The 45,725-nt window shown below is 69.4% G+C and carries 49 protein-coding genes and 1 rRNA gene (1 of these 50 running past the window's edge); 28 read left to right on the forward strand and 22 right to left on the reverse strand.

What is annotated here, in order from left to right:
- From ACTMTI_RS13835 to ACTMTI_RS13845, 3 genes are all read left to right on the forward strand, one after another.
- Positions 1-546, forward strand: the 3' portion of a protein-coding gene (locus ACTMTI_RS13835; RefSeq protein ID WP_441120689.1) for an amino acid ABC transporter permease. Its footprint begins 282 nt before the window's first position; 546 of the gene's 828 nt are visible here — the last part of the coding sequence; its start codon lies beyond the left edge, outside the window; the stop codon is at positions 544-546.
- Complete coding sequence (locus ACTMTI_RS13840; RefSeq protein WP_441120690.1) at positions 543-1,286, forward strand: amino acid ABC transporter ATP-binding protein; 744 nt, start codon at positions 543-545, stop codon at positions 1,284-1,286. The genes ACTMTI_RS13835 and ACTMTI_RS13840 overlap by 4 nt, the downstream gene beginning before the upstream one ends.
- Before the next feature lie 124 nt (positions 1,287-1,410).
- Positions 1,411-1,833, forward strand: coding sequence for a CGNR zinc finger domain-containing protein (locus ACTMTI_RS13845; RefSeq protein WP_441120691.1), 423 nt, complete (start codon positions 1,411-1,413; stop codon positions 1,831-1,833).
- Here the strand turns inward: ACTMTI_RS13845 and ACTMTI_RS13850 are convergent.
- The gene (locus ACTMTI_RS13850) at positions 1,830-2,126 is read right to left on the reverse strand and encodes a S24 family peptidase (RefSeq protein WP_441120692.1); all 297 of its coding nucleotides are present in this window, start codon (positions 2,124-2,126) and stop codon (positions 1,830-1,832) included. The two genes, ACTMTI_RS13845 and ACTMTI_RS13850, sit on opposite strands and share 4 nt — an antisense overlap.
- Positions 2,127-2,215: 89 nt before the next feature.
- Between ACTMTI_RS13850 and sodN the strand changes: the two genes are divergently transcribed.
- The 3 genes from sodN (at position 2,216) to ACTMTI_RS13865 (ending at position 4,079) form a co-directional block, all read left to right on the forward strand.
- Positions 2,216-2,617 carry a superoxide dismutase, Ni gene (gene sodN / locus ACTMTI_RS13855; protein ID WP_310708597.1) on the forward strand — a complete coding sequence of 134 codons (402 nt, stop codon included), beginning with the start codon at positions 2,216-2,218 and terminating at the stop codon, positions 2,615-2,617.
- 239 nt (positions 2,618-2,856) lie between these two features.
- Positions 2,857-3,282, forward strand: a complete 426-nt coding sequence (locus ACTMTI_RS13860) for an anti-sigma factor (protein WP_441120693.1) — start codon at positions 2,857-2,859, stop codon at positions 3,280-3,282.
- A gap of 17 nt (positions 3,283-3,299) precedes the next feature.
- Positions 3,300-4,079 carry an RNA polymerase sigma factor SigF gene (locus ACTMTI_RS13865; RefSeq protein ID WP_176573444.1) on the forward strand — a complete coding sequence of 260 codons (780 nt, stop codon included), beginning with the start codon at positions 3,300-3,302 and terminating at the stop codon, positions 4,077-4,079.
- Positions 4,080-4,127: 48 nt separating this feature from the next.
- Here the strand turns inward: ACTMTI_RS13865 and ACTMTI_RS13870 are convergent, their stop codons facing one another.
- The gene (locus ACTMTI_RS13870; RefSeq protein WP_441120694.1) at positions 4,128-4,511 is read right to left on the reverse strand and encodes a hypothetical protein; all 384 of its coding nucleotides are present in this window, start codon (positions 4,509-4,511) and stop codon (positions 4,128-4,130) included.
- Between the two features lie 76 nt (positions 4,512-4,587).
- Here ACTMTI_RS13870 and ACTMTI_RS13875 point away from each other — a divergent pair, with 76 nt between their 5' ends.
- Both ACTMTI_RS13875 and ACTMTI_RS13880 read left to right on the forward strand, forming a co-directional pair.
- Positions 4,588-5,553 carry a diacylglycerol/lipid kinase family protein gene (locus ACTMTI_RS13875; protein WP_441120695.1) on the forward strand — a complete coding sequence of 322 codons (966 nt, stop codon included), beginning with the start codon at positions 4,588-4,590 and terminating at the stop codon, positions 5,551-5,553.
- Positions 5,554-5,827: 274 nt separating this feature from the next.
- On the forward strand, positions 5,828-6,082 hold the full coding sequence (locus tag ACTMTI_RS13880) for a WhiB family transcriptional regulator (RefSeq protein ID WP_127936223.1): 255 nt from the start codon (positions 5,828-5,830) through the stop codon (positions 6,080-6,082).
- A gap of 30 nt (positions 6,083-6,112) precedes the next feature.
- Here ACTMTI_RS13880 and ACTMTI_RS13885 read toward each other — a convergent pair whose 3' ends face one another.
- Entirely contained in the window at positions 6,113-7,582 is a 1,470-nt protein-coding gene (locus tag ACTMTI_RS13885; protein WP_441120696.1) for a histidine kinase N-terminal domain-containing protein, read from the reverse strand.
- 517 nt (positions 7,583-8,099) lie between these two features.
- On the opposite strand from ACTMTI_RS13885, the gene ACTMTI_RS13890 reads away from it, so the two are divergent.
- Entirely contained in the window at positions 8,100-8,819 is a 720-nt protein-coding gene (locus ACTMTI_RS13890; RefSeq protein WP_441120697.1) for a GntR family transcriptional regulator, read from the forward strand.
- Positions 8,820-9,173: 354 nt separating this feature from the next.
- Here ACTMTI_RS13890 and ACTMTI_RS13895 read toward each other — a convergent pair whose 3' ends face one another.
- On the reverse strand, positions 9,174-9,803 hold the full coding sequence (locus tag ACTMTI_RS13895) for a TetR/AcrR family transcriptional regulator (protein ID WP_441120698.1): 630 nt from the start codon (positions 9,801-9,803) through the stop codon (positions 9,174-9,176).
- Positions 9,804-9,891: 88 nt separating this feature from the next.
- On the opposite strand from ACTMTI_RS13895, the gene ACTMTI_RS13900 reads away from it, so the two are divergent.
- From ACTMTI_RS13900 to ACTMTI_RS13910, 3 genes are all read left to right on the forward strand, one after another.
- Positions 9,892-10,866, forward strand: coding sequence for an aldo/keto reductase (locus ACTMTI_RS13900; RefSeq protein ID WP_441120699.1), 975 nt, complete (start codon positions 9,892-9,894; stop codon positions 10,864-10,866).
- A gap of 135 nt (positions 10,867-11,001) precedes the next feature.
- Positions 11,002-11,715 carry a dethiobiotin synthase gene (gene bioD, locus ACTMTI_RS13905; protein WP_441120700.1) on the forward strand — a complete coding sequence of 238 codons (714 nt, stop codon included), beginning with the start codon at positions 11,002-11,004 and terminating at the stop codon, positions 11,713-11,715.
- A gap of 248 nt (positions 11,716-11,963) precedes the next feature.
- A complete protein-coding gene (locus ACTMTI_RS13910; RefSeq protein WP_441120701.1) occupies positions 11,964-14,759 on the forward strand; it encodes an AfsR/SARP family transcriptional regulator in 2,796 nt (931 codons plus the stop codon).
- On the opposite strand, the gene ACTMTI_RS13915 is transcribed toward ACTMTI_RS13910, so the two are convergent.
- Entirely contained in the window at positions 14,760-15,296 is a 537-nt protein-coding gene (locus tag ACTMTI_RS13915; RefSeq protein WP_441120702.1) for a phospholipase A2, read from the reverse strand.
- Positions 15,297-15,366: 70 nt separating this feature from the next.
- Positions 15,367-15,594 (reverse strand): hypothetical protein, encoded by a 228-nt coding sequence (locus tag ACTMTI_RS13920; RefSeq protein WP_441120703.1) that lies wholly within the window; start codon positions 15,592-15,594, stop codon positions 15,367-15,369.
- 34 nt (positions 15,595-15,628) lie between these two features.
- Between ACTMTI_RS13920 and ACTMTI_RS13925 the strand changes: the two genes are divergently transcribed.
- The 4 genes from ACTMTI_RS13925 to ACTMTI_RS13940 all read left to right on the forward strand — a co-directional run bounded on the left by ACTMTI_RS13925 (position 15,629) and on the right by ACTMTI_RS13940 (position 19,923).
- Positions 15,629-16,789 (forward strand): sensor histidine kinase, encoded by a 1,161-nt coding sequence (locus tag ACTMTI_RS13925; RefSeq protein WP_441120704.1) that lies wholly within the window; start codon positions 15,629-15,631, stop codon positions 16,787-16,789.
- A complete protein-coding gene (locus ACTMTI_RS13930; protein ID WP_441120705.1) occupies positions 16,780-17,436 on the forward strand; it encodes a response regulator transcription factor in 657 nt (218 codons plus the stop codon). Before ACTMTI_RS13925 ends, ACTMTI_RS13930 begins: the two co-directional genes overlap by 10 nt.
- Positions 17,433-18,209: a DUF4097 family beta strand repeat-containing protein gene (locus tag ACTMTI_RS13935; protein WP_441120706.1), complete on the forward strand. Its 777-nt coding sequence runs from the start codon at positions 17,433-17,435 to the stop codon at positions 18,207-18,209. The genes ACTMTI_RS13930 and ACTMTI_RS13935 overlap by 4 nt, the downstream gene beginning before the upstream one ends.
- Positions 18,210-18,276: 67 nt before the next feature.
- On the forward strand, positions 18,277-19,923 hold the full coding sequence (locus tag ACTMTI_RS13940; RefSeq protein WP_441120707.1) for an acetolactate synthase: 1,647 nt from the start codon (positions 18,277-18,279) through the stop codon (positions 19,921-19,923).
- A 1-nt stretch (position 19,924) separates the two neighbouring features.
- On the opposite strand, the gene ACTMTI_RS13945 is transcribed toward ACTMTI_RS13940, so the two are convergent.
- Positions 19,925-21,511 carry a protein kinase domain-containing protein gene (locus ACTMTI_RS13945; RefSeq protein WP_441120708.1) on the reverse strand — a complete coding sequence of 529 codons (1,587 nt, stop codon included), beginning with the start codon at positions 21,509-21,511 and terminating at the stop codon, positions 19,925-19,927.
- Positions 21,512-21,792: 281 nt separating this feature from the next.
- Between ACTMTI_RS13945 and ACTMTI_RS13950 the strand changes: the two genes are divergently transcribed.
- On the forward strand, positions 21,793-22,254 hold the full coding sequence (locus ACTMTI_RS13950; RefSeq protein ID WP_441120709.1) for a thioesterase family protein: 462 nt from the start codon (positions 21,793-21,795) through the stop codon (positions 22,252-22,254).
- Between the two features lie 7 nt (positions 22,255-22,261).
- Here ACTMTI_RS13950 and ACTMTI_RS13955 read toward each other — a convergent pair whose 3' ends face one another.
- From ACTMTI_RS13955 to ACTMTI_RS13985, 7 genes are all read right to left on the reverse strand, one after another.
- Positions 22,262-22,474, reverse strand: a complete 213-nt coding sequence (locus ACTMTI_RS13955) for a biotin/lipoyl-binding carrier protein (protein WP_441120710.1) — start codon at positions 22,472-22,474, stop codon at positions 22,262-22,264.
- Positions 22,475-22,515: 41 nt separating this feature from the next.
- On the reverse strand, positions 22,516-23,871 hold the full coding sequence (locus ACTMTI_RS13960; RefSeq protein ID WP_441120711.1) for an acetyl-CoA carboxylase biotin carboxylase subunit: 1,356 nt from the start codon (positions 23,869-23,871) through the stop codon (positions 22,516-22,518).
- Between the two features lie 109 nt (positions 23,872-23,980).
- Positions 23,981-25,267: an HD-GYP domain-containing protein gene (locus tag ACTMTI_RS13965; protein ID WP_441120712.1), complete on the reverse strand. Its 1,287-nt coding sequence runs from the start codon at positions 25,265-25,267 to the stop codon at positions 23,981-23,983.
- Positions 25,264-26,619 (reverse strand): HD-GYP domain-containing protein, encoded by a 1,356-nt coding sequence (locus ACTMTI_RS13970; protein WP_441120713.1) that lies wholly within the window; start codon positions 26,617-26,619, stop codon positions 25,264-25,266. The genes ACTMTI_RS13965 and ACTMTI_RS13970 overlap by 4 nt, the downstream gene beginning before the upstream one ends.
- 223 nt (positions 26,620-26,842) lie before the next feature.
- Positions 26,843-27,784, reverse strand: coding sequence for an NAD-dependent epimerase/dehydratase family protein (locus tag ACTMTI_RS13975; protein ID WP_441120714.1), 942 nt, complete (start codon positions 27,782-27,784; stop codon positions 26,843-26,845).
- A gap of 9 nt (positions 27,785-27,793) precedes the next feature.
- Positions 27,794-28,060 (reverse strand): mycothiol system anti-sigma-R factor, encoded by a 267-nt coding sequence (gene rsrA, locus ACTMTI_RS13980; RefSeq protein WP_441120715.1) that lies wholly within the window; start codon positions 28,058-28,060, stop codon positions 27,794-27,796.
- Positions 28,057-28,662: a sigma-70 family RNA polymerase sigma factor gene (locus ACTMTI_RS13985; protein ID WP_043624264.1), complete on the reverse strand. Its 606-nt coding sequence runs from the start codon at positions 28,660-28,662 to the stop codon at positions 28,057-28,059. Before ACTMTI_RS13985 ends, rsrA begins: the two co-directional genes overlap by 4 nt.
- Before the next feature lie 233 nt (positions 28,663-28,895).
- On the opposite strand from ACTMTI_RS13985, the gene ACTMTI_RS13990 reads away from it, so the two are divergent.
- Positions 28,896-29,636: a class I SAM-dependent methyltransferase gene (locus tag ACTMTI_RS13990; RefSeq protein ID WP_441120716.1), complete on the forward strand. Its 741-nt coding sequence runs from the start codon at positions 28,896-28,898 to the stop codon at positions 29,634-29,636.
- Positions 29,637-29,706: 70 nt separating this feature from the next.
- On the opposite strand, the gene ACTMTI_RS13995 is transcribed toward ACTMTI_RS13990, so the two are convergent.
- Positions 29,707-30,039 carry a TraR/DksA family transcriptional regulator gene (locus tag ACTMTI_RS13995; protein ID WP_441120717.1) on the reverse strand — a complete coding sequence of 111 codons (333 nt, stop codon included), beginning with the start codon at positions 30,037-30,039 and terminating at the stop codon, positions 29,707-29,709.
- A gap of 152 nt (positions 30,040-30,191) precedes the next feature.
- Positions 30,192-30,944, reverse strand: a complete 753-nt coding sequence (locus tag ACTMTI_RS14000) for an SOS response-associated peptidase (protein WP_441120718.1) — start codon at positions 30,942-30,944, stop codon at positions 30,192-30,194.
- A 66-nt stretch (positions 30,945-31,010) separates the two neighbouring features.
- On the opposite strand from ACTMTI_RS14000, the gene aroA reads away from it, so the two are divergent.
- The 3 genes from aroA to hisN all read left to right on the forward strand — a co-directional run bounded on the left by aroA (position 31,011) and on the right by hisN (position 34,699).
- Positions 31,011-32,303 carry a 3-phosphoshikimate 1-carboxyvinyltransferase gene (gene aroA, locus ACTMTI_RS14005; protein ID WP_441120719.1) on the forward strand — a complete coding sequence of 431 codons (1,293 nt, stop codon included), beginning with the start codon at positions 31,011-31,013 and terminating at the stop codon, positions 32,301-32,303.
- 308 nt (positions 32,304-32,611) lie between these two features.
- On the forward strand, positions 32,612-33,655 hold the full coding sequence (gene rsgA, locus ACTMTI_RS14010) for a ribosome small subunit-dependent GTPase A (RefSeq protein WP_441120741.1): 1,044 nt from the start codon (positions 32,612-32,614) through the stop codon (positions 33,653-33,655).
- A 252-nt stretch (positions 33,656-33,907) separates the two neighbouring features.
- Complete coding sequence (gene hisN, locus ACTMTI_RS14015; RefSeq protein WP_441120720.1) at positions 33,908-34,699, forward strand: histidinol-phosphatase; 792 nt, start codon at positions 33,908-33,910, stop codon at positions 34,697-34,699.
- Here hisN and ACTMTI_RS14020 read toward each other — a convergent pair.
- Positions 34,696-36,444, reverse strand: coding sequence for a right-handed parallel beta-helix repeat-containing protein (locus tag ACTMTI_RS14020; protein WP_441120721.1), 1,749 nt, complete (start codon positions 36,442-36,444; stop codon positions 34,696-34,698). The two genes, hisN and ACTMTI_RS14020, sit on opposite strands and share 4 nt — an antisense overlap.
- A gap of 63 nt (positions 36,445-36,507) precedes the next feature.
- On the opposite strand from ACTMTI_RS14020, the gene ACTMTI_RS14025 reads away from it, so the two are divergent.
- Positions 36,508-37,362 carry a TetR/AcrR family transcriptional regulator gene (locus tag ACTMTI_RS14025; RefSeq protein WP_441120722.1) on the forward strand — a complete coding sequence of 285 codons (855 nt, stop codon included), beginning with the start codon at positions 36,508-36,510 and terminating at the stop codon, positions 37,360-37,362.
- Here ACTMTI_RS14025 and ACTMTI_RS14030 read toward each other — a convergent pair.
- Positions 37,359-38,144 carry a fructosamine kinase family protein gene (locus ACTMTI_RS14030; protein ID WP_441120723.1) on the reverse strand — a complete coding sequence of 262 codons (786 nt, stop codon included), beginning with the start codon at positions 38,142-38,144 and terminating at the stop codon, positions 37,359-37,361. The two genes, ACTMTI_RS14025 and ACTMTI_RS14030, sit on opposite strands and share 4 nt — an antisense overlap.
- The gene (locus ACTMTI_RS14035) at positions 38,131-38,604 is read right to left on the reverse strand and encodes a low molecular weight protein-tyrosine-phosphatase (protein WP_441120724.1); all 474 of its coding nucleotides are present in this window, start codon (positions 38,602-38,604) and stop codon (positions 38,131-38,133) included. Before ACTMTI_RS14035 ends, ACTMTI_RS14030 begins: the two co-directional genes overlap by 14 nt.
- A gap of 146 nt (positions 38,605-38,750) precedes the next feature.
- On the opposite strand from ACTMTI_RS14035, the gene ACTMTI_RS14040 reads away from it, so the two are divergent.
- Genes ACTMTI_RS14040 through ACTMTI_RS14060 form a run of 5 tightly spaced genes read left to right on the forward strand, consistent with a single transcriptional unit; the run spans position 38,751 to position 43,166 of the window.
- Positions 38,751-39,755: a phosphate ABC transporter substrate-binding protein PstS family protein gene (locus ACTMTI_RS14040; protein WP_441120725.1), complete on the forward strand. Its 1,005-nt coding sequence runs from the start codon at positions 38,751-38,753 to the stop codon at positions 39,753-39,755.
- A complete protein-coding gene (pstC, locus tag ACTMTI_RS14045; RefSeq protein WP_441120726.1) occupies positions 39,755-40,693 on the forward strand; it encodes a phosphate ABC transporter permease subunit PstC in 939 nt (312 codons plus the stop codon). Before ACTMTI_RS14040 ends, pstC begins: the two co-directional genes overlap by 1 nt.
- Positions 40,693-41,583: a phosphate ABC transporter permease PstA gene (gene pstA, locus ACTMTI_RS14050; protein ID WP_441120727.1), complete on the forward strand. Its 891-nt coding sequence runs from the start codon at positions 40,693-40,695 to the stop codon at positions 41,581-41,583. Before pstC ends, pstA begins: the two co-directional genes overlap by 1 nt.
- A gap of 30 nt (positions 41,584-41,613) precedes the next feature.
- Positions 41,614-42,441: a phosphate ABC transporter ATP-binding protein PstB gene (gene pstB, locus ACTMTI_RS14055; protein WP_441120728.1), complete on the forward strand. Its 828-nt coding sequence runs from the start codon at positions 41,614-41,616 to the stop codon at positions 42,439-42,441.
- The gene (locus ACTMTI_RS14060; RefSeq protein ID WP_441120729.1) at positions 42,441-43,166 is read left to right on the forward strand and encodes a winged helix-turn-helix transcriptional regulator; all 726 of its coding nucleotides are present in this window, start codon (positions 42,441-42,443) and stop codon (positions 43,164-43,166) included. Before pstB ends, ACTMTI_RS14060 begins: the two co-directional genes overlap by 1 nt.
- On the opposite strand, the gene ACTMTI_RS14065 is transcribed toward ACTMTI_RS14060, so the two are convergent.
- Together ACTMTI_RS14065 and ACTMTI_RS14070 are read right to left on the reverse strand one after the other, a co-directional pair.
- Entirely contained in the window at positions 43,135-44,067 is a 933-nt protein-coding gene (locus ACTMTI_RS14065; protein WP_441120730.1) for a serine hydrolase, read from the reverse strand. The genes ACTMTI_RS14060 and ACTMTI_RS14065 overlap by 32 nt on opposite strands.
- A 33-nt stretch (positions 44,068-44,100) precedes the next feature.
- Complete coding sequence (locus tag ACTMTI_RS14070; RefSeq protein ID WP_441120731.1) at positions 44,101-44,988, reverse strand: phenylalanine 4-monooxygenase; 888 nt, start codon at positions 44,986-44,988, stop codon at positions 44,101-44,103.
- Positions 44,989-45,115: 127 nt separating this feature from the next.
- Here ACTMTI_RS14070 and ACTMTI_RS14075 point away from each other — a divergent pair, with 127 nt between their 5' ends.
- Positions 45,116-45,598 (forward strand): Lrp/AsnC family transcriptional regulator, encoded by a 483-nt coding sequence (locus ACTMTI_RS14075; protein WP_441120732.1) that lies wholly within the window; start codon positions 45,116-45,118, stop codon positions 45,596-45,598.
- 53 nt (positions 45,599-45,651) lie between these two features.
- Here ACTMTI_RS14075 and rrf read toward each other — a convergent pair.
- Positions 45,652-45,725, reverse strand: a 5S ribosomal RNA gene (gene rrf, locus ACTMTI_RS14080); the annotation flags it as partial.

Genomic DNA, 45,725 nt, shown 5'->3' on the forward strand with positions numbered 1-45,725 from the left:
CGGATCTCACAGGTGCGGCCGTATCGGTGGATCTCGACGATCTACATCGAGATCTTCCGCGGGCTGCCCGCGCTGCTGATCTTCCTGATGATCACGTTCCTGCCGCTGGCGCTGCCGGGGTTCCAGGTGCCCTTCGGCACATACGGCCAGGGCATCCTCGGACTCGGACTGGTCGGTGCGGCGTACCAGGCGGAGGTCTTCCGCGCGGGCCTGCAGGCCGTGCCCAAGGGCCAGACGGAGGCCGCCAGGTCGCTGGGCATGTCCGCCATGCGGGCGCAGGTCACCGTGGTGATCCCGCAGGCCATCCGCATGGTCATCCCGCCGACGACCAACCAGTTCGTGGCCCTGCTCAAGGACTCCTCGCTGGTGCTGTTCCTCGGCGTGTCGGGCGAGTACGTCGAGCTGGCCAAGTTCGGCAACGACCTGGCCTCCCAGTACGCCAACGCCACGCCCATCATGGTCGCGGGCGTGACGTACCTGATCGTCACGATCCCGCTGGGATACCTCGCGTCCCGGCTGGAGGGACGTAAGGGGAGGAACCGATGACGCACGCCATCGAGATCGCGGACCTGCACAAGTATTTCGGCAAGAACGAGGTGCTCAAGGGCATCGACATGACCGTCGAGCCCGGCCAGGTGGTCTGCGTCATCGGCCCCTCGGGGTCGGGCAAGTCGACGCTGCTGCGCTGCGTCAACCTGCTGGAGCAGCCCACCAAGGGCAAGGTGTTCGTGGAGGGCGTCGAGGTCACCGACCCCGACGCGGACATCGACGCCGTACGCCGCCGCATCGGCATGGTCTTCCAGCAGTTCAACCTGTTCCCGCACATGACTGCGCTGCAGAACGTGATGATCGCCCAGCAGCGGGTGCTGAAGCGGGGCAGGAAGGAAGCCGAGGTCGTCGCCAGGGAGAACCTCGACAAGGTCGGCGTCGGCGACAAATGCGACTCCTACCCGGCGCAACTGTCGGGCGGGCAGCAGCAGCGGGTGGCGATCGCCAGGGCGCTGGCGATGAGCCCGGACCTGATGCTGTTCGACGAGCCCACGTCGGCGCTCGACCCGGAGCTGGTCGGGGACGTGCTCACCGTCATGCGCAAGCTGGCGGAGGAGGGCATGACCATGCTCGTGGTCACGCACGAGATGGGATTCGCGCGCGAGGTGGCCGACCGGGTGGTGTTCATGGACGGCGGCGTGATCGTCGAGGACGGCGTGCCGGCCCAGGTCATCGGCGACCCCCAGCACGAGCGCACCCGCGCGTTCCTGCACCGGGTCCTGCACCCGGAGGGGTAGCCGCCGCGGCCGGTTCCGACGGCGACGGCACGAGCCCGGGAAGCGGGGTGCTCCGGCGCCCCGGAAGAGTGGCCGAGGGAAGGCGGGGTGCTCAGGCGCCCCGCCTCTCGTGTAATACTCCGGCATGGACCTGACCTCTTACGCCGAGTGGGCGGTCCGCCTTGTCAACGATCCCGACCCGCCGCCCGAGCTCAGGCCGCTGCGGGACGAGCTGGCCGCCGTCTTCGACGCGGCCGACGCCGAGCGGGCCGTGGTGGAGCAGCTCAACGCCCTGCTCGTGCGCTATCCCGTACGCCCCCAGCTCACCGACCACGACGGCCGGCGCTGGCACCTGCACCTGGCCGAGAACTCCGCCGCCAGCGCCGTGATGGGCCTGGCCGCGGTCGTGGCGGAGCTGGGCGTGGACCGGCTGGGCCGGTGCCGGGAGGCGCGCTGCCGGCGGGCGTTCCTCGACACCTCGTCCAACCGCTCCCGCCGCTACTGCTCGGCCCGCTGCGCCAGCCGCGCCAACGTGGCCGCCTTCCGTGCCCGTCAGCGGGATTCCTAGCGGCGCCGCCGTACGAGCGGCCAGTAGCGCAGCACCACCCGGCCCACGATGTCGTGCACCGGGCCGAAGTCCCAGCTGTCGCGCCGCCCGCTGGCCCGCTGGTTGTCGCTCTCCAGCCACCACCCGTCCTTGCCGCGCCACTGGGCCCGTTTCACGATCAGCTGATCAGGATCATCGGGGAGCCGGGCCACGACGAGGTCGCCCGGATGGACGGTGGCGTTCCGGCGTACCAGAAGCCAGTCTCCGGGAACCAGCGAGGGGCGCATGGAATCGCCCTCGACACGCACTCTCATCGGCTGTGACCCCCCACTCCGCAGGCGTCGGGACCCGAGTAAGGTCAGTTGTGGACCAAGCTGATTCAGCATCCAGGAAGGACTTTCTGATGCTCGCACGACTGCTACGACCCAAGCATGTCGCTTCCGCACACTGCGACCTGCCCTGTGGGGTCTACGACCCCGCTCAGGCCCGCATCGAGGCCGAGTCGGTCAAGGCGATCATGGAGAAGTACGGGGCCAACGAGGACCCGGTCTTCCGCGCCCGCGCGCTGACCATTAAGGAGGAGCGCGCCGAGCTCGTCAAGCACCACCTGTGGGTGCTGTGGACCGACTACTTCAAGCCCCCGCACCTTGAGCAGTACCCTCAGCTCCACCAGCTCTTCTGGGACGCCACAAAGCTCGCGGGCGCCGCCGGCGCCAAGGGCACGGTCGACGTCGCCAAGGCCGAGGACCTGCTGGGCAAGATCGACGAAATCTCCAAGATCTTCTGGGAGACCAAGGCCGCGTAAAACGGCACATAAGGCTCTGTGCGGTCCATGGCCGCACAGAGCCTTTTCCGTTGATGGCGAGTCTGAATCGTCCAAGCACCTCTCAGGGGCGGTAAGTTGCAGTTGGCGTCGGATACGGTGGGTCGCGTCCAGCGAACCACCGCACGTAGCGGCCCCGCACACCGCGGAGTTCGCACGTACGGTGGATATCGTCCAGCGGCCCGTCATGTAGAGCGCTCTGCACGCACGCGAGGAGGAACGTGACCGAGGAAACCGACACGCGCACGGAAGGCGTGGCCGGCATCCGCGACGTGGTGAGCATCAGGCTCCCCGCCGCGAGCGCCTACCTGTCTGTGCTGCGTACGGCCACCGCCGGCCTGGCGGCGCGGCTGGACTTCACGCTGGACGAGATCGAGGATCTGCGGATCGCGGTCGACGAGGCGTGCGCCATGCTGCTGAGCGAGGCGGTGCCGGGCACCGACCTGACCGCCGAGTTCGAACTGACCGGGCACGAGATGCAGGTCAGGGTCGAGGTGGCGACGGTCGGCAGCTCCGCGCCCAAGCGCGACGACTTCGCCTGGATGGTGCTGACCGCTCTGGCGGATGACGTCGACGCGGTGACCGACTCCCCCGATCGCATGGCGATCGTCCTGCGTAAGCGCCGAGGCGCGGCGAGGCCGGCGTGACGGAAAGGACTGGAGCCATGGCCACCAGCGAACACGCCGTGCCCGACAGGGTCCGTGCCCGCATGCTCTTCGCCGAGCTGGCCGAGCTGGGCCCCGAGGAGCCGCGCCGCCAGCGCATCAGGGACGAGCTGGTCGAGCTTCACCTTCCCCTGGTCGAATATCTGGCTCGCCGCTTTCGCAACCGGGGCGAGTGGCTCGACGACCTCACTCAGGTCGCCACGATCGGTCTGATCAAGTCCATCGACCGTTTCGACCTCAACCGCGGCGTGGAGTTCTCCACCTACGCCACGCCCACCATCGTCGGTGAGATCAAGCGGCACTTCCGCGACAAGGGCTGGGCCGTCCGCGTGCCGCGGCGGCTGCAGGAGCTCAAGCTCTCGCTGACCAAGGCCATAAGCGATCTGTCACAGCGGGAGGGGCGCGCCCCGACCGTGGCCGAGCTGGCCTCCTACCTGAAGATGACCGAGGAGGAGGTGCTCGAGGGCCTGGAGTCGGCCAACGCCTACTCCACCGTGTCGCTCGACGCGCCCGACTCCGGTGACGACGACGCCCCTGCGGTGTCCGACTCGCTCGGCATCGTGGACGAGTCGCTCGAGGGCGTCGAATATCGCGAGTCGCTCAAGCCGCTGCTGGAGCGGCTGCCGCCGCGCGAGAAGCGCATCCTGCTGCTGCGGTTCTTCGGCAACATGACCCAGTCGCAGATCGCCACCGAGCTGGGCATCTCGCAGATGCACGTGTCCCGGTTGCTCGCCCGCACCCTGGCCCAGCTGCGCGAGGGCCTGACGGCCGAGGACTAGCGCCGGGGGCTTGACGGCCGAGGGCGTCGGGGGCCTGATGCCGGAGGACTAGCCGTCGCCGTAGAGCGCGTGGGTGGTGGGCGGCGCCAGCAGCGTCGCGAGCCCGGCCAGGGCGACCACGATCAGCGGGATCCCGAGCTGCAGCTGGTCCGACTGGATGAGCGTGACAGCGATGGGGACCATGAAGATCTGGGTCAGCACGCCGGGCGACCGCCCCCACCGCTCCATCTTGAACAGCCCGCCCCAGGCCACCCAGAGCAGCCCGGCGCCGATCAGCGCGCCGAACGCCGCCTCGGCGATGGCGGTGGTCATGTCCTCGGGCGCCCCGGTCAGGGTCTCGACCGCGACGAAGACGCCGAGCCCGAGCGCCACCAGGCCCTCCAGGGCGACGACCACGGCGGCGATGAGGAGGGTGAGCGGACGACGGTTCACGTCCCGTACCTTACCTCGGCAAAAGGGGACGTCCGGCCGATAAGGCGGCCCCGCGATCACGGGCTACGCTGGCGATATGCGCACGATGCTGCTGGTGAACCCCAAGGCGACGACCACGAACGCCCGTACGCGTGATGTGCTGATGCGCGCCCTCGGCGCGGCCGTGGACCTCTCCGTGGAGGAGACCCGCTACCGGGGGCACGCCGCCGCGCTGGCCGCCACCGCGCGCGCGAAGGGGTACGACGTGGTGGCGGTGCTCGGCGGCGACGGGACGATCAACGAGACCGTCAACGGCCTGCTGAACCCGGTGAACGGCGGCGACACCCCGCTGGGCGACGATCCCAGCGCCGGGCGTCCCGCGCTCATCGTCATCCCCGGCGGCAGCGCCAACGTCTTCGCCCGCGCCCTCGGCCTGCCGAACGATCCGGTGGAGTCCACCGGGGCGGTGCTGGAGGCGCTCAGGGACGGCCGGCGCAGGACCGTGGGCCTGGGGCAGGCCCTCTGGGAGGGCCAGAGCCGTTACTTCACGTTCTGCTCGGGGATGGGGTACGACGCCGAGGTTGTAAGAGCCGTGGAGGGCCTGCGCGGCACCGGCAGGAAGGCTACCCCTGCACGGTATGTGAACACCGCTCTACGGCACTATCTGGCCACGGACAAGCGGCATCCCCCGATGACGCTGACCGGCCCGGGGATCCCCACGGCCAGGGGTGTGTTCATGGCGATCATTTCCAACACCTCACCGTGGACATACGTGGGCGCCAGACCGGTGACACCGACCCCCTGGGCCAGTTTCGAGACCGGGCTGGACCTGCTGGGGCTGCGGCGCATGGGGCCGATCACGCTGGCGCCGGTGCTCCGGCACATTCTGACGGAGAGTGACGCCCTTCCGGCCGGTCGGCACCTCGTGCAGCTCCACGACGAGCCGGAGTTCACACTGACCGCCGAGCGCCCGGTGGCCTTCCAGCTGGACGGCGACTACCTGGGAGAACGCGAAACCGTGACATTTCGGTCTACACCGAACGCGTTACAAGTACTGGTCTAGCTGGTTACATTCGGTCATTATGTGACGCATCCGACATCCATAACAGCCAAAACTTCGCGCCAACCCCCTTGCGTGCACTCTCCGTGGCTGACAGGCTCAACTACGTCGGAACGTAGGACCTTTAACAACCCCAGCAGGTCCTCCGGCCCGTCAAGCGGACAACCCCGGTCCCCAACGGGATCCGGGCACCTGTTCGCGCACGTTAGTGAAACTCTTCACAAAGTAGTAGCCGCACGGAGCCGACCAAAGGCTCCATCTACTAAGGAGTGGACGCATGGACTGGCGCCACCGAGCTGCCTGCCGTGACGTGGACCCCGAGCTGTTCTTCCCGATCGGCAACACCGGCCCCGCCCTCATGCAGATCGAGGAGGCCAAGCAGGTCTGCCGGTCCTGCTCGGCCGTTGACGCGTGCCTGAAGTGGGCGCTGGAGTCCGGACAGGACGCCGGCGTCTGGGGCGGCCTGAGCGAGGACGAGCGCCGCGCCCTCAAGCGTCGCAGCGCCCGCGCCCGCGCCCGCGCGACCGCCTGACTCCTCTGCCCACGTAGCGGGAAGCTCTGCTCACGTAGCGGGAAGCGGGATCGACAGGACCACTTCCGTGCCGCCCCCCATACGCGGCTGGATCGAAAGCCTGCCTGACAGCTCCCCTTCCACCAGCGTACGGACGATCTGCAGCCCCAGGCTGGTCGAGGTGTCGAGGTCGAACTCCCCTGGCAGGCCCCTCCCGTCATCCCACACGGTGACGTTGAGCCGGTCGAGGGTGGGCTCCACCACGACCTCCAGCCGCTTGGGACGCCCATGCTGCAACGCGTTCTGCAACAGCTCGGTCAGCGCCATGGCCAGCGGTGTGGCGATGAGCGAAGGCAGCACGCCGAACCCGCCCACCCGCCGCGGCGTGACAGCCACCTCCGCCGCCGACACCTCCCCCGCCATCGCGATCACCCGATCGGCGATCTCGTCGAAGTTGACGAACTCCTCCGGCGCGTGAGACAGCGTCTCGTGCACGATCGCGATCGACCCGACCCGGCGTACCGCCTCCTCCAGCGCCTCTCGCCCCTCCGGGACCTGCAGGCGCCGCGCCTGGAGCCGGAGCAGGGCTGCCACGGTCTGCAGGTTGTTCTTCACCCGGTGGTGGATCTCGCGGATCGTGGCGTCCTTGGTCATCAGCTCACGCTCGCGCCGGCGCAGCTCGGTCACGTCCCTGATGAGCACCAGCGCGCCGATCCGTCCCCCGCCGACGATCAACGGGATGGCCCTGAGCTGCACGATCGTGCCGCCGGACTCGACCTCGGTCTCCTTGGCCGCGCGCCCGCTGGCCACGATCATGAGGTCTTCGTTGATGGGCTCGTCGGAGTAGCACAGCGTCGCGGTGACCCGGCCCAGCTCGGCGCCGACCAGGTCGGCGTGCAGGCCGAGGCGGCGGTAGGCGGACAGGGCGTTCGGGGAGGCGTACGTCACGCGGCCGGCGCGGTCGAGCCTGAGCAGCCCGTCGCCGACGCGCGGCGAGCGGACCAGGATCGGCTCCTCGCCGGAGAACGGGAAGCGCCCCTCGGCCACCATCTGCGCCAGGTCGGAGGCGCTCTGCAGGTAGGTCAGCTCCAGGCGGGAGGGCGTACGGGCCGAGGAGAGGTTGGTGGAGCGCTGGATCACCGCCAGGAAGCGGCCCTCGCCGCCCTCGACCGCGCGCCGGACCGGGATCGTCTCCTCCCTGACCGGAACCCCCGTGGACCAGTCAGGGTCGCCTTCGCGGCAGATGCGGCGCTCGCTCCAGGCGGTGTCGATCAGGCCGCGCTCGCCCTTGGCCACGACGCTGCCGACGATGTCGTCGTGGTAGACGGTGGGCCCGGTCGTGGGGCGCATCTGGGCGATCGCGATCCAGCCGTTCTCCCCCAGCAGCGGCGCCCACAGGATGAGGTCGGCGAAGGACAGGTCGGCCAGCAACTGCCAGTCGGAGACCAGCGAGTGCAGCCAATCGAGGTCCGCCTCGTCGAGAGCGGTGTGGCGGGCGACGAGGTCACTGAGAGTCGGCACAGGTGCATCATGCGTGCTTTCCCCGGCAACATCCAAACCGACCCCCGGGAGTGTGCAGGTTGATACGCGGGCAGTACTCCGCTGAGGGCCGCCGCACGCCCGCTCACTCGCGCAGTGAACACGGATACGGCATCGTTCCCCCAACTGGTCTTCTTCCTCAATCTCATATTGTGAGAACAGTCACATCGCCCCGGCATTCGAGCGGGGCCGTGCGGGGCAAGCCGGAGGTGATCTCCACGGGAACGTGGTTCCGCCGCGACACAGGTCGCGTGGGTACGGGGACCGCTACCTGCGACGCGGCCGCTATGTCGGCCTCGGTTGCGATCGCGCGCGCCGCTGTGGATATCCTTCACCATCAGCCTGAGCAGCCGGGATACGCGCGTGCCAGGCGCCGTACGCGCTCGGCGCCGGTCGGCCGCAGATGCCCGCGGTTGACCGCCCGGGCCAATGTGAGTTCCGATGATCTCGCGGTGATCAGACACGCCCTCACCGCCGTGGCAGAAGTGAAGGTGAGCGCGTGACAGACGACAGCCCCCGCGTACCGAAGTACTACGACGTCAAACGCAGCCTGCTCGAGCTCACCAAGAGCCTGCTCCCTGGCACGGCGCTGCCACCGGAGCGCACGCTGGCCGTGCGGTTCGAGACCTCGCGCACCACGGTCCGGCAGGCGCTCACCGAGCTGGTGGTCGAGGGGCGGCTGCTGCGCATCCAGGGCAAGGGCACGTTCGTGGCGCAGCCGAAGGTCGCGCAGGTGCTGCAGCTGACCTCGTACATCGGCGACCTGCGCACCGCCGGCCTCGAGCCGGACACCAAGATCCTGGAGATCGGCTACATCACCGCGGACGAGGCGCTGGCCCGCCGCCTGGCCATCAACCCGGGCGGGCGCGTGCTGCGCATCCACCGGCTCAGGCTGGCCAACGGCGAGCCGGTCTCGATCGACACCACGCACCTGTCGGCGCGCCGCTTCCCACGGCTGCGGCGCGAGCTGGAGGCGCACTCCTCGCTGTACGAGACGCTGCACAACGCCTACAACGTGCGGCTCACGGACGCCGAGGAGATCATCGAGACCGTGCTGGCCACCCCGTACGACGCCAAGGCCCTCGGCGTCGACGTCGGCCTCCCGATGCTTCTTCTGACGCGCCACGCCTTCGACGCCGACGGCAACCCCGTCGAGTGGGCGCAGTCCCTTTATCGCGGCGACCGGTACAAGTTCGTCACCCGGCTTCGGCGTCCATAAGATCCTTTTTGTTTTTACGGCGATGCCGAGTCGGCCGGACTCGCCGACGCGGGCTTGCGACATTCAAGCGCCGGTCGTGAACGCTTACGGGGTTCTCGCCGTTACGAGCGCTCTGTGGGCCGGGTTCTTCGGGAACATGCAGGCCGGTTACCACCGTCCGACGGATGAAACCACAATCGGCTGCGGTTCAGCGCCGCATGCGATGATCCGCCGGCGGAGGCAGGCGGCTCGATCTTCGCGACACCGATCCCCGCAACCGCGTACAGGAAGCGTCTTATGGCGACGCAGGGAGGCTGCTGACCGGCATGGCGCTCACCATCCCGCCGCTGGCCTTGTGAGTCGTCGCCGGCTTCATCAGCGGGCGTTGCGCAGGCGCAGGAGATGCCCGGTGATGTGGTCGCGGGCCGCGGTGACAGCGCGAACTGCGTGATCGTCGATGCCTTGCGGCGGGCGGGTGCCCTTGAAGAGCAGGGTGGCGTAGCCGTGCGTGGTGGACAGGTGCACGTAGACGAAATCGGCGGTGTCGGCCCAGGGGGTGTCGGCGGGCAGCACGTCCGAGGCCAGGCGCATGAGGGCGGCCGTGAGGTGGCGGCTCTGCTCCTGGACGGTCGGGCGGTGGGGCTCGGCGAAGTCATAGGAGTAGACGAGGTCGAGGCCGGCGCGGTGCTCCAGGACGAAGCGGGTGTAGGCGCCCGCGGTGGCAGCGAGCCGGTCCACGGGATCGGGCCCCGCTCGCTCGGCCGCCTCGACGAGAACGTCGGTGATGTCGCTGATGATGGCGGCCGCGCAGGCGGCGAGCAGTGCCTCCCGATCGGGGAAGTGACGGTACGGCGCGGCCGATGACACGCCGACGCGGGCGGCGACCTTCGCCACGGAGAAACCGGCGACGCCCGATTCGGCCAGGAGCGCGAGACCCTCGCGGATCAGCTCGGAGCGCAGGTCGCCGTGGTGGTAGCCGCGTTTCGGCGACGTGGGTCTGCTCACGGCGAACGATTCTCCCTCCCTTCCCAATGTTAGAGTACTCTTACTTAATGTTAGAGCATTCTTACATCTGCGGGAATGAGGACGCGTCATGGAGCAACGGACCCTTGGACGGCAGGGGCTTGCGGCGTCGGCGCTGGGATACGGCGCGATGGGCATCTCCCTGGCCTATGGGCCGTCGGATGAGAACGAGGGGATCGCGACGATCCGCCGGGCCCACGAGCTGGGCGTGACGTTCTTCGACACGGCCGAGCTGTACGGGCAGGGCGAGAACGAGCGGATCGTCGGCGCCGCGCTCGCCCCGTTGCGCGACGAGGTCGTCATCGCGACCAAGTTCGGCTTCGACTTCACCGGCACCAGAGAGGGCGGTGTCGACAGCCGTCCCGAGCACATCCGCGAGGTCGTCGACAACAGCCTGCGTCACCTCGGCGTCGACGTCATCGACGTGCTCTACCAGCACCGCGTCGACCCCAACGTGCCGATCGAGGACGTGGCCGGGACGGTCAAGGAGTTCATCGACGCCGGCAAGGTCCGCTACTTCGGGCTGAGCGAGGCGGGGGCGAACACCATCCGTCGCGCGCACGCCGTACAGCCCGTCTCGGTCCTGCAGACCGAATACTCCCTGTTCGAGCGGGACGCCGAGATCCTCTTCCCCGTCCTGCGCGAGCTCGGGATCGGGTTCGTCGCCTACTCGCCGCTCGGCCGGGGTTTCCTCACCGGGCAGGCCAAGCCCGGCGCCGAGTACGACCCCACCGACATGCGCACCTGGGACGCCCGCTTCCAGCCCGGCAACTACGAGAAGAATCTGGAGGCCACCCAGCGGCTCGCCGAGTTGGCCGCGACCAAGGACGCCACCGTCGCCCAGCTCGCCCTGGCCTGGCTCCTGGCCCAAGGCGACGACATCGTCCCCATCCCCGGCACCCGCAGCATCCAGCGGCTGGAGGAGAACGTGGCCGCCGCCGACCTCACCCTCGACGACACCGACCTCAAGCGCATCGCCGAGATCCTCCCGACCGGCGGCTTCGGCGCCCGCTACCCCGAGGGCATGCTCCCCGCTTGGGACTGACCCCGCTGACCGGGCACGGCCTTCTCTGAAGCAGCGGGCAGGTCACTGCCGTCCGCAGCCGCGCCCGTGCCACCCAGCACGGCGAGGCCCGATAAGGACACCAGGTAGAACGGGCACCACGTCTAGGCTGGTCACGTGAGTGTTCTGGTCGTCACAGGGACGGACGCGGCGGTCGGCAAGACCATGGTGACGGCGGCCGTGGCCGCCTTGGCGCTCGGCAGGGGTTCGAGCGTGGCGGTGGTGAAGCCGGCGCAGACCGGGCTGCCGCCGGGAGTGGCCGGTGATCTGGATGAGGTGATCCGGCTGTCGGGGGTGATGACCACCTTCGAGCTCGGACGGTTCCACGAACCGCTCTCCCCCGCGGCCGCGGCGAGGGCGGCGGGGCTGCCGCCGGTGTCGCTGGCGGATGCCGCTCGCCTGGTGCGTGAGCTGGCCGAGAGCAACCGGCTGGTGATCGTGGAGGGGACCGGCGGGCTGCTGGTGCGCTTCGATGAGGACGGCGGCACGATCGCCGATCTGGCCCGGTCGGTCAACGCTCAGGTGCTGGTCGTGGTGCGGGCCCAGGGCGGGACGCTCAACCACACCGCTCTCACCCTCGAAGCCATGGCCCATCGGGGGCTGGATCTGGCCGGGGTGGTGATCGGGGCGTGGCCGCACGAGCCGGGGCCGGCCGAGCGGAGCAACGTGGCCGATCTGGAGATGCTGGCCGCCCGGCCGCTGGCCGGCGCCCTGCCCGAGGGGGCGGGCGGTCTCGGCAGGGAGGAGTTCGCGCAGGCGGCACGCAGGGGGTTGGGTGCCATGCTGGGCGGCACGTTCGATCCCTTGGTGTTCCGCCAGCAGGTTCTCTGACTGAGCGGCCGGCACGTTCTCCAACGGCCGGCACCGGCTGGCAGGCTGCTTCCGGGAGGTCGCAGATCTTGACGGTCATCTGCTCCGCCTGGGAGATCAGGCCGCAACCCCCGTCTGGAACATCAGGAACCTCCCCGTTCGTCTGATCGAATCGTGAGACGGCGGGAGAGGCGGTTTTGCTCGAGGGTGGGGCTGCGGCGTTCCTGATCGCTAGACTCCGAGTCTTCGTCGACGACGGGAGCGCCCCCTTGAGGCTGACGATCAGGTGCCTTGGCCCTTGGGAGGTCGAGGCCGACGGTGTCTCGGTCAATATCGCCGGACGGCGGCGGATCGGGGTACTGGCCCGGCTCGCCCTGAGCGCAGGGCAGGCCGTGCCCACCGACCGGCTTCTCGCCGACGTGTGGACACGCAGTTCCGCCGCGACCGCGGCCAAGCAGCTGCACATCGTGGTGTCGAAGCTCCGGGAGACGCTCGCCTCCCACGGCGGTGCGGAGGTCATCGAGACCGTGCCCGGCGGTTACCGGCTCGCCATCGAGCGTGACCACGTGGACGCCCACGCCTTCACCCGCCTGTCCGGGAGGGCACGCGCCGCCCGCGCCGAGGGTGCCATGGCGACCGCTGACGCGCTGTTCCGCCAGGCGCTCGCGCTGTGGCGGGGGCCGGCGCTGGCCGAGGTGGACGCGCCCTGGGCCAATATCGAGGCCAACCGGTTGGAGGAGGAGCAGCTGGCCGTGCTGGAGGACCATGCCGAACTGCGCCTGTCCGCCGGTGGCCATCGCGCCGTGGCCGCCGACCTCGCCGCGCACGTCAGAGCACACCCGCTGCGGGAACGGCCCGCCGCCCAGCTCATGCTCGCCCTGTACCGCGACGCGCGGGTGCCCGAGGCGCTCGAGGTCTACCAGCGCCTGCGCCGGGTCATGGTCGAGGAACTGGGCATCGAGCCCGGCTCTGAACTGCGCCGCCTCCACCAGGCCGTCCTCGTCAAGGATCCCGTGCTCGACCTGGCACCGGCGCGGCAGAGCACGCCGGCCGGACACGTCGCGCCGGCCGAGCTCCCCGCCGATACCCGGGCGTTCACGGCGCGGGCGGCCGAGGTCGAGCGGCTGCGTGCCGATCTGGTGAGCGGTGCCGCGGTCACCGTGATCGACGGGCCGGGCGGAGTCGGCAAGTCCGCGCTGGCCGTCCATGTCGCCCATGCCGTCGCCGGGCGCTTCGGCGACGGCGTCATCTACGTCAACCTGTACGGTTCCACCGCCGGGATCGCCCCGCTGGCTCCCCTCGAAGCGCTTCGCCACCTGCTGCGCTCCCTGGGGCTGGACGGCGCCGCCGTACCCGCCGACCCCGGGGAGGCTGCCGCGCGCTACCGTTCGCTCACCGCCACGGGTGACCTGCTGGTGATCCTCGACAACGCCCGCGACGTGCGCCAGGTCCGCCCGCTCATCCCCGCCGGGCGGGGCTGCCGCGTGTTGATCACCAGCCGCGACCCGCTCGCCACCTTGGACAACGCCCAGCACCTGCACCTCGGCAGGCTCGACGACACCGGCGCGGCCACGCTGCTCACTCGGATGGTCGGATCCGATCGCGTGGACGCCGAGCCGCGGGCGGCGGCGGAAATCGTACGGCTCTGCGGCGGTTTCCCGCTCGCCCTGCGCATCGCCGGAGCCCGCCTGGCAGTCCGCCCCGACTGGTCGCTCTCTGATCTCGCGGTACGGCTGGCCGACGCCACCCGGCGGCTTGACCTGCTGGAGTACGCCGACCTGGCCGTACGCGCGAGCATCGCGGTCAGCCACCAGCAATTGCGCGAAGAACCAGGCGGACGGGACGCGGCGCAGTTGCTCGCCCTGCTCGGGCTGCCGGACCTGGCCACGCACACTCCGGCCACCACGGCCGCGCTGGCCGGGTGGACCGAGCACCGTGCCGAGACCGCGCTGGAGGATCTGATGGACGCCCGCCTGCTCGAACCTGCCGGGCCGGGCCGCTATCAGTTCCACGACCTCGTCGGCCTGTACGCGCGGGAGCAGGACGTCCCCGCCGAGGAGCGGGCGAGCGCGGTCGGCCGCGTGCTGCACCACTATCTGGCCACGTCGCAACGAGCCTCCGGGCTGCTGAACCGCGGCATGGAGGCCGACCTGTTCCCCGCCGAGCAGCCCGGGGAGGAGCTCGCAACCCTGGAGGCCGCCAACGACTGGGTCGACCGCGAGCGGGACAACCTGCTGGCCGCAGTACGGCAAGCGGCGCGCGAAGCCGATCGCTCGGTCACGGGACTCGCCACTTCGGTCCAGTGGTTGTTCGAGCCTCGAGGCTGGTTCTCCGAGCTCGTCGAGGTGGTCGAGGAGGCGGTGCGGCGCGCCAGGGCAGAGGAGGACTGGGAGGCCCAGGCGACCTTGCTCCGCGGGCTCGGCTCCGTCCACCAGCAGCTCGGGCGCTTCGAGGAGTCCGTGTCCCACCTGGAGGAGACCCTGGTCTGCTGGGACAGGGCCGGGCAGGCGCACCGGAAGGCGGGCACGCTCAACGACCTGGGCATCACCTACACGATGATGGGGCGCCACGACGACGCACTCGCCGCTCTGGAGAGCGCCCTCGCCCTCATCGAACAGTCGGGACGCAGGGACCACGAGGCATTCGTTCGTAACAACAGGGTTCACGTCTACTACCGCCAGGGGAGACACGAGGAGGCCGTGGACGAGGCACGGCACGCTCTGGCGATGGCGGAGGACCTGGACGACACCGGCAGTCTCGGCACCGCCCTCGACACTCTCGCAGACTCCTACCGGGCGCGCGGCCTGCTGCACGAGGCCGTCGAGGAGTACCAGCAAGCGATCAAACTCCAGCGCGAGGCCGGATTCGCCATGGGCACCGCCGTGTCCCAGTGGTGGCTCGGCCACACCCTGCACGACCTGGGGCGGCATGAGGAGGCCCGGGAGTCCTGGCGGGAGTCCCTGGAACTCCTGCGCGAAGCCCGCCTGCTCGCCCCCGTGGAGGTGGCGGACTACCTCGCGCAGCCGGTCCCGGACACGCCGGAACCGATCAGGAACCAGCTGTGACTATCCGAACAGCTTGACCGCGGCGTAGAACTCGTACGCCACGGTCTTGCAGGCGATCTTCTTGGCACCGGAGAAACTTCTGTCACACGTTCTTTTCATGTCCCCGTGGAATGCCGAATCCACGCCCTTCTTGAACGTCTTCCAGCTGCTCGTACTCGAGAGTTTCTTGACGTTTCGGTAACCGAAGTCGTGCCGGGTGCAGGGAATCAGGAAGACGAGCTTCCAGGAGTCGGCGTTCTTTATGTCCTCCGGCACCGAGCAGCCGTTGGAACTCCAGTCGAACTCGTAGGCCTTGACGGCCTCGGTGTTCCGGTTCACGCGGGCTTTCACCCACCTGTCGAAGCTGGTCTGGGAATCCTGCGTGAGCTGCAGCGCCATCGCGAGCCGCGCCGCCTTGCTCTTGTCCAGTGCCGTGGCCTGCGCCGGAGTGGCCAGCGCGGCGCTCGCGGCCAGGGCTGCGACGGTAATGGCCAGCGTCTTTCTCATGGTGACTCTTTTCTGTGCCGGGAGGAATGCAGAAAAGAGTTGCAGCGCCACCGGCCGTATTGCAACAGAACATAGCGCAATGGGCGACGGAACATACCCCGGATATACCGGCTCACGGAAGTCAGGCGGGATTGTGGAAGCCGTAGGCGTCCCGGGTGACGGTCTTGACCACGCGATCGGTGCCCTCCGGCCCCGCGCTGGGATTCCCGGTCTGGATGAACGCGAGGATCTCCCGCCACAGGTCTCCACGGTGGAGGCCGGGCGTTCGAGTGGGGCAGGCCGGAGGCGGCGCACCGGTGTTGGTCGATGGTAGGGCTAACCCCACCATCGGTCCGCACACCAGACCCATTTCACGTACTCCTCCCCGCCAATACCGTTGAGCCATGAAAGTCCCCCGTCCGTGGTCGGCACGGGCCTGGCTCGACACGGCGCACGTGATGATCGGCCTGCCGGTCGCCGTGGTGCTCGGCAACCTGACGCTCGTCCTCGTCGTGGCCCCTCCCCTGCTGCGACGCGGCGTGCCGTGGTTCACCCGGGTGCAGCGCTCCAGGTTCGAGGCGTTCCTCGGCGCGCACATCCCGCCCGTGCGCACGCCGAGCAACTGGCGCAGTCCGGCCACGTGGCGGCAGATCGGCTACCACCTGCTGTCCCCGTTGGTGGGGGCGGCCGGCGCCTTCCTGGTGGCGGTGGCGTGGGGCGGGGCCGTGGTGGGGCTGCTGGCGTTCCTGCCGCCGAAGTTGCAGCGGCCGCCGTTGGAGTTCGTGTTCGATCTCAGGAACGGGAAGGTCGTGGCCGCCTTCATGGCGATCGGGTTCGCGCTGCTGGTCCTCGCGCCGATCCTGGCGCGCGGAATGGCGGCGCTGGACCTGTCGGTGGCCCGTACGCTGCTCGGGCCCAGCAGGTCCGAGCTCGGGCAGCGGATCGAGACGCTGACCGAGAGCCGGGCGGGCGTGATCGACGCGGCCGACGCCGAGCGCCGCAGGATCGAGCGGGACCTCCACGACGGCGCCCAGCAGCGGCTCGTCTCGCTCGCCATGAACCTGGGCCTGGCCAGGGCCACCCTGACCGACCTGCCCGAGCCGGCCAAGGAGGCCATCGCGCAGGCCCACGAGGAGGCCAAGCAGGCGCTCAAGGAGCTTCGCGACTTCGTCCGCGGCCTGCATCCGGCCGTGCTCAACGACGAGGGCCTGGACGCGGCGCTGTCCGGCGTCGCCGCCCGTGCTCCCTTCCCCGTCAAGCTACGCGTCGACATCGAGCGGCGTACCAGTCCGACCATCGAGGCGGTGGCCTTCTTCATCGTGTCCGAAGCATTGACCAACATCGCCAAGCACGCCGCGGCCACCAAGGCCGAGATCACCGTGCGGCGCGAGCGTGACCGGCTGCACCTGCTCGTGTACGACAACGGCTGCGGCGGCGCCCAGATGGACGGCGGCACCGGGCTGCGCGGTCTGTCCCAGCGGATCGACTCCGTCGACGGGAAGCTCCGGCTGTCCAGCCCGCTCGGCGGTCCCACCACGATCGAGGTGGATCTCCCGTGCGAGTAGTGCTGGCCGAGGACTCCGTGCTGCTGCGCGAGGGGCTGATCCGGCTGCTCGACGCCTCCGGCATCCAGGTGGTGGCGGCCGTGGACGAGGCGGAGGGGCTGCTGCGGGCGGCTGACGAGCACCGGCCCGAGCTGGTGATCACCGACGTCCGGATGCCGCCCACGCACACCGACGAGGGTCTGCGCGCCGCGCTCGTGCTGCGCCGCCAGCAGCCGGACCTGCCGGTGCTGGTGCTCTCTCAGTACGTCGAGGAGCGCTACGCAGCCCAGCTGCTGGCCTCGGCCGCGCACGGCGGCGTCGGATACCTGCTGAAGGACCGGGTGGCGGACGTGGCCGAGTTCGTCGACGCGCTCCGAAGGGTGGCCTCCGGCGGCACCGCGCTCGACCCGGAGGTCGTGGCCCAGCTCCTGCTGCGCGGCAACAGCGACCCGCTCGAACGGCTGACGCCCAGGGAGCACGAGGTGCTCCAGCTGATGGCCGAGGGCCGCTCCAACGCGGGCATCGGCCAGGCACTGGTGCTCAGCGAAGGGGCGGTGGGCAAGCACATCGGCAACATCTTCACCAAGCTCGATCTGCCCCCGGCTGAAGGCGATCACCGCCGTGTGCTCGCCGTGCTGCAGTTTCTCAAGATCAGGAGCCTGTCATGAGGGCGGCGTGGCTGGCGGCCGGCGCCGTGGTGACCGTGATCGCGTTGCTGGTGTCCACGGTCGTGCTCTGGCGCGAGTTCGCCAGGGCCAGGACGCCGATGGACATCACGCAGAGGTCGATCGCGTTCGAGAAGAGCAAGGTCGCGATCAAGGCGGTCTCGGGCGAGGTGAGCGTGGTCATCATGTCGGGAGAGGCGGGCGAACTGCTGATCCACAGAACGCTGCGGTGGTCCGAGAACCGGCCGAAGATCGCCGAGGACTGGGACGCGGCCACCTCTACCCTGCGGCTGGAGGCGGACTGCCCCGGCGCCGACCAGCTGGACGGCCCCATCTGCCGGGCCGACTACATGGTCTTCGTACCACCCGAGATCGACATCGTGGCCGGGACGACCGCGGGCGAGCTGATCGTGAACGACGTCTTCGGCAGCGTGCGCCTCACCTCCGTCTCCGGCAACGTCAGAGTTCACGACGTCTCCGGTTCCGTCTGGGCCAGGACGGGCACCGGCGACGTCGAGGCGGAGCGGGTCGACGCCGATGAGGCCGACGTGGAGGTCGGCTCCGGCGATGTGCGGCTGTCGTTCGTCAACCCGCCGATGTCCGTCAGAGCGGTCGTGAGGACCACGGGGGTCGTCCACGTGAGGGTGCCCAGAGGCTTCTACGACGTGATGGTGGAGGCCGCCGACACCACCCTCGACATCAAAGAGGACGACCAGTCCCCACGGAAGATCATCCTCAAGGCGCCAGGAGGGTCCGCGTCGCTCTGCTGCCGCTGAGGGACACACACCTTGGCGCCCGCCGTAAAGTCTGTTTACCGGGGTGACTGGTTGGTAAGTTCCCGGCATGGAGTCTGCGAAGCACGCCGGTGACGCCGCCGTCGCCGTGTCCAAGGCCTATGGCGTCGAGACCATGTTCACCCTTTCCGGAGGTCACGTCTTCCCGCTCTACGACGGTGCGGTGCACGAGGACATGCGCATCCTCGACGTACGCCACGAGCAGAGCGCGGTCTTCGCCGCCGAGGCGACGGCCCGGCTGACCAGGAATCCCGGGCTGGCCGTGCTGACCGCCGGGCCGGGCATCACCAACGGCGTCAGCGGCATCGCGACGGCCCACTTCAACGGCTCGCCGGTGGTCGTCATGGGCGGGCGGGCGCCCCAGTCGCGGTGGGGCAGCGGCGCGCTGCAGGAGATGGACCACCCGCCGCTGCTCGCTCCGATCACCAAGCTGTCGTTCACCGCGGCCGGCGCCGATTCGGTCGGCCAGGACGTCGAGTCCGCCTTCCGCACCGCCATCGCGCCCCACCGCGGCCCGGTCTTCCTCGACTTCTACATGGACCACCTGTTCTCCCCGTCACCGGTGCACGACGTGCGGACGCAGACCCCTTCGCCGCTGGAGCCCGACCCGGACGACCTGGCCGCCATCGCCAGGTTGCTGGCCGAGGCGGAGCGGCCGGTGCTGGTGTACGGGTCCGACGTGTGGATGGATCGGGCCGAGGAGGCCGCCCGCGACTTCGCGGAGACGTGGCGGCTGCCGGTCATCCCCAACGGCCAGGGGCGCGGCATCCTGCCCGCCGGCCACGAGCTGCTCGTCACGCGCGCCCGCGGGCTCGCCTTCGCCCAGGCCGACCTGGTGATCGTGGTCGGCACCCCGCTGGACTTCCGCCTGGGCTACGGCTGGTTCGGCGGCAAGGACGGCGCGCCGCTGGCCCGCGTCGTGCACATCTCCGACGCGCCGTCGCAGCTGGCCACGCACATGCAGCCGGCCGCGTCCGCCGCCGGGGATCTGTCGGTGGTGTTCTGGAGCCTGGGCACGGCCTGCGGCGACGCGGGGGTGAAGCCGGACGCGTACGCGTCGTGGGTGTCGAAGCTGTCGGAGGCGGCCGCCGCGGCCATCGCGGGTGACGCCGAGCTGCTGGCCGCCGACTCCGACCCGATCCACCCCATGCGCGTGTACGGGGAGCTGGGCAAGGTTTTGGACGACGACGCCGTGGTGATCGGCGACGGCGGCGACTTCGTCTCCTACGCGGGCAAATACGTCGAGCCGAAGCAGCCGGGCAACTGGCTCGACCCGGGCCCGTACGGCTGCCTCGGCACCGGCCTCGGCTACTCCATCGCCGCCCGCCTGGCCCGGCCCTCCTCCCAGGTGGTGCTCCTGCTCGGCGACGGCGCGGCCGGTTTCTCGCTGATGGACGTCGACACCCTCGTACGCCACCGGCTGCCGGTCGTCATGATCTGCGGCAACAACGGCATCTGGGGCCTGGAGAAGCACCCCATGCAACTCCTGTACGGCTACGACGTGGCGGCCGAGCTGCAGCCGCAGTGCCGCTACGACCAGGTCGTGACCGCGCTGGGCGGCGGCGGCGAGCTGGTCACCAAGCCGTCGGAGATCGGTCCCGCGCTGCGCAGGGCGTTCGACTCCGGCATCCCCTACATGGTGAACATCGCCACCGACCCGCAGATCGCCTACCCCCGCAACACGACGGGGGTGTGAGCTACTGCTTGGGCGAGACGGTCGAGCTGGGACTCGGCGAGGCATCCGGGCAGACGCCATCGACGACGACCAGCTTGACCGGCTTGTCCACCTCCAGCACCACCCCGCCGGCGGGCACGGTCTCGCTGATCTTGCCGCAGCGCGTGCCGTTGGTGGTGGCGGTCTGGTCGACCACGCGCACGACGAAGCCGGCCACCTGGACCCGCTCCTGGGCGTCCAGGAACGGCATGCCGACGACCTTGGGCACCTCCGCCTTCTTGACAGTCGACGTGGGCTTGCTCGTCGGCGTCTTGGACGGTGTCGGGGAGGGCGACTTCGACACGGTCGGGGTCGGAGTCGAAGTCGGGGTCGGTGCCTCGGTCTCCCTGGGCTGATGCTGCGTGACCGTGGGCTTGGGGTCGGGCGTCGCCTGCTTCGTAGGAATCCTGGTCTTTTTGGGCTTGGGCGAGGTCTTGGTCGGGACAGGGAGCGAGGTGTTCGTCGGCGTCGGCTCGCCGGTGGTCATGCCTGTCAGCGCGATCGCCGTAGCCCCCGCGCCGAGCACCACCGCCGCCGCGATGCCCGCGATCAGCCCCGTCCTGCGCGGCGCCTTGGCAGCGCGGCGCCCGCCGCGCCGTGGCGCGGCCACGGTCGTCTGCTCCGGGGCCATCCGGGCGCCGGTGTGGTAGGGCTCCGCGTCGTACTGCTGGTGCGCCGCCGTCGGGTACGACTCCGCGGGCGTCGCCATCGTGACGCCGGTGGCCAGCGGAGGAGGCTGTTCCACGGCCGGCGTCTGCCCGCTGGCGATCGCCCGCGCCGCGTCGCTCATGGCCTTGGCCGTCGGGTAACGCCGGGCCGGGTCCTTCGACAGGGCGATCTCGACCAGCGTCCGCACCGCGGGCGGGATCTCGGCGGGCAGGGGCGGCGGCGCCTCGCGGATGTGCTTGAGCGCGATCGTGACCGCGCTGTCACCGTCGAACGGCCGCTGCCCCACGAGGCACTCGTACGCGACCACGCCGAGCGCGTAGATGTCCACAGCGGGCGTGACCGGAGCGCCCTCGGCCTGCTCGGGAGCGCAGTAGGCGGCCGTGCCCAGCACCATGCCGGCGTCGGTGAGCCGGTTGGCCAGGTCGGAGCGGGCGATGCCGAAGTCGGTGAGCACCAGCGTGCCGTCGCGCTGCACGAGCAGGTTGCCCGGCTTGACGTCGCGGTGCACGATGCCCTGATCGTGCACGGCCTGCAACGCCGACGCGGCCTGCGCGATCAGCTCCATGGCGGCCTGCGGCGGGATCCTGCCCAGCCGGGCCAGCAACCGGTCGAGCGGCTCGCCGTCGACGAACTTCATCACCAAGTAGACGGTGTCGCCGCTGACGCCGTAGTCGTAGACGTCGACCACGCCGGAATGATTGATCGTGGCCATCGCCCGCGCCTCCCCCTGGAAGCGAGCGACGAACCCGGGGTCCTCCATGCGGCCCGGAAGCAGCACCTTGACGGCGACGGTGCGAGCGAGCACGATGTCCTCGCCTCGCCACACCTCGCCCATGCCACCGGCGCCGATGCGGGTATCGAGCCGATACCGCCCCGCCAGTGTCGTTCCTTGGGCCACCATGATCCCCCCGCTACCCCCCTACCTCTGTAACCTCTTCCACCCCGCGGTTCTCCAACAAAGCGAAGTTTTGTCGCGGTGAGGTAACACAGTGGTCACGGAACTCAGAGAGTGTACGACTCACCTGACCCACATGCCACTCAAATGTCTAAAGCCGTACAAACCCTATCCTGCGGCCTTACTGCGGCACTTGTCCGCGTTTCCGGGAAGTCAAGGGGCTCCTAGTATGTCCGGCTCCGCCACCTGCGGCGTGCCGCTGAGCGCGGCCCCCATAAGCTGAGCTCATGACGCTCGTTCCGGGTCTCCGTTCTCAGGTGCACATCATGGTCGAGATGGAGGACACCGCGAAGAAGATAGGCAGCGGGGACGTGCCCGTGCTCGCCACACCCCGGCTGCTGGCGCTGGCCGAGGCCGCCACCGTACGCGCGGTCGAGCAGCATCTCGCACCCGGGGAGACGTCCGTCGGCACCAGGGTCGAGCTGGAGCACCTGGCCGCCAGCCCGCTGGGCGCACACGTGGAGATCGGCGTCGAGCTCACCGAGGTGGACGGCCGGCGGCTGGTCTTCGCCTTTGAGGCCCACGACAGGCACGCCGTCGTGGGCAGGGGAACGGTCGAACGCGTAGTGGTGGACCGGGCGAAGTTCCTGGCCGCGAGTGAGCGCCGTCGCCTGGAGGAGCGGAGCGACCAGAGCGAGGGAAGGCGGCGGCACATGGCGAACGAGCCGCCGCACGAAGTGCGGCCATGAACAGGCGCTACTCGATGACCGCGATCAGGTCGCCCTCCTGGATCACGTCGCCCTCGGCCACCTTGAGCTGGGCCACCACGCCGTCTTCCTCGGCGAGCACCGGGATCTCCATCTTCATGGACTCCAGGATGACCAGCGTGTCGCCTTCGGAGACGCGCTCGCCCTCGCTGACGAGGACCTTCCAGACGTTCGCCACCATCTCAGCGTGTACCTCAGCCACCGGGACTCCCTTCTTTCAGTGAATCAACCATGTCATTCTGCCTAGGCGCGCATCCGCGCGACCAGGCCCGTGTCGTAATCGCCGGTGACGAACTCGGCGTTGCCCAGCAGTTCCGCACAGAACGGCAGGTTGTTCTTGGGGCCCTCGACGACGAACGCGGCGACGGCCTTGCTCGCCTTCAGCAGCGCGTCGGCGCGGGTGTCAGCGTACACGCAGAGCTTGGCCATCAGCGGGTCGTAGAACGGGGTGACCGTGTTGCCCGCCTCGTAGCCGGAGTCCACGCGTACGCCGTCGCCGTCCGGCTCCTCCCAGGTCGTGATCTTGCCGGGCCCGGGGAAGAACCGCTTGGGGTCCTCGGCGTAGACCCGGAACTCGATCGCGTGCCCGGCGGGCGTGGTGTTCACGTCGGGGCTCTCGCCGGCGGCGACGCGAAGCTGCAGCTCGACCAGGTCGAGGCCGGTGACCAGCTCGGTTACCGGGTGCTCCACCTGCAGCCGGGTGTTCATCTCCAGGAACACGAACTCCTGCTTGTCGGCGTCCACCAGGCACTCGACGGTGCCGGCGCCCAGATAGCCGACGGCCTCGCCGGCGCGCACGGCCGCGGCCAGCATGCGCTCGCGCAGCTCGGGGGTGATGCCGGGAGATGGGGACTCCTCGACGACCTTCTGGTGGCGGCGCTGCACCGAGCAGTCGCGCTCGCCCAGCGCCACGACGCGCCCGTCGGGCAGGCCGAGGATCTGCACCTCGACGTGGCGGGCCCGCTCGATGTAGCGCTCGAGCAGCACGGCGGGACCATCCAGTGCGTCACCCGCGAACCGGGACGCCGCCCGCGCCGCCTGCTCGTACGCCTTGGCCAGGCCGTCGTCGTCGTGTGCGACGCTCATGCCGATGCCACCGCCGCCGCCCGCGGTCTTGACCATGACCGGGTAGCCGATGCTCTCGGCCGCCCGCAGCGCCAGCGACAGGTCGGTGACCGGCTCGCGGGTGCCCGCCGCGACCGGGACCCCGGCGGCCTCCATCAGGTTCCTGGCGTTGATCTTGTCGCCCATGCGGTCGATGGCCTCGGGCGCGGGGCCGATCCAGACCATTCCAGCGTCGATCACGGCTCTGGCGAATGCGGTGTTCTCCGAAAGGAAGCCGTAGCCGGGGTGGATCGCCCGCGCGCCGGTGGCACGGGCCGCCTCCAGCACTTTCGCGGCGTCCAGATAGCTCTGTGCGGGGTTGGCGGGGCCGATCAGCACGGCCTCGTCGGCCTCGCGTACGAACGGCAGGTCGGCGTCCGCCTCGGAGTGCACGGCGATGGCGCGCAGGCCCATCCGCTTGACCGTGCGGATGATCCGCCGGGCGATCTCGCCACGGTTGGCGATCAGAACTGGTCCGAACCTCTCAGTAAGCACGCCGCCCACCATACGACACAAACCCCGGGTGCGTCCTTCCCTCCAAATCCACCGATCCGATGATCGTGATCTGTAGGAACTCCACAATTGTGAGTGGGCAGGAAACGGTTCAGAGACGACCCCGGTCGATCACGCGGGCGAGCGCCTCCAGCGCATGAGGATCATACGCACCACCAGGCGTGCAGCGGATGCGCTCCAGCGCGGCACCCGCGCGGTCGCGGTCGGTCGAGGGACCCACCAGGTCATCGTAGGCGTTGGCGACCTTGATGATGCGGCTCGCCAGCGGCGGGTCGGCGCTGATCGGGTCGCACTGCCGGCTGACCACCTCGGCCACCCGGTCGAGCACGCCGGTCTGCTTGATCACCTCGGCGCCCAGCTCGGCGATGCGGCGGGCCTGCTCGGGCTCGGTGAGCACGGTCGCGCCGCCGGGGATCGGATCGCGCAGCGAGAGCTGGCCGATGTCGTGCATCAGCGCGGCGTACTCCAGCTCCAGCAGCTCGGGCTCGGCCATGCCCAGCTCTCTGCCGATCGCCACGGCCAGGCGGCTCACCCGGCGCGAGTGTCCGGGCTCGACGTAGCCGCCGACCTCGGTGACCCTGGACAGGGCGCGTACGGTCTGCAGGTAGGTGGCGCGGATCCCGGCGTACTTGCGGAAGGCGACCTGCGTGACCAGCAGCGGCGCCGCGAACACCAGCAGCGCCACCAGGTCCATGCTGTGCGTGGCCACCGCCAGCAGCACCCCGGACGAGCCCACGGCGGCGCCGAGCGGGAGGGCCATGGTGATCTCGTCGCGCACGGCCACCCGGAACGCGGTGCGCACCTGCTCGGCCCGCAGCAGCGCGGCGATCAGCACGTCGATCAGCAGGCTGGCGGCGATGAGCGTGACCATCACGGCGAGCGCCGGCCACCAGGTGCTGGTGGGGGGCTTGGTCAGCGCGTAGAGGGGGTCGGCCAGCGGGCGGAAGGCGAAGGCCAGCAGCGCGCCGGTGAGCAGGCGGCGGGCCATGGCGTCCAGGCGCGGCGGGCGGCCGACCGCCAGGTGCGGCAGCGCTCCCGCGATCATGCCGACCGAGATCACCGCGACGACCTGCAGCGCGGAGTGGCGCAGCGGGTTTTGACTGAGGTCGAGCAGCAGCGTGTAGCCCAGCGCGGCGGCGGCGCCGATGGGCGCGACCTCCCTGTTGCCGGGCATGGTGAGCCTGGCCAGCTCGCCGACCGCGATCAGCGCGCCGAACCCGACGGCGATCTCCGCGCGGTCGAGCCCGACGGCGGCCGTGTGGGCGATGCCCGCGACCGCGACCAGGCCGGCCACGCAAATGAGCAGCAGCTGCCCCGAGTCGAGCCTGCGCAGGACAGGAGTGCGTTCGGTGCGCCTGGCGCGCTCTGTGGTGATCATGATCCGGTCACGACCTGGATCGGCATGGTGGGGTCGTCGTGGTCCTTGATCGGGGTCTCGGCGGCGTCGGGCGGCGGCGGGTCGACGCGGCGCGGCGGTTGCCACGGCTCGCGCTCGAGGGCGCGGATGAAGGCGGCGACCATGACCGGGTCGAAGTGGGTGCCCGCGCTCTTGCGCAGCTCCTCGATGGCCACGGGCACCGGCCGCGCGCCGCGGTAGGAGCGGTCGGAGGTCATCGAGTCGAACGCGTCGGCCACCGCGATGACCTTGGCGAACTCGGGGATCTCGTCGCCGGCGAGGCCCATCGGGTAGCCGGTGCCGTCGTGTTTCTCGTGATGGTGCATGATCCCGGCGTACGCCTCGTCGAGGAATCCGATGCCGCGGACGATCTCCAGCCCGCGCATCGGGTGGAGCTGGATCGCGGCGAACTCCTCCTCGGTGAGCGGCCCGTCCTTCTGCAGCACCTTGGTGGGCACGCCGAGCTTGCCCACGTCGTGCAGCATGCCCGCGTAGCGGATCGCCCGCACCCGTTCCAGCCCCATGCCGACCTCCTCGGCGATCATGGAGGAGGCGTGCGAGACGCGCGTGCAGTGGCCCCTGGTGTAGTAGTCCTTGGTCTCCACGGCCTGGCAGAGCGCGGCGATGGTGGCGTCGTAGGAGCGCTGCTGCGCGTGGTATTGCCCGAACGCCCACCGCGCCACGAACAGCGGCAGCAGCACCAGAACCGCCGAGATCGACTGCACGGTCGCCCAGAGCCCGGCCACGAGCAGCCCGAACGTGCCGTAACCCAGATAGGACAGCAGGAACTGGGCCATGCCGCGCATCGGCACCTCGGCCGCCCGCACCCGGGTGGCCAGCGCGATCATGGTCAGCGTGAGCAGGATGTTGAGCGGCACGAAGACGGCGGTGGCCGCCGCGTACGGTCCGATGAGGTCGTCGAACGCGTTGACCTGGGGGACGCCGACCCGCCCGTCGAACGCCACGTAGACCTGACCGGCCGCGTAGCCGCAGATGGCGAACTGGGCGCCGTTGAAGAGCCGCTTGATCAGCGGCAGCCCGGGGCGCACGCTCAGCACCGCGGTGAGCCCCACCAGCGCCGCGCCGTCCGGGCCGATCAGCACCACGGCCGCCAGCGAGGCGGAGAAGCTGACCGACACCGCGAACTGCTCCACGTTGAGCAGCGTCGGCATCGACTCGCACACCAGGAACAGCAGGGCGAGCACCAGCAGGACGTCGAGATCCGCCGGAGCGACCGGGGCGCCGGACTCGATCACGGCGCGGCCGATGAGAGCGGCCGCCGCCCCTGTCACGGCGACCAGATAGACCCTTGCGGGCCAGGTCAGGTCACGCATTGCGGCCCCCTACGGCGGTCTCAGATCCAGGACACCCCGTCAGGCGCCGCCTTGCCGATCAGCATGACCACCGGGGTGATCAGCGCGATGGTCGTGAGCAGCCGGGCGACCGTAACCTTCAACATCCACATGCCTCCACGTCGGCTTCTGGAGTTCACGCTACAGAAGACGACGGGTCCGTATGGGCGGAGTCAGAAATCGCAAGCAAAGTGTAATCAAGCCACTACGTGCTGCGACGCGTGCGGGCCCATTCGACGGTGGCCTTGATGCCGGATGCGAGGTCGGTGCGCGGCTGCCAGCCGAGCTCTTCATGGGCCGGCACCGGGTCGACCGCCATGGCCGGCAGGTCGCCGACGCGCGGCGGCGCGAACCCCGGCTTGTCCTGCGCGCCCGCCGCGTCGGCGATCAGCGAGTGCAGGCGCCGGTCGGTGGTCTGGAGGCCGGTGCCGAGGTTGAACCTGCGGCCGTCGCCCTCCTGGCCGCAGGCCCTGACGAAGCCGTCGACCACGTCGTCGACGTAGACGTAGTCGCGGGTCTGGGTGCCGTCGCCGTAGACGACCGTGGGCGTGCCGCTGAGCAGCGCGTCGGTGAAGATCGCCACGACTCCCGCCTCGCCCTCGGGCGACTGGCGCGGGCCGTAGACGTTGGAGAGCACCAGCGTGGTGTATTCGATGCCGTAGAGCGCGCGGAACGTGGCGAGGTAGGTCTCACCGCTCAGCTTGGACGCGGCGTACGGCGAGCGCGGGTCGGTGGGCGCGTCACCGGGCACCGGGATCGTCGCCGGCCTGCCGTAGACCGCCACGGAGGAGGCGAACACCACCTTGCGCGTGCGCCCCTGGTGCGCCGCGGTCAGCACGGAGGCGGTGCCCGCGACGTTGACGCTCGCGTCGCGCACCGGGTCGGCCACGCTCTCGCGCACGCTGATCTGCGCGGCCAGATGGCAGATGACCTCGGGCTGCAGCTCGGTCGCGAGATCGATCAGCGCGCGATCGCGCACGTCGAACTCGTGCAATCTGAACCGCTCACTGGCGGTGGCCCCGGCCAGGTTGGACCTGCTGCCGGAGGACAGGTCGTCGACCACGACGACCTCGTGACCGTCCTTGAGCAGACGGTCGACCAGATTCGACCCGATGAACCCGGCGCCACCGGTGATCAACACGCGCATGAGCTGATCCTAGTCGGCCAGCTCCGACCTCACTTGCGCGATCCGCGCCAGCACCTTGGACCGCAGGTCGGCCGGTATGGGATCGCAGCCGCAGTGCTTGGCCACGAGCGCCTTGATCGCCTTGTCCAGGTCGTATTCCTTCAGGCACGGGCTGCATTCGTCGAGATGCACGCGGATGTCGACGACGTCGCCCTCCGTCAGCTCGCCGTCGAGATAGGCGTAGACCTTGTCGAGCACCTCACGACAGTCGGTCTCGTGCGGCTTGCCACAGCTCATTTCGATCCCTCCGCCGGGACCAGGCCACGCTCGCGAGCATAGTCCTCAAGGAGGCCCCGGAGCTGCCTGCGTCCCCTGTGCAGCCTCGACATCACAGTGCCGATCGGAGTGCCCATGATGTCGGCGATCTCCTTGTAGGGGAAGCCTTCGACGTCGGCCAGGTAGACCGCGATCCTGAACTCCTCGGGCAACGCCGCGAGCGCCTGCTTGATGTCGCCGTCGGGCAGGTGCTCGAGCGCTTCGACCTCGGCCGACTTCAGGCCGCTCGAGGTGTGGGACTCGGCCCGCGCGAGCTGCCAGTCCTCGATCTCCTCGGTGCCTGACTGCTTGGGCTCGCGCTGCTTCTTGCGGTAGCTGTTGATGAAGGTGTTCGTCAGGATCCGGTAGAGCCACGCCTTGAGGTTCGTGCCCTGCTGGAACTGATGGAATGAGGCGAACGCCTTGGCAAAGGTCTCCTGCAGGAGGTCCTCCGCGTCCGCGGGATTCCGCGTCATCCGGAGCGCGGCAGAATAGAGCTGTTCGAGATACGGCATGACGTCGCGCTCGAATCGCTCGCTCCGCTGCTCCAGCGTCTCCGCGCCTGTCGCGGGCACCGGACCCACCCCCCTAAGATCACCGGTGACCCGCTGTGGCAGGACACCATACTCAGGGGAGGATACCCGCTGCGCCAAGACCAGTCGGGCATCGGGGAGGGGGTCTAGCAATGTGAGCATGCTCGTCGCAACACCCCCGCACCCGCGTCTGTTCCCGCAAGATAGAAGGTACGAAGGACCCGGTGCGGGGAACGTCATACGTACCGGCTGGTAGCCCTTTTCCCGGAACCCAGGAGTCGCGTGTGCTGCCCATTCCGGCCGAGGAACTGAACGGCTCAGGGACGCTCGGGCCGTACTGGACCTTCTACCGCGCCGTCGCCGCCGAACAACTCAACCGATGGCTCCCCAGCGAGCCGTCCGTGATCCTCGATCTCTCCGGCGGCCGCGGGCGATGGTCCGGCCAGGCGGCCAGGGTGGGACACCGGGTGATCGAAGTGCTCGACTTCCGCCGCACCGTCGACGCGCAGTCCCGGTTGCGGGACGCCGACCGGGTCCGTCACGTACGCGCCGACGACCTGGCGTTCCTGCCGGACGCGAGCGTGGACGCGGTGCTGGCCGAGGAGCGCGTGCTGTCGATCGAGCTGATGGCCGAGTCCGCGATGAACGACGTGGCCAGGGTGCTGCGGCCGGGCGGGCGGGCGCTGGTGTGCGTCGACTCGCTGGTGCTGGGCATGGCGATCCTGGCCGAGCAGGAGCACTGGCAGCACCTGCGGCAGACCGGCGAGGTCATGCTCGTGCCGTGGCCGGACGGCAGCATCACGCGCTGCTTCAGCAGCGGGCAGCTGCGAGAGCTGCTCATGGGCGCCGGCCTGGAGGTGGAGTGGATGCGGCCGCGCACGGTGCTGTCGCCATCCACGGTGGACCACGTGCTCGGCTCCGACGCGCGTTCCCTGACCTGGCTCGTGCGCACGGAGCTCGAGGCCCACCCGGACGACGACGACACGGTCGGCATCCACCTGGTGGCCAGCGCCCGCAAGACCTGATCCGCCGTTCTTCGTGTCCGGCGGCGTTCTCACGTGCCGTCAACGGCGGCGTCCAGCTTGTCGCAAGCCGTTAGCGGCGGCGCTCCACCTTGCCCTGGCACTCCACGCAGCGCGCCGCCTCGGGCCGGGCCTCCAGCCGGCCTTCCGGCACCGGCTTGCCGCAGTCGACGCACTGGCCGTAGACGCCTTCCTCCAGGCGCTTGAGCGCCTCGATCACCGCCCGCCGCTGCGCGGTGGCCACGGTGAGCATGGCCTGGGCTCGGTCGGCGTCGGTCAGGTCGGAGCCGGCGTCCGCCGCCGAGTGCTCGCGTATCGCGACGGGATCGCCCTGAAGGACGCCGATCGAGCGATCCAAGTCGGCGAGCATCTTCTCCAGTCGCTCACGAGCGGTCGTTGTATCCACGAATCCGCACCTCCGGGTAAATGAGGGCAACCCGCGGCTAGGACTCCCCGATGTCCCGCCCGGTGAAATAAGGGGCTTTTTGGCGGTGACACCGAGTAAACGGATGCATCGCTTTCCTCACCGGATGCCCACTTACCATGCTTCTTACACCTTTAGAAAAGGGCGGTTTCCTCCTCCTCAGGGAGGGGTTTGATGAGGTCCGGGCCATTGTTTCGGACATTGTTGACGTCCGTCGAGACCGGGTACGCGGTGAGCCGCCCCTGCCCCTGCTCAGCCGGGATCAGCAGCGTGGATGCCTGGTCGGTGTCGGTGAGCTTGGGGTCGAGCCACTCGTCCCAGCGCGACCGCTCGATCATCATGGGCATCCTGTCGTGGATGCGACCCAAGTGGTCCTCGGCATCGGTGGTGATGACGGTGCAGGTGACCAGCCATTTGAGCGGATCGTCGTCGTCTCGCGACGGATCCTTCCAGAACTCGTACAGACCGGCCATGGCCAGCACCCCGCCGTCTGCCGGATGGATGAAGTACGGCTGTTTCTTCTTCTTTTCGCCTTCGACGGGCATCCATTCGAAGTAGCCGTCAGCCGGAAGCAGGCATCTGCGCTTGGCGAACGCCCGCCGGAACGACGGCTTCTCGGTCACCGTCTCCATCCTGGCGTTGATCAGCCGGGAGCCGATCGACGGGTCCTTGGCCCATGGGGGCACCAGGCCCCATTTCACGATCCTGAGCTGCCGCACCGCCCGTTCGGCCTCTTCGGGGACCCGGCTCAGGACTGCGTAGACGTTCTTGGTGGGCGCGACGTTGTAGTCGGCGCCGAGCTCTTTGTCGGGGTCGCCGTCGAGCTCGACCTGGAACTCCTCCAGCAGCTCGTGCTTCTTGCGCGCCGAAGCGTATCTACCGCACATGACCCCACATTGCCACGTACGGCTTTCGCTCGCATGTTTGGCTTCCGGCCCCAGTACTCTTTGACCATGCCCGTTCCGCACTGGCCCGCGCCCACCGCGACCGCCCCCGTCTCCGCCGCGGTCCCGCTGCCCGGCTCCAAGTCGGTGACCAACCGTGCGCTCGTCCTCGCCGCGCTCGCCGAGGGCCCGGGTGTCGTGCGCCAGGCACTGCGCAGCCGCGACGCCGACCTCATGGTGGCGGCGCTGCGCGCGCTGGGCGCCACTCTGGTGGCCGCCGACGAGACCACCGCGGGGGTCGACTGGCACGTCACGCCCGGCCCGATCCGCGGCGGCGCCGCCATCGACGCCGGACTGGCCGGCACGGTCATGCGCTTCGTCCCGCCGATGGCCGCCCTGGCCGACGGCCCCGTCTCCTTCGACGGCGACCCGCACGCGCGCAAGCGCCCGATGGGCCCCATCCTCGACGCCCTGCGCGCGCTGGGGGCGCGGGTCGACAACGACGCCCTGCCGTTCACGATCACCGGCCCGCTGACGGGTGGCGAGGTCACGCTGGACGCGTCGGGTTCGTCGCAGTTCGTCTCCGGCCTGCTGCTGACGGCGGCACGCTTCGCGAAGGGCGTCACGATCCGCCACGTCGGCCCGCCGGTGCCCTCGCAGCCGCACATCGAGATGACCGTGCAGATGCTCAGGGCGGCCGGCGTCACGGTCGACGACAGCGAGCGCGACATCTGGCGGGTCGCCCCCGGCCCCATCGCGGCCAGGGACATGACGGTGGAGCCCGACCTGTCCAACGCGGCCCCCTTCCTGGCCGCGGCACTCGTCACCGGCGGCACGATCACCATCCCCTCCTGGCCGCTGCGGACCACCCAGGCAGGTGACGCCCTGCGCGGCCTGCTGACCACCATGGGCGCCACGGTCACCCGCGCAGGCGCCGAAGAGGCGGGCACCACCGACCTGGTCGTCACGGGAACGGGCGAGGTCACCGGCATCGACGCCGACCTCCGCGAGGTGGGCGAGCTGACCCCGACGATCGCCGCCCTGGCCGCGCTGGCCGCCACCCCGAGCCGCATCCGGGGGGTGAGCCACCTGCGCGGCCACGAGACCGACCGCCTGGCCGCGCTGGCCACCGAGATCAACCGGCTCGGCGGCGACGCGGAGGAGACCGAGGACGGCCTCATCATCCGCCCCCGGCCCCTGCACGGCGGCACCTTCCGCAGCTACGACGACCACCGGATGGCCACGGCCGGAGCGGTGATCGGCCTCGCGGTGCCCGGCGTGGAGGTGGAGAACATCGCGACGACCGCCAAGACCCTCCCGGAGTTCGTCCAGATGTGGACAGCGATGCTGGAACCACGATGATCGGGACAGCGCGATGACGCGGGGAAGCGCGATGACGCGGGCCTGGCGCCGTGCACGGTTTCACGGAGAAATCGCCGGGCACGTCGGAGATGGGCGGCACGTGCTGGCGCGCTGCCCGCAGGGCGACGCGAAGTTCCACCCCTCCGCCGTCAGCCGGCCGCGCCCGGGTGGCGGCGGAGGTCACGAGCAGCCGACGAACCCCTGAACGAGCGCCCGCCGCCCGGCCTCCTCACGGACGCCGTCCAGCGGGGTGACCCGGTAGCACCCGACGAGCAACAGTAAGGAAGCGAGCGCATGGGAGCGGACCGCTGAGGAAGCGGGAGTACGACGAGGACGACGTACGGGTCAGGCCAGGCAAGGGTTCCCGGCCCAGGACCCGGATTCGGCCTGCGCACGAAGACGCCGTCGAAGGCTTCGTGGTCGCCGTGGACCGGGGCCGCTACACGACGCTGATCGAGCCGGAACGCGCGAAGGGCTCGGCCCAGAAGCGCAAGCAGCAGCAAAGCCGGCTCGTGGTCGCCATGAAGGCACGCGAGCTGGGCCGCAAGGGCGTCGTCGTAGGCGACCGGGTGGCCCTGGTCGGCGACGTGTCCGGCCGCCCGGACACCCTGGCCAGGGTCGTCCGCGTGGAGCCGCGCACCTCGATGCTGCGCCGCTCGGCCGACGACACCGAGGACACCGACGGCATCGAACGCCCGGTCGTGGCCAACGCCGACCAGCTCGTCATCGTGACCGCCCTGGCCGACCCGCCGCCCCGGCCACGCATGATCGACAGGATCCTGGTGGCGGCCTTCGACGCGGAGATCGACACCCTCCTCTGCCTCACCAAGTCCGACCTGGCGCCGCCGGACGAGCTGGTGGCTCTTTACGAACCCTTGGGCGTCCAGCACGTCGTCGTCCACAAGGGCGGCTCGCTGGACGAGCTCCGCGATCATCTGACCGATCGCCTCAGCGTCCTGATAGGTCACTCGGGCGTCGGCAAGTCCACCCTGGTCAACGCCCTGGTCCCGGACGCCCACCGGGCCGTCGCCCACGTCAACGCGGTGACCGGCCGCGGCCGCCACACCTCGACCTCGGCGGTGGCGTTGGAGCTGCCGCAGGGCGGCTGGATCATCGACACGCCCGGGGTCCGCAGCTTCGGCCTGGCCCACGTGTCGGTGGAAACGGTCCTGGCCGCGTTCCCGGATCTGGTGGAGGGCACGGTCCACTGCCCCAAGGGATGCACGCACCTGGGCGACGGCTGCGCCCTGGACGCCTTGGTGGCCGCGGGCAGCGCCGACCCGGCCCGCCTCGAATCCCTGCGCCGCCTGCTGTCCAGCCGCGAAGGCACCGTGGACGAATCCAACGCCTGACCCGCACCCCACCGCCAGAGGCCGTGGGCCGTCGCCGGCGAGAACAGCGCGCCCGCGTTACGGGCAGGCGGCAACTGGTCTTCAAAAAACGACGCCCAAAGTGCCCGCAAAGGGGACAGCTTCCCGCAGCAAGACACCGACATCTGGCGACATGGCGGACATACTACTAACCGGTAACTGGAACGGTAGTTACCAGAAAAGGGGCGTTGGTGACTGATATTCGGTATACCCGACACGGTAGCGTGGGCGATCGTGCAGGGTTATAACGATGATCTACGCCTCGCGCATGTCATGGCGGATACCGCCGATGACCTGACCATGCGGCGATTCAAGGCGGTCGACCTCAAGGTCGACACCAAGCCCGATCTCACCCCGGTCAGCGACGCCGACCGTGCCGTGGAGGAGGCGATCCGCGGCACGCTGCGCAGGGCCAGGCCACGTGACGCGGTAGTGGGCGAGGAGTTCGGCAAGACCGGATGGGGCGCCCGGTCATGGATCATCGACCCCATCGACGGGACCAAGAACTACGTGCGGGGCGTGCCTGTCTGGGCGACGCTGATCGCGCTCATGGAGTACGGCAAGGTCATGGTCGGCCTCGTGTCGGCCCCCGCGCTCGGGCGGCGGTGGTGGGCGGCGGCCGAGGGCGGGGCGTGGACCGGCAAGAGCCTGACGAAGGCGTCCAGGATGCAGGTGTCCTCGGTGTCCAGCCTGGAGGACGCGTCGTTCTCGTACTCCAGCTTCGGCGGATGGGAGAAGACGGGCAAGCTCGACAACTTCCTCGACCTCGGCCGCGCCTGCTGGCGGACCAGGGCGTACGGGGACTTCTGGTCGCACATGATGGTCGCCGAGGGCTCGGCGGACCTGTCCGCCGAGCCCGAGCTGTCGCCGTGGGACATGGCGGCGCTCACGGTGATCGTCGAGGAGGCCGGCGGTGTCTGGACGGATGTCGCCGGGGTGCAGGGCCTGGAGGGCGGCAGCCTGGTCTGCACCAACGGCATCCTGCACGACGAGGTCCTCCGCCGCCTCAACGGCACCGGCCGCTAGCGGCGGGGCGTACGCGACCCGGCCCGCCGACGCAGCAGCCCGGCTCGCGACCGGATGTCGGCGGTGGCGGCATTCATGTCCTGTTCATCCTTGAGCGTCACATTCCCCTCGTACGTCACCCCGCTCGGCGGGTTGTCGTGCCCGATCGGATCGGCATCCCAGAAGTTCCCCCGGAAGACGACGTTCTCCAGCGGCGGCGCCACCTCCAGCACGGCGGTGTTGTCCGCCCGCATGACGACGTTCCCCTCGACCGTCACCCACGAGGCCCCGTAGTCGGTGTAGAGCCCGAAGTTGTACGGAGTGCGCGTGTCCTCGATGACGTTGCCCTGCACCAGCGCCTCGTCCTCACGCGAGGACCCCTGAGGTCCGGACAGATAGATCCCGCCCCCGTCCGCCAGCACCCGCATGGTGTCCACGGTGAGGTTGCGCAGGATGCGCGCCCCTTCGCCGGACCCGAGGACGATGCCGCAGTGAGGCACGTCCGCGACCTCGTTCTGCGCGACCGTACATCCCTGCGCGCCCGACACGGCGATCCCCGGCGACCCGCTGTACTCGAGCCCGACCTGATGCACCCAGTTGTCCTCGATCGAGATGCCCCGGCCGCCCGAGACCACGATGCCGCCGCCCGAGAGCGAGTCGAAGTCGCAGCCGCGCACCACGATCTCGGCCCCGGCGACGCCCAAACCGGAGGCGCCGAACCGGGTGAACCGGCAGCCCTCGATCTCGAGGCCCGCCACGTCCTCGAACGTCACGCACGCCGGGATGCTCTCCGAAGCGACCGGGTACGTCACCGACGCCCCCTCACCCAGAACGGCCGTCTCGACGTCACCGCCCTCGTAGTAGCCGCTGCCGTGATAGTGCAGGAAGCCCTCAGCCCGGCTGGGACGCAGCCAGGTGGCGTCGGCGAACACCAGGCCCTTGATGGACACGTTCCGCGTCCCCACGGCCCTCAGCAGCGTCTCCAGGACCGGCGCGACCACCCACGTACGCTCCGGGTCCTCCCCCGGCCGCGGCAGGTAACGCAAGACGTGCCGCCCGGCCTCGGAGCGGTCGAGCACGAAGGTGCCCGGTTCGCGCAGGAAGGCGGCGTCGTTCTCGATCCGGGTGGGCAGCCCGAACCCGCTCGACGTCTGGCCTTCCCAGGTGGAGTTGTACAGCTTGGCCGCCCACCCGAACGCGGGCTGCGCCATCGTGATCACGGTCGACTCGCCCTCGGCGGACACCCCGGCCACCCCGCAGCGGGCCTCGGTCCAGGGATAGATGCCGCGGTAGACGAACTCGACATCGCCGGGGCTGTGCCACCCGCGCGGATCCGCACTGTCCGTGACGTAACCCGTGACGGTAGCGCTCGCGACGCCAGGGATCCCCGGGATGGCGGCACGGCCGGCCCTGCGCCCGTCCACATAGAGCTGGCGGGTGTCGAGATCGCCGACGTCGGCCACCCACACGCCGTCCCGCTCCTGCCAGCCGGTGATCAGGCGGCCGCCGCTCACGACGACCTCCTCCTGCTCGGGAGTGCCATAGCCGTATGCCTGGTAGACGATCCGGCGACCGTCGCGGCCCGAGTCGGCCGCGGTGAGCTCGAACGTCCGGCTGAGCAGGTGGGTGCCCGCCCTGAGGTGGACGACGACGTCTCCGCCCGCCTCACGGGCGGCGGACCGGGCGCGTTCGAGCGTGGCGAAGGGACGCTCGGCGGTGCCGGACCAGGTGTCGTCGCCGGATGGTGCGACATGGAAGTGGAACACAGGAACTCCCTTTGCTGTTTATGCCGTACACGTAGTAGTACACCATAAACAAGGAGAGTGCACATGACGAGAGGCAAAGCCGGGGACCCGGATCACGGGGTGGAGTTGCTGTGGCAGGCGCGGGAGCGCGAGCCGCGGCCCGGCCTGAGCCTGGGCAGGATCGTGCGCGCCGCCATCGAGCTGGCCGACGCCGAAGGGCTCGCGGGCCTGTCGATGCGCAAGGTCGCCGACCGGCTCGGCTTCACGACCATGTCCCTCTACCGCCACGTTCCCGGCCGCGACCAGCTCGTCGACCTGATGGTGGACGAGGTCCTGAGCGAGCACCCGGACGTGAGCGCGACCCCCGCGACAACAGAAGGCTGGCGGGAACGGCTGGAGGACTGCGCCAGGCAGGCGTGGCGGATCCGCGGGCGGCACCCCTGGCTGGCCGAGGTACGCGGCACCCGCCACCTGCCAGGACCCAACGGCGTCGCCCACTACGACTACATGCTGAGCACCCTCGTCGGCACCTCGCTCAGACCCGCCGAGGTGATCGCCGTCGTGGGCCTGGTCGCCCGCTTCGTCGACACGGAGGCCCTGCACATGGTGGAGATCCAGCGCGAGGAGCGGCGCAGCGGCGTGTCCGAGGAGGAGTGGTGGGGCGCCCGCGACGAGCTCTATGGCCGGCTCGACCGCTACCCCACGCTTTCCCACCTCTGGGCAGCCGGCGGCTGGGACGCCCCCGAGGACCCCTTCGAGTTCGGCCTGCGCCGCCTCCTGGACGGCATCGAAGCGCTCATCCAACAGCGTGACGAAAGTCGTGACGAAACTTGCGAGGAATGTGGCAGGCCACTCGAGCCCGCGACGTCGGGCCGTCCGCGCGTCTATTGCTCCCGCGCCTGCCAGCAACGCGCCTACCGCAAACGCAAGTCCGGTTAGAGCACCAGCACCCGCCGCACCGCCTCCATCAAACCGTCCCGGTACGACGCCCCGAACAGCACCACGTGCACCAGCAACGGATGCAGCTGGTGCAGCGGCACCCGCTCCCGCCACCCGTCCGCCAGGGGCCACTCCTCCTGGTACGCCCCCAGCACCCGATCGAGGTACGGCAGCCCGAAAAGGGCGAGCATGGCCAGATCCGTCTCCCGATGCCCTCCATGGGCCGCGGGATCGATCAGCACGGCGCTTCCACCGGCCCACAGCACGTTCCCGCTCCACAGATCCCCATGGATCCGCGAGGGCGGCTCAGCAGGCCCCGCGACCTCGGCGAACCGCTCCACGGCCCGCTCGACCGCGGCCACGTCCGCCGCGGGCAGCCGCGTCTGCCGCAGGAAGGGCAGCACCCGCCGCGACGCGTAGAACGAGGGCCAGTCGTCACAAGCGGAGTTGTCCATCGGCAACTCGGCGATGAACCCCGGCCACGGGGCGCCGAAGCCCGGAGCCCCCGCGCGATGCAGCCCGGCCAGCGCGCGCCCGAACCGCTCGGCCGCCGCCGCGCTCGGCTGCTCTTCCGCCACCCACGACATCACCAGCCGGTCCGGGCCGGCCTCGATCACCTCGGGCACCGCGATCGCCTCGCCGAGCCACCGCAGCCCGGCCGCCTCCGAAGTGAACACTTCGGAAACGACCCCAGTCTTCGCGAACACCTGCCGCCCGTCGTCGAGCACGCCCCGCTGCAGCCGCCAGCCGTGCGACGAGCCCAGATCCTCAGTCGATCTCATCGGCGATGTGCTTGGTCACGCCCTCGGCGGCCGACTCGACCAGCGCGAGCACCTCTTCGAACCCCTCCCGGCCGCCGTAGTAGGGGTCCGGCACCTCGGCCTCCGGCGGCGCCGCGGGATCGAACGAGCGGAACAGCCGCACCTCAACCCCGTCGGGCGCCATCCGCCGCAGGTTGGCGAGGTTGTCCCGGTCCATGGCCAGCACCAGGTCGTAGCGGTCGAACCAGTCCTTGGTGAACTGCCTGGCCCGATGCGCGGCGCCGTCGTAGCCGTGCTCGGAAAGGATCCGCAGCGCCCGCTCGTCCATGGGATCCCCGGCGTGCCAGCCGCCGGTCCCGGCGCTCTCGACGGTAACGTGATCACCCAGGCCTCGATCGACGAGGGTCTGGCGGAGGACGACCTCGGCCATCGGAGATCGGCAGATGTTCCCCATGCACACCAGGCATACGCGATAGGTCATCTCACCAGGATGGCCTCTTCAAACCTATTCATTCGACCCGGCACACCTCTTCGGGCCTCGGTCACTGCTCGTTCTACTCCCGTTCACTTTTGCCCGGTGTCATCGGATGGAAGAAGAACGGATCTCACTAGGGACGAGGAAATACCGTGACCCGTGGACAGCGCCGCCTCAGCGCGGTGGCGACGGCCGCCATCGTTGTGGGCCTTTCCGCCGCATGTGGCGGCACCAACACCAATGCGCCCGCCGGGGAGGGCACAGCTTCCGCTCCTGCCAGCCAAGGCGCCGGCGGCGAATTGGCCGGGCAGGTCAAGGTTGACGGCTCCAGCACGGTGGGCCCGCTGACCAGCGCGGCCTCGGAGTTCTTCAGTGAGGAACAGCCCAAGGTCAATGTGTCGGTCAGCACCTCCGGCACCGGTGGCGGTTTCGAGAAGTTCTGCAACGGCGAGACCGACATCTCCAACGCCTCCCGTCCGATCAAGGACGAGGAGAAGGCCGCGTGTGAGGCCAAGGGCATCAAGTACACCGAGCTCACTGTGGCGACCGACGCGTTGACCGTCGTGGTGAACAAGGAGAACACCTGGGCCACTTGCCTCACCACCGACCAGCTCAAGAAGATGTGGGAGCCGGCGGCAGAGGGCAAGATCAACAGCTGGAAGGACGTCGACCCGAAGTTCCCTGACGAGCCTCTGAAGCTCTTCGGCGCGGGCACCGACTCGGGCACCTTCGACTACTTCACCGATGAGATCAACGGTGAGGAGGGCGCGAGCCGCAAGGACTACAGCCCCAGCGAGGACGACAACGTCACCGTCCAGGGCGTCGAGGGCTCCAAGGGCGGCCTCGGCTACTTCGGCTTCACCTACTTCGAGGAGAACGCCGCCAAGCTCAAGGCGGTGCAGATCGACTCCGGCAAGGGCTGCGTCACGCCGAGCGCGGAGACCGCGCAGAACGGCACCTACACGCCGCTGGCCAGGCCGCTGTTCGTCTACCCGTCCTCTGCCGCGGCCAAGAGGCCCGAGGTCGCCGCGTTCCTCGAATACTACGTGGCCAACGTCAACAAGATCGCGACGGACGCGAAGTTCATCCCGCTCAACCCCGAGCAGGAAACCAAGCTCAAGACCGACCTCGCCACCCTGAAGAGCCAGGCGGGCTGATGGCGGACCGCAACTCCGCGACCGTGCCGGGGACGCCCCAGTCCCTGGCGCGGTCGCGCCCGCGTTACGGCGAGATGGCCATCAAGGCGATCCTCATGGTGGCCGCCCTGGTCTCCATCGCCACCACGGTCGGCATCGTGCTCTCCCTCCTGGGGCCCACGGTCAAGTTCTTCGGGGAAGTCAGCGCAGTGGAGTTCTTCACCTCCACCAGCTGGGGACCGCTGTTCGAACCCCCGCACTACGGCGTGGCGCCGCTGGTGAACGCGACCCTCATCACGACCGGCATCGCGGTCGTGGTGGCCGTGCCGCTCGGCCTGGCTTCCGCCATCTATCTGTCGGAATACGCCAAACCCCGCGTCAGGAAGATCTTCAAGCCGGTGCTCGAGGTGCTGGCGGGCGTTCCTACCGTGGTCTTCGGGTTCTTCGCGCTGAGCTTCGTCACCCCGTTGCTGCGGAGCATCCTGCCCTTCGACATCGAGATCTTCAACGCCCTGAGCGCGGGCCTCGTGGTCGGCTTCATGATCATCCCGATCGTGGCGTCGCTGTCGGAGGACGCGATGTCCGCTGTGCCGAACGGCCTGCGCGAAGGCGCGTACGCCCTGGGCTCCTCCAAGATGGTCACCTCGCTCCGCGTAGTCCTGCCCGCGGCCTTCTCCGGCATCGTCGCGGCCGTCATCCTGGCGGTCTCACGTGGCGCGGGCGAGACGATGATCGTCTACATCGCCGGAGGGGGCCAGCCCAACTTCACGTTCGACATCCTCAGGGCGATGCAGACCATGGCCGCGTTCATCGCCGCGGCCGGCTCGGGAGACATTCCGGTCGGCACAGTCGACTACGACACCATCTTCGCGGTCGGCGCCCTGCTCTTCGTGATGACGTTCGCGATGAACTACGTCAGCACCCGCCTGGTGCGGAGATTTCGTGAGGTGTACGAGTAATGGCCGTTCTCTCGACGCCGCGCGACGCCGTACAGCTGGCGAGCAAGGGGCGGCCGATCAGGGAGCACTTGTTCCGGATCCTGCTCATCTCGAGTCTGGCGATGGCGCTCGTCTTCCTGCTCGCCCTCCTCACCTTCGTCCTGGTCGAGGGATGGCCGAGGCTCGACTCCCGCCTGTGGGAGAACATGCCGTCGATCCGCAACCCGGAGATCGCCGGCGCCCAGTCGGCCATCGTGGGCACGCTCTGGGTCATCTCGCTGACCGCGGCCTTCACGGTCCCGACGGGCATCGCCGCGGCCATCTACCTGGAGGAGTACGCGGACAAGACCCGCTGGTGGAACCGGGTCATCGAGCTCAACATCCAGAACCTGGCCGCCATCCCGTCGATCGTCTACGGCATCCTGGGCCTGGGCATCATCGCCCGCACACTGGGCCTGGGCTTCAGCGTGATCACCGCCGCGCTCACCCTCGGGCTGCTGGTCCTCCCCATCGTGATCATCGCCTCGCGGGAGGCGATCCGCGCGGTGCCGCCCTCGATTCGCGAGGGCTCGCTCGCACTGGGCGCCACGCAGTGGCAGACGATCTCCCGGCAGGTGCTGCCCGCGTCGATCCCCGGCATTGCGACCGGCTCGATCCTGGCGCTCTCCCGGGCCATCGGCGAGGCCGCCCCGCTCTTGATGCTGGGTGCCGTGTCCTTCATCCGTTTCAACCCGGACGGCATCCTCGCCAGCTACACCGTCCTCCCGATCCAGATTTTCAACTGGATCTCCCAGTCGCGCGAGGGATTCCACGTCCTGGCCTCGGCCGCGATCGTGATCCTGCTGCTGATCCTGCTGCTGATGAACTCGGTGGCGATCTGGCTCCGTAACCGCTACCAGAAGCGCTGGTGAGGGAAGCACATGACTGAAATAGGAAACCCCATGGCGAACATCACCGTCCGCGGCCCCCAAGTCCCCAAGAACATCGAAGCCCTGGATCCTGTTTTCACGGTCTCCGACCTCAGCGTCTTCTACGGCGACTACGAGGCCGTACGCGAGGTCGATATGAACATCGGCAACCGCGAGATCACCGCCATGATCGGCCCCTCCGGTTGCGGCAAAAGCACCGTGTTGCGCTGCTTCAACCGGATGAACGACCTCATCCCCGGCGCCCGCCCGGCCGGCAAGATCCTTTACCACGGCGAGGACCTCTACGGCGACCACGTCGACCCCATCGAGGTGCGCCGGCGCATCGGCATGGTCTTCCAGAAGCCCAACCCCTTCCCCAAGTCGATCTACGACAACATCGCCTACGGCCCCCGGGTCAACGGCACGAAGGGCAAGATGGACGACCTCGTCGAGGGGGCGCTCACCCAGGCGGCCCTGTGGGACGAGGTCAAGGACAAGCTCAAGCAGAACGCCCTGTCGCTGTCCGGCGGCCAGCAGCAGCGCCTCTGCATCGCGCGGGCCATCGCGGTCAAGCCCGAGGTCATCCTCATGGACGAGCCCTGCTCGGCCCTGGACCCGATCGCCACCACCAAGATCGAAGATCTGATGCAGGAGCTGGCGCGCGACTACACGATCGTGATCGTCACGCACAACATGCAGCAAGCCGCCCGCGTCTCCCACCGCACCGCCTTCTTCACGGCCGAGGTCGACAGCAAGGGCGTACGCCACGGCCGCCTCGTGGAGTACGACGAGACCAGCCGTATCTTCACGAACCCGTCCGACAAGCGCACCGAGGACTACATCACAGGGCGCTTCGGCTGATGACCCAACCGCAGGCGGCATCCACGATGAACGGGGACACGAGGACCAGGCCCGTACTGCTCATTGCCGACCCGGACGGCGCCGTGGTGGCGGACCTGGCCGCCGCACTCGAACGCGAGGGTGTGTCCGTCACCGGCGCACCCGACGGGGCCCAAGGGCTGCTGCAGGCGGGGGCCATGCAGCCGGACGTGGTCATCGTCGCGGCCTCGCTCCCGGTCATCGACGCGGTCGAGTTCGTCCGCGCGGTACGGCTCGCGCGAAACGTGCCCGTGCTGCTCGGCGTCGGCGAGGGGAACGCCGAGCAGGCCGTACGCGCGCTCGCGGCCGGCGCAGCCGCCTGTGTGGCCAGGCCCTACCGGGTGCCGGAACTGCTGCCGTTCATCCATGCGGCCTCGCCCGAGTCGCGCAAGCTCCTGATCGTGGGCGGGGTCGAGCTGGATGTGCAGGCCTATCAGGTACGCGTGGGCGGGCGGGCCGTGCACCTGCCGTTGCGGGAGTTCGAACTGCTGCAGTACCTGATGCGCAACGCCGACCGCACGGTCACCCGCGAGCAGATCATGCGGCACGTGTGGCACTCGGCGGCTACCACGTCGACCAACACGATCGCGGTGCACGTCAAGCGGCTGCGGGCGCGGCTGGGTGACGAGGACGACCGCCTCATTCAGACCGTGCGCGGCGTGGGATACCGGCTGGTCACTCCGAGCATGTCCGAAAACCCTGCATGATGCGCTTGGTGATGCCTTCGACCGTCGCGATGCCGTACTCCACCTCGGGACTGCCTTCGGTGAGTACGGCCACGGCGTAGTCGTGGCCGCCAGCCGTGATCAGGCCCACGCTGATCACGGCCCAGCGCTTCGTCGAGACCCGCTTGAGCCAGCCGTTCTTCAGCGCCACCCGATCGCCCCGGCACGCGGCGGCGCCGATGCCCCAGTCCTGCCCGGCGACGACCTTGCCCATGAGCCCGAGCACCCGAGAGCGCTCCTTGGCCCTGAGTGGGCTCTTGCCGGACACGAGGGCCTTCATGAGGCGGATCTGATCGTCGGCGGACGTTTCGGTGATGCCCCAGCAATACAGGTCCACACAGTCGCCCGGGACGCCGTGCGTGTGTTTGAGCCCGAATTTCCGGCCCGCCTTGGTGAACCCGGGCGCGCCGCCGATGCGGAGCCAGAGGCGGTCGGCGGCGCGGTTGTCGCTGTAGCGGATCATCAGTTCGGCATCGCGCCTGACCGCCTTCGGGAGCTTCGCCCACGAGGTTTCCAGCAGCAGCGCCATGAGTATCTGGACCTTGGCGCTGCTCGCGGTGATGAGCCGCTCGCCCGCGTGATATCGGTAGAGCCGCCCGGTCGTCAGGTCCTTGACCATCGCGGTGCGCAGCCCAGGACGCCCGGCCAGGTACCGGTCGAGCCGTTTGGTGATTTGCTTGGCCGGGATCGGCGCCAGGGACTCCGCGGCGGAGATCATTTCGATCTTCCCCAGCGCCGCCTCTCGGACCTCCCGGACCTGGATCACCTGCCGCGCCCGCACAGAGACGCCGCCCTCGTGCTTCTCAGGAACCGCGATCAGCGACAGGACCAGGACGAGCGCGACGGCCACCCGTGCTGTCGCCTGCTCCCGGCTCGTGATCACGCGGGCATTATCACGAACAATCGTGACCCGTCGCTAGACGGCGGCGGCGCTCAGTTTGGCGATCGAGTCGTCGTCACAGGTGTCCCAGAAGTCACCTACGACATCCTCGAGGTGCTGGAGGGATTCGGCCGCGAACAACACATCTTGATATTTCGTGATGTCGTAGTGTGTCGTCCCCATGGCGGACAGTTCCAGCGGCCTGATGTCCATGCCGCGGAACTCCTCGATCTCCCCGTACGACGACAGGATCCCCGCCCCGTACGCCCTGAGCTCGGCCCCTTCCCGCATCACCCCGAACTCCAGCGTGAACCAGAACACCTTGGAGATGAACTCCAGCGCCTCCTCCCCCTCGACCCGCCGGGCGGCCTGCCCCGCAAGACGGTAGAGCGCGGCGTATCGGTCGCCGGCCAGCGCGTTGGCGTGCCCGATCACCTCGTGGATGACATCGGGCTCAGGCGTGTAGAAGGGCACGGAATGGTGGCGGATGTACTGCGTCGAGTGGAAGAGGCCGTCCGCGAGCACCCCGTAGAAGTCCCGCAGCGGCACCAGCCCTGCCGCCGGCAGGTACCGGAACCCGGTCAGCGGCTCCAGCAGCCGCGAGACCTCCTCCAACTGCGGGATCCGCTCCGCCGGCAGCCCCAGCCGGGCCGCGCCGTCGAGGTATTCCGCCGTGGCGTACTTGGCGTGCTTGATCGCCAGCTCCCTGCTGACCATCGCCCACACCGCGTGCTCCTGCTCGGTGTACTCGGCCGCCGGAATGGGCGTCCCCGGACGGTAGTTGACGGCCAGCCCGGCGATCGCGTTCCGGCGTACCCGGTAGACCGGATCCGCGAACCCGGGATGCGACGCGGACAGCTCGACCACCACGGACCCATCCGCCTGGGCCGCGAGCGGCGCGAAGTACTGCGCTTCCTCAAACATGCCCAGATAACAGCAAATCCCCGAATCCCTGGCAAGAGCGAGCAGTTTAGCTGCGCGGTACGCTAGCTTCCGTACTCCCAAAGCAGCATTTATTGGTCGAATCGCACAGTCTTTGGAGGGGCCTGGGATGGACGGCTTGGACGCCAGGTTGCTCGTGACCATGCGCGCCAACCCGCGCATCGGCCTGACCGAGCTCGCCCGCCTCCTCGGGGTCGCCAGGGGCACGGTGCAGGCCCGAGTAGAGAAGCTGACGGCGCGAGGGGTGATCGAGGACTTCGGCCCCACCGTGTCGCCGGCGGCGGCCGGGCACCCGATACTGGCGTTCGTCTGGCTGCAGATCGCTCAGGGGCGGCTGGAGGAGGCGGTCGCGGCGCTGCGTGTCGTTCCGCAGATCCTTGAGGTGCACGGCACGAGCGGGCAGCACGACCTGCTGTGCCGGGTGGTCGCCAGGAGCACCGAGCACCTGCAGGAGGTCATCGCCCGCATCCTGGCCTCGCCGGCGGTGCAGCGCACGGACACCACGATCGCGCTCTCGAACCAGATCCCTTTCCGGATCGAGCCGCTACTCGAATCCACCGTCGGGATCAAAGCCGACGCTGATCCCCGGTGAACGCAAAATAGGCCCCGACGCGCTCGGCGTCGGGGCCTATTTCGTGAATATTTGTGCGGCGGTGACCTACTCTCCCACACCCTCCCGAGTGCAGTACCATCGGCGCTGGGAAGCTTAACTTCCGGGT

Origin of the sequence: Nonomuraea sp. H19 (genome assembly GCF_052068215.1) — a bacterium.
In the GTDB taxonomy this organism is placed as follows: Bacteria; Actinomycetota; Actinomycetes; order Streptosporangiales; family Streptosporangiaceae; genus Nonomuraea.

Excerpts from the sequence above, each read along its gene's own strand:
- ACTMTI_RS13945 (WP_441120708.1), bottom strand. The coding sequence starts at position 21,511 with ATGGTGGCCCAAGGAACGACACTGGCGGGGCGGTATCGGCTCGATACC.
- ACTMTI_RS13850 (WP_441120692.1), bottom strand. The coding sequence starts at position 2,126 with ATGAGAGTGCGTGTCGAGGGCGATTCCATGCGCCCCTCGCTGGTTCCC.
- ACTMTI_RS13935 (WP_441120706.1), top strand. The coding sequence starts at position 17,433 with ATGAGGGCGGCGTGGCTGGCGGCCGGCGCCGTGGTGACCGTGATCGCG.
- pstB (WP_441120728.1), top strand. The coding sequence starts at position 41,614 with ATGGCGAACATCACCGTCCGCGGCCCCCAAGTCCCCAAGAACATCGAA.
- ACTMTI_RS13970 (WP_441120713.1), bottom strand. The coding sequence starts at position 26,619 with ATGCGTGACCTGACCTGGCCCGCAAGGGTCTATCTGGTCGCCGTGACA.
- ACTMTI_RS13975 (WP_441120714.1), bottom strand. The coding sequence starts at position 27,784 with ATGCGCGTGTTGATCACCGGTGGCGCCGGGTTCATCGGGTCGAATCTG.
- aroA (WP_441120719.1), top strand. The coding sequence starts at position 31,011 with ATGCCCGTTCCGCACTGGCCCGCGCCCACCGCGACCGCCCCCGTCTCC.
- ACTMTI_RS14030 (WP_441120723.1), bottom strand. The coding sequence starts at position 38,144 with ATGAGATCGACTGAGGATCTGGGCTCGTCGCACGGCTGGCGGCTGCAG.
- pstC (WP_441120726.1), top strand. The coding sequence starts at position 39,755 with ATGGCGGACCGCAACTCCGCGACCGTGCCGGGGACGCCCCAGTCCCTG.
- ACTMTI_RS13940 (WP_441120707.1), top strand. The coding sequence starts at position 18,277 with ATGGAGTCTGCGAAGCACGCCGGTGACGCCGCCGTCGCCGTGTCCAAG.
- ACTMTI_RS13965 (WP_441120712.1), bottom strand. The coding sequence starts at position 25,267 with ATGATCACCACAGAGCGCGCCAGGCGCACCGAACGCACTCCTGTCCTG.
- ACTMTI_RS13840 (WP_441120690.1), top strand. The coding sequence starts at position 543 with ATGACGCACGCCATCGAGATCGCGGACCTGCACAAGTATTTCGGCAAG.
- ACTMTI_RS13950 (WP_441120709.1), top strand. The coding sequence starts at position 21,793 with ATGACGCTCGTTCCGGGTCTCCGTTCTCAGGTGCACATCATGGTCGAG.
- ACTMTI_RS14025 (WP_441120722.1), top strand. The coding sequence starts at position 36,508 with ATGACGAGAGGCAAAGCCGGGGACCCGGATCACGGGGTGGAGTTGCTG.
- pstA (WP_441120727.1), top strand. The coding sequence starts at position 40,693 with ATGGCCGTTCTCTCGACGCCGCGCGACGCCGTACAGCTGGCGAGCAAG.
- ACTMTI_RS13865 (WP_176573444.1), top strand. The coding sequence starts at position 3,300 with ATGGCCACCAGCGAACACGCCGTGCCCGACAGGGTCCGTGCCCGCATG.
- ACTMTI_RS13880 (WP_127936223.1), top strand. The coding sequence starts at position 5,828 with ATGGACTGGCGCCACCGAGCTGCCTGCCGTGACGTGGACCCCGAGCTG.
- ACTMTI_RS14000 (WP_441120718.1), bottom strand. The coding sequence starts at position 30,944 with ATGTGCGGTAGATACGCTTCGGCGCGCAAGAAGCACGAGCTGCTGGAG.
- ACTMTI_RS13925 (WP_441120704.1), top strand. The coding sequence starts at position 15,629 with ATGAAAGTCCCCCGTCCGTGGTCGGCACGGGCCTGGCTCGACACGGCG.
- ACTMTI_RS13875 (WP_441120695.1), top strand. The coding sequence starts at position 4,588 with ATGCGCACGATGCTGCTGGTGAACCCCAAGGCGACGACCACGAACGCC.
- ACTMTI_RS14060 (WP_441120729.1), top strand. The coding sequence starts at position 42,441 with ATGACCCAACCGCAGGCGGCATCCACGATGAACGGGGACACGAGGACC.
- ACTMTI_RS13845 (WP_441120691.1), top strand. The coding sequence starts at position 1,411 with ATGGACCTGACCTCTTACGCCGAGTGGGCGGTCCGCCTTGTCAACGAT.
- rsrA (WP_441120715.1), bottom strand. The coding sequence starts at position 28,060 with ATGAGCTGTGGCAAGCCGCACGAGACCGACTGTCGTGAGGTGCTCGAC.
- ACTMTI_RS13900 (WP_441120699.1), top strand. The coding sequence starts at position 9,892 with ATGGAGCAACGGACCCTTGGACGGCAGGGGCTTGCGGCGTCGGCGCTG.
- ACTMTI_RS14075 (WP_441120732.1), top strand. The coding sequence starts at position 45,116 with ATGGACGGCTTGGACGCCAGGTTGCTCGTGACCATGCGCGCCAACCCG.
- ACTMTI_RS14070 (WP_441120731.1), bottom strand. The coding sequence starts at position 44,988 with ATGTTTGAGGAAGCGCAGTACTTCGCGCCGCTCGCGGCCCAGGCGGAT.
- ACTMTI_RS13920 (WP_441120703.1), bottom strand. The coding sequence starts at position 15,594 with ATGGGTCTGGTGTGCGGACCGATGGTGGGGTTAGCCCTACCATCGACC.
- sodN (WP_310708597.1), top strand. The coding sequence starts at position 2,216 with ATGCTCGCACGACTGCTACGACCCAAGCATGTCGCTTCCGCACACTGC.
- ACTMTI_RS14035 (WP_441120724.1), bottom strand. The coding sequence starts at position 38,604 with ATGACCTATCGCGTATGCCTGGTGTGCATGGGGAACATCTGCCGATCT.